The 56,527-nt window shown below is 65.1% G+C and carries 51 protein-coding genes (2 of these 51 running past the window's edge); 17 read left to right on the top strand and 34 right to left on the bottom strand.

Annotation, left to right across the window (positions count from 1 at the left end):
• The 8 genes from tagF to IE100_RS13870 form a co-directional block, all read left to right on the top strand.
• Window positions 1-961 carry the 3' portion of a type VI secretion system-associated protein TagF gene (gene tagF, locus IE100_RS13905; protein ID WP_189374956.1) on the top strand. It extends 59 nt beyond the left edge of the window, so the window shows 961 of its 1,020 coding nt (coding positions 60-1,020); its start codon lies beyond the left edge, outside the window; the stop codon is at window positions 959-961.
• 43 nt (window positions 962-1,004) lie between these two features.
• Window positions 1,005-1,517 carry a type VI secretion system contractile sheath small subunit gene (gene tssB, locus IE100_RS13900; protein ID WP_189374955.1) on the top strand — a complete coding sequence of 171 codons (513 nt, stop codon included), beginning with the start codon at window positions 1,005-1,007 and terminating at the stop codon, window positions 1,515-1,517.
• Window positions 1,518-1,520: 3 nt separating this feature from the next.
• Window positions 1,521-3,005 (top strand): type VI secretion system contractile sheath large subunit, encoded by a 1,485-nt coding sequence (gene tssC, locus IE100_RS13895; RefSeq protein ID WP_189374954.1) that lies wholly within the window; start codon window positions 1,521-1,523, stop codon window positions 3,003-3,005.
• 91 nt (window positions 3,006-3,096) lie between these two features.
• Window positions 3,097-3,594, top strand: a complete 498-nt coding sequence (locus IE100_RS13890) for an Hcp family type VI secretion system effector (protein ID WP_189374953.1) — start codon at window positions 3,097-3,099, stop codon at window positions 3,592-3,594.
• 59 nt (window positions 3,595-3,653) lie between these two features.
• Window positions 3,654-4,139 carry an OmpA family protein gene (locus tag IE100_RS13885; protein ID WP_189374952.1) on the top strand — a complete coding sequence of 162 codons (486 nt, stop codon included), beginning with the start codon at window positions 3,654-3,656 and terminating at the stop codon, window positions 4,137-4,139.
• A 14-nt stretch (window positions 4,140-4,153) separates the two neighbouring features.
• Window positions 4,154-7,222: a type VI secretion system Vgr family protein gene (locus IE100_RS13880; protein WP_189374951.1), complete on the top strand. Its 3,069-nt coding sequence runs from the start codon at window positions 4,154-4,156 to the stop codon at window positions 7,220-7,222.
• A gap of 2 nt (window positions 7,223-7,224) precedes the next feature.
• On the top strand, window positions 7,225-8,673 hold the full coding sequence (locus IE100_RS13875) for a hypothetical protein (RefSeq protein WP_189374950.1): 1,449 nt from the start codon (window positions 7,225-7,227) through the stop codon (window positions 8,671-8,673).
• 167 nt (window positions 8,674-8,840) lie between these two features.
• On the top strand, window positions 8,841-9,668 hold the full coding sequence (locus tag IE100_RS13870) for a PoNe immunity protein domain-containing protein (RefSeq protein WP_229800387.1): 828 nt from the start codon (window positions 8,841-8,843) through the stop codon (window positions 9,666-9,668).
• 79 nt (window positions 9,669-9,747) lie between these two features.
• Here IE100_RS13870 and rph read toward each other — a convergent pair whose 3' ends face one another.
• From rph to IE100_RS13855, 3 genes are all read right to left on the bottom strand, one after another.
• Window positions 9,748-10,473: a ribonuclease PH gene (gene rph / locus IE100_RS13865; protein WP_189374948.1), complete on the bottom strand. Its 726-nt coding sequence runs from the start codon at window positions 10,471-10,473 to the stop codon at window positions 9,748-9,750.
• Window positions 10,474-10,546: 73 nt separating this feature from the next.
• On the bottom strand, window positions 10,547-11,419 hold the full coding sequence (locus IE100_RS13860; protein ID WP_189374947.1) for a PP2C family protein-serine/threonine phosphatase: 873 nt from the start codon (window positions 11,417-11,419) through the stop codon (window positions 10,547-10,549).
• On the bottom strand, window positions 11,416-12,360 hold the full coding sequence (locus tag IE100_RS13855; RefSeq protein WP_229800386.1) for a serine/threonine protein kinase: 945 nt from the start codon (window positions 12,358-12,360) through the stop codon (window positions 11,416-11,418). Before IE100_RS13855 ends, IE100_RS13860 begins: the two co-directional genes overlap by 4 nt.
• 88 nt (window positions 12,361-12,448) lie before the next feature.
• Between IE100_RS13855 and IE100_RS13850 the strand changes: the two genes are divergently transcribed.
• Window positions 12,449-13,315 (top strand): YicC/YloC family endoribonuclease, encoded by an 867-nt coding sequence (locus tag IE100_RS13850; RefSeq protein WP_229800385.1) that lies wholly within the window; start codon window positions 12,449-12,451, stop codon window positions 13,313-13,315.
• Between the two features lie 75 nt (window positions 13,316-13,390).
• Here IE100_RS13850 and IE100_RS13845 read toward each other — a convergent pair whose 3' ends face one another.
• The 17 genes from IE100_RS13845 to smc form a co-directional block, all read right to left on the bottom strand.
• Complete coding sequence (locus tag IE100_RS13845; protein WP_229800384.1) at window positions 13,391-14,263, bottom strand: NAD(P)-dependent oxidoreductase; 873 nt, start codon at window positions 14,261-14,263, stop codon at window positions 13,391-13,393.
• Between the two features lie 39 nt (window positions 14,264-14,302).
• Window positions 14,303-14,623 carry an EscU/YscU/HrcU family type III secretion system export apparatus switch protein gene (locus tag IE100_RS13840; RefSeq protein ID WP_189374944.1) on the bottom strand — a complete coding sequence of 107 codons (321 nt, stop codon included), beginning with the start codon at window positions 14,621-14,623 and terminating at the stop codon, window positions 14,303-14,305.
• Complete coding sequence (gene fliK, locus IE100_RS13835; RefSeq protein WP_189374943.1) at window positions 14,613-15,911, bottom strand: flagellar hook-length control protein FliK; 1,299 nt, start codon at window positions 15,909-15,911, stop codon at window positions 14,613-14,615. The genes IE100_RS13840 and fliK overlap by 11 nt, the downstream gene beginning before the upstream one ends.
• The gene (locus IE100_RS13830; RefSeq protein WP_189374942.1) at window positions 15,908-16,285 is read right to left on the bottom strand and encodes a DUF2802 domain-containing protein; all 378 of its coding nucleotides are present in this window, start codon (window positions 16,283-16,285) and stop codon (window positions 15,908-15,910) included. Before IE100_RS13830 ends, fliK begins: the two co-directional genes overlap by 4 nt.
• A gap of 243 nt (window positions 16,286-16,528) precedes the next feature.
• Window positions 16,529-16,849 (bottom strand): hypothetical protein, encoded by a 321-nt coding sequence (locus IE100_RS13825; protein ID WP_189374941.1) that lies wholly within the window; start codon window positions 16,847-16,849, stop codon window positions 16,529-16,531.
• Complete coding sequence (gene fliS / locus IE100_RS13820; RefSeq protein ID WP_189374940.1) at window positions 16,836-17,279, bottom strand: flagellar export chaperone FliS; 444 nt, start codon at window positions 17,277-17,279, stop codon at window positions 16,836-16,838. Before fliS ends, IE100_RS13825 begins: the two co-directional genes overlap by 14 nt.
• A 28-nt stretch (window positions 17,280-17,307) precedes the next feature.
• Window positions 17,308-19,290: a flagellar filament capping protein FliD gene (gene fliD, locus IE100_RS13815; protein ID WP_189374939.1), complete on the bottom strand. Its 1,983-nt coding sequence runs from the start codon at window positions 19,288-19,290 to the stop codon at window positions 17,308-17,310.
• A gap of 63 nt (window positions 19,291-19,353) precedes the next feature.
• A complete protein-coding gene (locus IE100_RS13810; RefSeq protein WP_189374938.1) occupies window positions 19,354-19,620 on the bottom strand; it encodes a flagellar protein FlaG in 267 nt (88 codons plus the stop codon).
• A gap of 229 nt (window positions 19,621-19,849) precedes the next feature.
• Window positions 19,850-21,328 carry a flagellin N-terminal helical domain-containing protein gene (locus IE100_RS13805; protein WP_189374937.1) on the bottom strand — a complete coding sequence of 493 codons (1,479 nt, stop codon included), beginning with the start codon at window positions 21,326-21,328 and terminating at the stop codon, window positions 19,850-19,852.
• Window positions 21,329-21,447: 119 nt separating this feature from the next.
• Window positions 21,448-22,677 carry a flagellin lysine-N-methylase gene (gene fliB, locus IE100_RS13800; RefSeq protein WP_189374936.1) on the bottom strand — a complete coding sequence of 410 codons (1,230 nt, stop codon included), beginning with the start codon at window positions 22,675-22,677 and terminating at the stop codon, window positions 21,448-21,450.
• 28 nt (window positions 22,678-22,705) lie between these two features.
• Window positions 22,706-23,434, bottom strand: coding sequence for an S-methyl-5'-thioinosine phosphorylase (locus tag IE100_RS13795; RefSeq protein WP_189374935.1), 729 nt, complete (start codon window positions 23,432-23,434; stop codon window positions 22,706-22,708).
• Between the two features lie 105 nt (window positions 23,435-23,539).
• Window positions 23,540-24,082 (bottom strand): hypoxanthine-guanine phosphoribosyltransferase, encoded by a 543-nt coding sequence (locus IE100_RS13790; RefSeq protein WP_189374934.1) that lies wholly within the window; start codon window positions 24,080-24,082, stop codon window positions 23,540-23,542.
• Between the two features lie 214 nt (window positions 24,083-24,296).
• Window positions 24,297-25,169, bottom strand: coding sequence for a UTP--glucose-1-phosphate uridylyltransferase GalU (gene galU / locus IE100_RS13785; RefSeq protein ID WP_189374933.1), 873 nt, complete (start codon window positions 25,167-25,169; stop codon window positions 24,297-24,299).
• Window positions 25,170-25,252: 83 nt separating this feature from the next.
• On the bottom strand, window positions 25,253-27,700 hold the full coding sequence (ligA, locus tag IE100_RS13780) for an NAD-dependent DNA ligase LigA (RefSeq protein ID WP_189374932.1): 2,448 nt from the start codon (window positions 27,698-27,700) through the stop codon (window positions 25,253-25,255).
• 66 nt (window positions 27,701-27,766) lie between these two features.
• On the bottom strand, window positions 27,767-28,909 hold the full coding sequence (locus IE100_RS13775; RefSeq protein WP_189374931.1) for a cell division protein ZipA C-terminal FtsZ-binding domain-containing protein: 1,143 nt from the start codon (window positions 28,907-28,909) through the stop codon (window positions 27,767-27,769).
• 179 nt (window positions 28,910-29,088) lie between these two features.
• Window positions 29,089-29,832, bottom strand: a complete 744-nt coding sequence (locus IE100_RS13770) for an energy transducer TonB (RefSeq protein WP_189374930.1) — start codon at window positions 29,830-29,832, stop codon at window positions 29,089-29,091.
• 3 nt (window positions 29,833-29,835) lie between these two features.
• Window positions 29,836-33,321, bottom strand: coding sequence for a chromosome segregation protein SMC (smc, locus tag IE100_RS13765; protein WP_189374929.1), 3,486 nt, complete (start codon window positions 33,319-33,321; stop codon window positions 29,836-29,838).
• A gap of 157 nt (window positions 33,322-33,478) precedes the next feature.
• On the opposite strand from smc, the gene IE100_RS13760 reads away from it, so the two are divergent.
• Both IE100_RS13760 and ruvX read left to right on the top strand, forming a co-directional pair.
• Window positions 33,479-34,039, top strand: coding sequence for a YqgE/AlgH family protein (locus IE100_RS13760; RefSeq protein WP_189374928.1), 561 nt, complete (start codon window positions 33,479-33,481; stop codon window positions 34,037-34,039).
• Window positions 34,032-34,463: a Holliday junction resolvase RuvX gene (ruvX, locus tag IE100_RS13755; RefSeq protein ID WP_189374927.1), complete on the top strand. Its 432-nt coding sequence runs from the start codon at window positions 34,032-34,034 to the stop codon at window positions 34,461-34,463. The genes IE100_RS13760 and ruvX overlap by 8 nt, the downstream gene beginning before the upstream one ends.
• An 80-nt stretch (window positions 34,464-34,543) precedes the next feature.
• Here the strand turns inward: ruvX and ylqF are convergent, their stop codons facing one another.
• The 4 genes from ylqF to IE100_RS13735 form a co-directional block, all read right to left on the bottom strand.
• The gene (ylqF, locus tag IE100_RS13750) at window positions 34,544-35,485 is read right to left on the bottom strand and encodes a ribosome biogenesis GTPase YlqF (protein WP_189374926.1); all 942 of its coding nucleotides are present in this window, start codon (window positions 35,483-35,485) and stop codon (window positions 34,544-34,546) included.
• 3 nt (window positions 35,486-35,488) lie between these two features.
• Window positions 35,489-35,701, bottom strand: coding sequence for a DUF3820 family protein (locus tag IE100_RS13745; protein ID WP_047968423.1), 213 nt, complete (start codon window positions 35,699-35,701; stop codon window positions 35,489-35,491).
• A 62-nt stretch (window positions 35,702-35,763) separates the two neighbouring features.
• Window positions 35,764-36,117 carry a DUF4870 family protein gene (locus tag IE100_RS13740; protein ID WP_189374925.1) on the bottom strand — a complete coding sequence of 118 codons (354 nt, stop codon included), beginning with the start codon at window positions 36,115-36,117 and terminating at the stop codon, window positions 35,764-35,766.
• Window positions 36,118-36,213: 96 nt separating this feature from the next.
• A complete protein-coding gene (locus IE100_RS13735) occupies window positions 36,214-36,744 on the bottom strand; it encodes a hypothetical protein (protein ID WP_189374924.1) in 531 nt (176 codons plus the stop codon).
• Window positions 36,745-37,083: 339 nt separating this feature from the next.
• On the opposite strand from IE100_RS13735, the gene IE100_RS13730 reads away from it, so the two are divergent.
• Window positions 37,084-37,440 (top strand): translation initiation factor Sui1, encoded by a 357-nt coding sequence (locus IE100_RS13730; RefSeq protein ID WP_189374923.1) that lies wholly within the window; start codon window positions 37,084-37,086, stop codon window positions 37,438-37,440.
• 80 nt (window positions 37,441-37,520) lie between these two features.
• On the opposite strand, the gene IE100_RS13725 is transcribed toward IE100_RS13730, so the two are convergent.
• From IE100_RS13725 to IE100_RS13715, 3 genes are all read right to left on the bottom strand, one after another.
• Complete coding sequence (locus IE100_RS13725; RefSeq protein WP_189374964.1) at window positions 37,521-39,140, bottom strand: electron transfer flavoprotein-ubiquinone oxidoreductase; 1,620 nt, start codon at window positions 39,138-39,140, stop codon at window positions 37,521-37,523.
• 96 nt (window positions 39,141-39,236) lie between these two features.
• Window positions 39,237-40,430 carry a CaiB/BaiF CoA transferase family protein gene (locus IE100_RS13720; protein WP_189374922.1) on the bottom strand — a complete coding sequence of 398 codons (1,194 nt, stop codon included), beginning with the start codon at window positions 40,428-40,430 and terminating at the stop codon, window positions 39,237-39,239.
• A 163-nt stretch (window positions 40,431-40,593) separates the two neighbouring features.
• A complete protein-coding gene (locus IE100_RS13715; protein ID WP_189374921.1) occupies window positions 40,594-41,781 on the bottom strand; it encodes an acyl-CoA dehydrogenase in 1,188 nt (395 codons plus the stop codon).
• A gap of 153 nt (window positions 41,782-41,934) precedes the next feature.
• Here IE100_RS13715 and IE100_RS13710 point away from each other — a divergent pair, with 153 nt between their 5' ends.
• The gene (locus tag IE100_RS13710; protein ID WP_189374920.1) at window positions 41,935-42,714 is read left to right on the top strand and encodes an IclR family transcriptional regulator; all 780 of its coding nucleotides are present in this window, start codon (window positions 41,935-41,937) and stop codon (window positions 42,712-42,714) included.
• A 105-nt stretch (window positions 42,715-42,819) separates the two neighbouring features.
• On the opposite strand, the gene IE100_RS13705 is transcribed toward IE100_RS13710, so the two are convergent.
• Both IE100_RS13705 and argB read right to left on the bottom strand, forming a co-directional pair.
• The gene (locus IE100_RS13705; RefSeq protein WP_189374919.1) at window positions 42,820-43,251 is read right to left on the bottom strand and encodes a CBS domain-containing protein; all 432 of its coding nucleotides are present in this window, start codon (window positions 43,249-43,251) and stop codon (window positions 42,820-42,822) included.
• Window positions 43,252-43,383: 132 nt separating this feature from the next.
• Complete coding sequence (gene argB / locus IE100_RS13700; protein ID WP_189351806.1) at window positions 43,384-44,256, bottom strand: acetylglutamate kinase; 873 nt, start codon at window positions 44,254-44,256, stop codon at window positions 43,384-43,386.
• Between the two features lie 249 nt (window positions 44,257-44,505).
• Here argB and IE100_RS13695 point away from each other — a divergent pair, with 249 nt between their 5' ends.
• The 4 genes from IE100_RS13695 to IE100_RS13680 all read left to right on the top strand — a co-directional run bounded on the left by IE100_RS13695 (window position 44,506) and on the right by IE100_RS13680 (window position 50,724).
• On the top strand, window positions 44,506-45,171 hold the full coding sequence (locus tag IE100_RS13695) for a TetR/AcrR family transcriptional regulator (RefSeq protein WP_189374918.1): 666 nt from the start codon (window positions 44,506-44,508) through the stop codon (window positions 45,169-45,171).
• A gap of 20 nt (window positions 45,172-45,191) precedes the next feature.
• Window positions 45,192-46,265 carry an efflux RND transporter periplasmic adaptor subunit gene (locus IE100_RS13690; RefSeq protein WP_189374917.1) on the top strand — a complete coding sequence of 358 codons (1,074 nt, stop codon included), beginning with the start codon at window positions 45,192-45,194 and terminating at the stop codon, window positions 46,263-46,265.
• A 13-nt stretch (window positions 46,266-46,278) separates the two neighbouring features.
• Window positions 46,279-49,335: an efflux RND transporter permease subunit gene (locus IE100_RS13685; protein WP_189374916.1), complete on the top strand. Its 3,057-nt coding sequence runs from the start codon at window positions 46,279-46,281 to the stop codon at window positions 49,333-49,335.
• A gap of 81 nt (window positions 49,336-49,416) precedes the next feature.
• Window positions 49,417-50,724: a TolC family outer membrane protein gene (locus IE100_RS13680; RefSeq protein ID WP_189374915.1), complete on the top strand. Its 1,308-nt coding sequence runs from the start codon at window positions 49,417-49,419 to the stop codon at window positions 50,722-50,724.
• Between the two features lie 96 nt (window positions 50,725-50,820).
• Here the strand turns inward: IE100_RS13680 and IE100_RS13675 are convergent, their stop codons facing one another.
• The 5 genes in view from IE100_RS13675 to IE100_RS13655 are tightly spaced (each overlapping or abutting the next) and all read right to left on the bottom strand, a layout consistent with a single transcriptional unit that may run on beyond the window.
• Window positions 50,821-51,873 carry a glycosyltransferase family 9 protein gene (locus IE100_RS13675; protein ID WP_189374914.1) on the bottom strand — a complete coding sequence of 351 codons (1,053 nt, stop codon included), beginning with the start codon at window positions 51,871-51,873 and terminating at the stop codon, window positions 50,821-50,823.
• Window positions 51,870-53,165 (bottom strand): O-antigen ligase family protein, encoded by a 1,296-nt coding sequence (locus IE100_RS13670; protein WP_189374913.1) that lies wholly within the window; start codon window positions 53,163-53,165, stop codon window positions 51,870-51,872. The genes IE100_RS13675 and IE100_RS13670 overlap by 4 nt, the downstream gene beginning before the upstream one ends.
• Window positions 53,158-54,267 (bottom strand): glycosyltransferase family 9 protein, encoded by a 1,110-nt coding sequence (locus IE100_RS13665; RefSeq protein WP_189374912.1) that lies wholly within the window; start codon window positions 54,265-54,267, stop codon window positions 53,158-53,160. The genes IE100_RS13670 and IE100_RS13665 overlap by 8 nt, the downstream gene beginning before the upstream one ends.
• A complete protein-coding gene (locus IE100_RS13660) occupies window positions 54,264-55,475 on the bottom strand; it encodes a glycosyltransferase (RefSeq protein WP_189374911.1) in 1,212 nt (403 codons plus the stop codon). Before IE100_RS13660 ends, IE100_RS13665 begins: the two co-directional genes overlap by 4 nt.
• On the bottom strand, window positions 55,472-56,527 hold the 3' portion of the coding sequence (locus IE100_RS13655; RefSeq protein WP_189374910.1) for a glycosyltransferase family 9 protein. The gene runs 90 nt beyond the window's last position; 1,056 of the gene's 1,146 nt are visible here — the last part of the coding sequence; its start codon lies beyond the right edge, outside the window — the gene reads right to left on this strand; its stop codon occupies window positions 55,472-55,474. The genes IE100_RS13660 and IE100_RS13655 overlap by 4 nt, the downstream gene beginning before the upstream one ends.

Genomic DNA, 56,527 nt, shown 5'->3' with positions numbered 1-56,527 from the left:
GCTGCCACGTCGTGGCGACTTCATCCGCCTTAACGCTAGCCACCCGGCGGCCGCACAGCTGGATCAGCTACTGGCAGACAGCATCAGCCTGCTCTCCCAGACACCGGAAGCGATCAGCCGTTATCGCGGCATGCCAGGCTCCTGCTTCGTGCTGCGCAGCCGGGACCACGCCTGGCTGTCGCTGGGCGTGATTCAACCCAGCCACGATGAAAGCGGTCGCAATTACCCGCTGGTGGCAGCCACTCAGCTGCCGGCCAGTCTGGAACTGCCGCCGCTGGCCGTGCTGCTGCTTGCCTGCGAGCTGTTCTTTTCCGGACTGAAGGACCAGCTGGCCAGTGCCATCGACAACGCGGTGGAAATGGTGGCCTGCCGACAGTTCCTGGAAGCGCAGTCTCTGTTCGGCGCCGCCTCCAGCGACGACGTGGCGCTGGCGGAGCAGCTGCTGGGCCACCACCTGGCCACTACCGCAGCAGCGCAACTGGACAGCCTGCTCGCCCGCCTGCAGGGGCAATCGCTGGAAGCCACCCTGCTGGCCTTCATCTTCCACAGCCAGATGCAGCGTCGTTTCCACGACAGCCTGTGCGCACAGACCTACCTGCTGCCGCTGCCGGCCGCCGACGGCGAAGACATGTTGGCCGCCGCCACCTGGCTGACACTGTACCAGGCCGCGGCCGGTGCACATGGCGACGACGATGCGCAATGCCTGCTGATCAACCGCCCGGAAGGCCGCTTCCTGGCGCTGCAGCCGCGTTCGCCGGACGCGCACATCGTGGCGCAGTGCTGGGGCGAACCGCTGAACGCGCGCTACGTGGTGGACATCGGCGACGAGCAGGCACCGTGGCGCCGCCACCAGTCCTATGCCGAGGCCAGCTACATCCTGGGCCGGCGCCTGAACGACCCCGGCCTCAATCTCGCGCAGTTGCGCGACCTGGTCGCCAGCCTTGCCCGCAGCATCGCCTGACACCGTTCAACCCTGACAGACCATCTTTTTCGAGAGCCATACCATGAGCAAAGAAAGCACCCAGAAAAAACTGTCGCGGGTTCGCCCGCCTCGCGTACAGATCACCTACGACGTCGAGATCGGCGATGCCATCGAAACCAAGGAGCTGCCCTTCGTACTGGGCGTGCTGGGCGACTACTCCGGCCACAGCAAGAACCCGCTGCCCAAGATGAAAGAGCGCAAGTTCGTGCAGATCGACCGCGACAACTTCGACGAAGTACTCAAGGGCATGGCGCCGCGGCTGGCCATCAAGGTGGACAACAAGTTGCAGGATGACGGCAGCCAGCTGGCGATGGAGCTGAACTTCAACGAGCTGGCCGACTTCGAGCCGCAGAACGTGGTGGCCCAGGTCGAGCCGCTCCAGCGTTTGCTGGAAGCCCGCACCCGCTTGGCCGACCTGCGCAACAAGCTGGCCGGCAACGACAAACTGGAAGAGCTACTGGATGAAGTGGTACGTGATACCGAGAAGCTACGCCAGATCAGTCAATCCGCCCACAGCGACCACACAGGGGAGTAAGCCATGAGCACAGCACAACAACTGGACACTGCGGCCAACCCTGCGGCCCTGGATGCCAGCAGCCTGCTCGACAGCATCATCGACCAGAGCCGCATCGCCACCAATGAAAGCGAAAAAGGCCACACCCGCGACCTGATCGGAGAGCTGGTGGCCCAGGTGCTGGAAGGCAGCGTGACGGTGTCGCGCGACCTCAGTGCCAGCATCGATGCACGCATTGCCGAACTGGATGCCATTCTGTCATCCCAGCTGAACGAAGTGATGCATCACCCCGAATTCCAGAAGCTGGAAGCCTCCTGGCGCGGACTGAAGTATCTGGTGATGCAATCCGAAACCAGCACCATGCTGAAGATCAAGGTGCTCAATGCCAGCAAGAAGGACCTGGTCAAGGACTTCAAGGCCTCTCCGGAGTTCGACCAGAGCGCCCTGTTCAAGAAAATCTACGAGGAAGAGTACGGCACCTTTGGTGGCGCGCCTTATGCCGCACTGGTGGGCGACTACGAATTCACCCGTCACCCGGAGGACTTCTACCTGCTGGACGAGCTGTCCCATGTGGCCGCCTCGGCGCATGCACCGCTGATCTCCTCTGCCTCTCCCGGCCTGTTCGGTCTGGAAAGCTTCACCGACATCGGCAAGCCACGCGACCTGGCCAAGATTTTTGACACCGTCGAATATGCCAAATGGAAATCTTTCCGTGAATCGGAAGACTCGCGCTACGTCGGCATGGTGCTGCCACACGTCCTTGGCCGCCTGCCCTACGGCCGCGACAACGTCCCGGTAGAGGCCTTCGACTTCGAGGAAAACGTCGATGGCAGCAACCACGACAAATATCTGTGGACCAACGCCGCCTACGCCTACGCCGCCCGCCTGACCGATGCCTTTGCCCAGTACGGCTGGCTGGCCGCCATTCGCGGCGTGGAGGGCGGCGGTCTGGTGGAAGGCCTGCCGGCTCACACCTTCAAGACCGACGACGGCGAGGTGGCGCTCAAGTGCCCGACCGAAGTCGCCGTCACCGACCGTACCGAAAAGCTGCTGTCCGACCTGGGTTTCATCTCGCTGGTGCACTGCAAGAACACCGACTACGCCGCCTTCTTTGGTGGCCAGTCGATACAGAAAGCCAAGACCTACAACACCGATGCGGCCAACGCCAACGCGCGCCTGTCCACCCAGCTGCCCTACATCTTTGCGGTGTCGCGCATCGCGCACTACATGAAATCCATCATGCGCGACAAGATCGGCAGCTTCGCCTCGCGCCAGAACGTGCAGGACTTCCTGAACACCTGGCTGGCGCAGTACGTGCTGCTGGACGACTCCGCCAGCCAGGAAGCCAAGGCCAAGTACCCACTGCGCGAGGCCCGCGTGGACGTGGTGGAAGTGCCGGGCAAGCCTGGCGTCTACCGTGCGGCGGCCTTCCTGCGTCCGCACTTCCAGCTGGACGAACTCACCATTTCCCTGCGTTTGGTTGCCGAGCTGCCACAGCCGGCAGGCTAACGCCTTTCCCCCGCGGCGGCGCCTCGCGTTGCCGTCGCGGGCATGCACTCAGGAAGCATTGCTTCCTTTTTATTACTCTTGGAGAATCCAAATGGCATTTGACGCCTTTCTGAAAATCGACGGCATTCCGGGCGAAAGCACCGATGACCAACACAAGGACTGGATCGAGATCCAGTCTTTTTCCCACCTGATCGAACAGCCAGCCCAGGCTACCGCCAGCTCCGCCGGCGGCGCCACCGCCGAACGTGTCAACCACGGCCAGTACGAAATCACCCACTTCCTGGACAAGGCCAGCCCGAAGATCTACGAGGCATGCTGCACCGGCAAGCACATCAAGGAGATCACCATCGAGCTGTGCCGTGCCGGCGGTGACAAGGTGAAGTACATGGAAATCAAGATGGAGCAGGTTCTGATCTCTAAGGTTGAACCGAATGGCTCCGCCAACGATGCCGGCTTCCCTAGCGAAAAGGTCAGCTTCAGCTACGGCAAGATCAAGTGGACTTACACCCAGCAGAAACGTGCCGACGGCGCAGGTGGCGGTAACGTCAGCGCCGGCTGGGACCTGACTGCCAACAAAGTAATCGCCTAAGCCGTTTTGCCGGCCGGAGTCCGCCTTGCATCGCGGCTCCGGCCTTGAAGGGATGCATCATGTTTTATCGCCTCACCATTCTGGCCATCAGCACGGCGCTGCTGCTGGGCTGCGCCAATAGCCGCAAGAACAAAACCCCGCCCCCTGATCCTGCCACCGTCCAGGCCCAGGAAAGCAAGGCCATCGTCGTGAAAGTCGCAGAGGGCGTGGAGCAGGCTACCGCCAAAGTACAGGAAGCCACCGGCAACAAGGCCGTCGTCGCCGACCCGACCCTGGTGCCATTTGACAAGATGAGCGCCAAGCTGAGCCCCCTTACCGAACAACAGGTCCGTGCCCTGGCCCCGGCGCTGGTCATTGCCAAACAGATCATCATCACCGGCTACTGCGACCGTCGTGAAGTCGGCAATGCGCCGGCCGCGGCCCGCGCTCGGGCAGAGACCGTCAAGAAACTGCTGGTGGACAACGGCATTGCCGCCAAGCGCATCGTCCTCAAGATCGACACCGTTCAGCACCTGCACGCTGCCCGCGTTACTTTCAACGGTTAACCCGTACTGTTCCCATGAATCTCTCCGACCTGCTCGCCAGCTTCGCGTCCGCCTTCAACCAGGACCAGCGCCTGCTCAGTCTGCAACTGGGCGATGGCAGCCGCTGGGGCGAGGCGCTGCTGCCGCTGAGCCTGACCGGCGACGAGGCGCTGGCCGGCGATTACCGCTTCCGTGTCGAGTGCCTGTCCGCCAGTGATGGCATTGAGCTGAAGTCGCTGCTGGGCCTGCCGGTGCGGCTTGGCATCGCCGGCGCCGATGGCAGCGAGACGATCCGCTGCGGCGTGGTCAGCGCCGCCGAGGCGCTGGGCAGCGATGGCGGCTTTGCCAAATACGCGCTGACCGTGGAGCCGCCGTTCGCGCTGCTGCGCCTGCGCCAGACCTCGCGCGTGTTCCAGGACCTGTCGGTAGACGCCATCGTGCGCCAGCTCTTTGCCGAGCACGCTGCGGCCAACCCGGTGTTCGCCGCCGGCCAGGCGCTGGACTTCGTGTTGTCCGGCCCGCTGCCATCCCGCAGCTACTGCCTGCAGTACCGCGAATCCGATCACGATTTCGTCTGCCGCCTGCTGCGCGAAGAGGGGCTCTCCTGGCGTTACGAACACCTGGACGGCGATACGCCACAGGTGCAGCTGGTCGCCTTCGACGACCCGTACTCGCTGCCTGCGGCCAACGTCGAGCGGGTACGTTTCCACCGCAGCGACGCGACGGAAGAGGAGGATGGTCTCACCCGCTGGGACGGCGCGCGGCAGATCGTGCCCGGCAGCGTGGCGCTGGCGACTTACGACTACCAGCCGGTGGCCACCGGTCACAGTGGTGACGAATCGGCACTGGATCAGGGGCTGGATGGCAGCCGGCTGCAGAGCAGCCTGCAGCACTACGACGCCCCCGGCGCCTACTACGCGAGCGACGCCGAGCAGCTCAGCCACTACGCGCGACTACGGCAGCAGGCGCACGATGCGCAGGCCAAGACCTTTACTGGCGGCGGCGCGGTACGCGGCCTCGGCGCCGGGCAGTGGTTCCGCCTCGACGAGCACCCGGCACACGATGGCGATGCGCCCGAGCAGCGCGAGTTCGTGGTCACCCGCCAGCGCTTCCGCGTACGCAACAACCTGCCGGCCGAGCTGGCCCGCAGCCTGCCGGCGGCGTTGCGGCCAACGTTGGCCGCAAGCGGCGAGAACGGCGACGCACCGTTCCGCAGCGAATTCGACGCCCAGCGTCGCGGCCTGCCGCTCACCCCGGCCTATGCCAGCTCCACATTCGCCAAGCCCACCGCGCGCGGCGCGCAGACCGCCACCGTGGTCGGCCCGGCCAATGAAGAAGTCCACACCGACGCCCACGGCCGCATCAAGGTGCAGTTCCACTGGCAGCGGCCGGACGAGCACCCGGACAGCGGCGCCAACCTGGACGAGCGTTCCAGCTGCTGGCTGCGCGTCGCCATGCCCAGCGCCGGCGCCGGCTGGGGCCACCAGTTCATCCCGCGCATCGGCCAGGAAGTGCTGGTCGACTTCATCGAAGGCGATATCGATCGGCCGGTGATCACCGGCGTGCTGTACAACGGCAGCCACCCGCCGCCGGCATTCAGCGGCGCCGGCAGCCTGCCAGCTAACCGCACGCTGTCCGGCATCAAGAGCAAGGAACACCACGGTGGGCAGTACAACGAACTGCTGTTCGACGACACCCCGGGCGAGGTGCGCGCCAAGCTCAGCAGCGAACACGGCAGCACCCAGCTGAACCAGGGCTACCTCGCCCACCCCAGAGCCGACGGCAAGGCCACGCCGCGCGGCGACGGCTTCGAGCTGCGCACCGACCAGCACGGCGCCATCCGCGCCGGCCACGGCCTGCTGCTCAGCACCGAAGCGCAAACCGGCGCCGGCGGCAAACAACTGGCGCGCGACGGCGCCCAGAGCCAGCTCGACGCCGCCCTCAGCCTCGCCCAGTCCCTGGCTGACACCGCCAGCGCGCAACTGGCCGACACGCTGGAAACCGGGCCTACCGAGATCAAGCCGGACAACGGCAAAGGGGCGAACAAAACCGATGGCCACCTGCAGCACCACGTTGCGGCACTCAAGGCGTGGGAGGCCGGTAGCAATACCGATAAAGACGGCAAAACGGCTAAGGAGCAAGCCGGTCAGCAGCCGCTGCTGATCCTCAGTGCCCCGGCCGGCCTGGCCGCAGCCACCGACAACTCCCTGACCCTGGCCGCCGGCACGAATATCGACCAGGTGGCGCAGCGCGACCTGAACCAGACCAGCGGCCGACGCTGGCTGCACAACGTCGGCCAGCACATCAGCCTGTTCGTGGCCGGGGTGAAGGACAAGGTCAGCCTGAAACTGATCGCCGCCAAGGGCAAGGTGCAGGTTCAGGCGCAGAGCGATGCGATGGAGCTGACGGCGGATAAGGACATCACCATCACCTCCTGCAAGGGCAAGGTAGTGATCAGTGCCAAGCAGGACATCCTGCTCACCAGCGGCGGCGGCTACATCAAGCTATCCGGCGGCAATATCGACATCCACTGCCCCGGCACGGTGAGCGTGAAGGGGGCGGAGCATGCGTTGAGTGGGGGCGCTAGCCTGAGTCCGACTTTGCCGTTCATTCCCAAACCGGAGAACAAACCGAACTGGCTGGAGCTGAACTATCGCTACCAGAATATGCAGCCAGTGGTAGGCGCTCCCTATGCGGTGAAGTTTGCTGACGGCAGCCTGATTGAGGGCATGCTGGATGAGCAAGGTCATGCCCGGCTGGATGGCATTCCTGCTGAAGGTGTGGAAGAAATTGTATACGGATGGGACAGCCGTGAAGCCGCACCTTGGCAAACGCAGGAAACTAACCCGATCAAGGGTGCACTCCCCACCTCTGTCGAAGAAGCCAAGACGCTGCTGGAACAATACCTGACAGCCGAGGAGGCGTATCTGGAGGACAACTATTTTCCTGACGAGATTGAGGTCATCCTGAGCGAAAAATACGGTGCCGAACTCCGCTACGACCACCACTACGACGACTACATCCTCGCACACGAGAAACCTGCGAGTGACGATTACCGCCATGAACACCCGCAAGACCCACCCGCACCGAAAGGAGCCAACTGAACATGGGAGCAACGGCAACAGCAGCCAAAACGGCACTCAAGCAGGCCGACGATGGCCTGAATGGTTGGTTGCAAGGGCTTATTACCGGTAAAGGCGATAGCCCGTCCCACATTATCATTACCGCCATTCTGGGCGTGGTACCCGGCGTCGGACAGATCATGGATGCACGAGACATCATCCTGTCGGTGCTGGCCCTGGTTGCCAACCCGGCCAACCCCGCGGCATGGCTGGATCTGGTCATCAATGCACTGGGCTGCATTCCAGGTGTGGGCGATGCATTCAAAGCGGTATTCAAACTGGCCAAAATCGGCACCCCGTTAGCCCGCATTCTGGATGTTCTGCCCGCCAAAATGCGTGGCAATGCGCTGAAGTGGGTAAAAGAGATCAACTTTGGCAGCCTGAGCAAGCAAATCAAATCAGCGGTAGACGATATTCTGGCTGGCTTCATCCATGCGCTGGACAGCTGGGCAGTCAAAGCCATCGCCGGTCGCACCGAAGTCAATGGCTATATCCGGCAACTGGAAGACCTGCGCAAACTGGCCAGCCAGAAAATTGATGTCGCCATGGCGGAGCTGCAAAAACTACACCGCAACTTGCTGGCGCAGGAGCGGCCGAAAAGTACCGGCAAAACCAATGCGCCACGCAGCGCCCCCGACATGCCGGCGACCAAGAAAGCCCCTGCGCTCAAAACCGATAAAAGCAGCAAACAGAAAGCCGCCCCCAAGCAGACCAAGACCGACCAGCAACGTCAGTCGAAACAGCGTACTTCATGGCATAGCGGGGTATTGCCGGAGCACTTGGCCGACTATTACATGCCCACTGCCAAGCCCGGTTTCAAGAAAATCAACGACCACGGTCGCAAGCGCGAGGAACACGACAGCGCCAAGGGCGCCGGTATCGACCATATCTGGTTCAGCCCGTTGCGTTCACCGGAACAACCTTACGTCGTAGGTGAAACCAAGGGCAGCCTGCTGGACAGCTTTGCCCTGCTCGCTGCGCTTCCTCCCGACCTGCAGGCCAAACTGGCCTCTCTGAAAGATGAGGAGCCCTTCGACCCGGCACCGCAAGCCCGCCAGACCCCCGGCAAAGTGACCGTACCCGAGAACGCCAGCGACGATGATCTGAAGGCAAAACGACAAGGCCGCAAGGTGGAACAGGGCCTGTCCAGCACCAAGACCAAGGGGACGCAGATGAGCCACTACTGGATTATCTGGAATATCAAGGGCATTGAAAACAAGGGAATCGTGGCGGGGCAGAAGGCGGCGTTGATGAAAATGATTGCATCGTTCATGAAAAAGCGGGAACAGGATATCAATGCACTTGCACCATACGAACGCTGGATCATCATGGAAACCGGCAAGCAAAAAGTGCGACACGAACGCAAGCACGGCCATCATCACGAGATACAAAGACCATTGATAGGACTACCTAATAATATCCTCAGGAAATAACGATGCAGATTTATAACAGCAGCAAGCTAGCGGCGCGCAAACGCGAACCTTTATTAGATTACAGTGAGCATTATGACTTTGTTGTTTCAGGCGCCGTGGAGTCCTATGAGATAGTGGCCGAAGGTATACGTCTTCGTGGTGACATCGACTATGACAAGGCCGCGAGAATGGAGGCTACCCGACAGCGCGCCTGGGACGCTCTTGATCACCTGCTGATCAGCTACTCCGCCGGCAATCCGCTGGACGAGCTGCGCGACTTCTACCCCACGGTACTCGACTACTGGGAAGTCTTCGCCAGGTACGACAAAATCTTCGACGATAGCCCGGAGGCCGGCGGCCACCGCGTGCCCCATATCGATTTGTACGATCTAGCTTACTCGCAAGCCGTACAGTTGCTCTCCATGTGCCTGTTGCTGGGCCACAGCCAGCTGATGCCGCGATGGGCGCCCATCCTCGACTACGAAAACGACGATCCCGATATCCTGATCGAAACCCTGATGACCCCCTTCGTTCCAGGCCGTCGCCCCGGTGTCACCTACACCCGCAACCTGCCCTACAAGAAACTGCAGAAAGTGCTGGACGCCAGCCCCGACAAACGCCCGGCCCTGATGGCCAAATACCTGGACGAGTGGTACTCCGCCAGCCGCCGCGAACCCTACCACGGCTCGCATGAAGCCCCCAATTTCACCGGCTACTGGAGCTGGGAGGCGGCGGCCATCACCTGGCTGCTGGACATCGACGACAGTCTCTTCCGCGACAAACCGTTCTACCCGGCCGAACTGGTCGACCATGCGCGGCATCACTACAGCGCCCAGCAAGCCATCGACGCGCTACAGCCCACCCGCTGCGAGGCCGGCCAGCCCTGCCCGCAGGCCGGCAGCTGGTGGACACCGGCCAAACCAGACGCCCGACGCACTTTTGCGCAGGGCGAAGTCATGCCGGCTTTCCCGGACAGCAGCTACGGCGCCACCATCTGGTATCGCGAAGCGGAATGACTCCTCCAAGGTTGGCCGCAGCGCTGCGGCCAACCTTGTCCTATCGCGCACTGGCACGGCGGCGTGGCCGTCGCGCGACTTATGCCGCGGCGGTGGCCAGCGCCTCGCGCTGCAACGCGACCAGCTCGGCGATGCCCTTCTCCGCCAGCGCCAGCAAGGCGTTCATTTCTTCGCGACTGAACGGTACGCCTTCCGCGGTGCCCTGCACCTCGACAAAGTGGCCGTCGCCGGTCATCACCACGTTCATGTCGGTTTCGCAGCCGGCGTCTTCCTCGTAGTCGAGATCCAGCAGCGGCACGCCGTCGACGATGCCGACCGAAATCGCCGCCACGTGCTGGCGCAGCGGGTTTTCGCCGAGCTTGCCGGCGGCCAGCAGCCCGTTGATGGCATCGGCCAGCGCGATGTAGGCACCGGTGATGCTGGCGGTGCGGGTGCCGCCGTCGGCCTGGATCACGTCGCAGTCGATCTGGATCTGGCGTTCGCCGAGCTTGGCCAGGTCCACCACCGCGCGCAGGCTGCGCCCGATCAGGCGCTGGATTTCCTGGGTGCGGCCGGATTGCTTGCCGCTGGCCGCCTCGCGACGCATGCGGCTGTGGGTCGAGCGCGGCAGCATGCCGTATTCGGCGGTGACCCAGCCCTGGCCCTTGCCCTTCAGGAAGCCGGGGACCGTCTCGTCGACGCTGGCGGTGCAGATCACCTTGGTGTCGCCGAATTCGATCAGCACCGAACCTTCGGCGTGGCGGGTGTAGTGGCGGGTAATGCGGACGCTGCGCAGGGCATCGGCAGCTCGTTGGGATGAACGCATGGCGCGAGGCTCTTGAATAGGGATAACAGCGGGATTCTACCCGATCACCCTGCCGCGCGCGGCGGCTTGCCGCTCAGTGCGGCTGCCGCGGCTGCAGTTCGGCGGCCAGTTCATGCTCCATCAGCAGGCCGGGGATGGCGTCATCGGGCAGAAAGCCGGCCAGCGTGCCGCTGTCGATGTAGCCGCTGCGACCGTCCAGCACCGCGTCCGCCGGCAGCAGGGTGAAGGCGACCGCCGACAGGTTGTCGCCGCGCTCGCCGCCGCGTTTTTCCGCCACCGTCATCAGCGCCGGCAGCACCGCCGGCGCCACCCGGCCGTGGAATACGCGCGCCAGCTCCGCATCCGGCACCATGCTCCACAGCCCGTCGCTGCACAGCAGCACGCTGCAGCCGGCCTGCAGCGGCTGCGGATGGAGGACGCTGACTTCCGGCTCGCCCATCGCACCCAGGCAGTTGTAGATGCGGTTGCGCGCCGGGTGCACCGCGGCCTCGGCCTCGCTCAGCTGGCCGCTGTCGATCAGGCGCTGCACGTGGGAGTGGTCGCGGCTGCGAAAGCGCACCGCGCCCTGCTCTAGCAGGTACAGCCGCGAGTCGCCGGCGTAGGCGCAGTACACGGTGTCGTCCTGCACGACGGCCACCACCACCGTGGTGCTGGGGATCTCGCGCAGGTGGTGGGCGATGGCGTGGTCGACGATGGCCTGGTGCGCCTCGCCCAGCGCCCAACGCAGGAAGTCGCCCGGCTGCAGCAGCCGCGGCGTGGCCTGGCAGCGGAACTGCTGCACCAGCACCTCGGTGGCGATGCGCGCCGCCACTTCGCCGTCGATATGGCCGCCCATGCCGTCGGCCACCACCAGCAACACGCACTCGCTGGAGCAGGTCACCGCCAGGCGGTCTTCGTTATTGCCGCGTCCGCCGATGCGGGAATCGACTGCCAGTGCGAACTTCATCGTTTGTTCCCCGACAGCCAGGCGCCGGCCTTCTGCCACAGCGAGCGCGGCGGTTGCGGCGTGACATAGTCATTGGCCAGCAGGCACTGCTGCATCTGCTCCAGGCTGTCCGGCCGCCGCTGCGGCTCCAGCTGCAGGCAGGCATCGACCAGCGCCAGCAACTGCGGCGAATAGTGGCGAGCAAAGCGCTGGCTGGCCGGCTGCAGCGTGTCGGCCTGCAGCCGTTCGTCCGCCGACGGCAGGCGGCCGCCGCCCAGCATCGCGTACAGGCAGGCACCGAGGCCGTAGATATCGGTCCACGCCCCGAGCTTGGCCTTGGCGTCGTACTGTTCCGGCGCGGCATAGCCGGGGGTGAACATCGCGGTCAGCACCTGCCCCGGTCGCCGCAGCGCCTGGCGCGCGGCGCCAAAATCGAGCAGCACCGGCGAGCCGTTGCGGCGCAGGTAGATATTGGCCGGCTTGATGTCGAGGTGCAGCAGCTGCTGCTGGTGCACCTCGCGCAGGCCGCCGATCAGCTCGGCAAACAGCTTGCGCAGCCGTGTCTCCGGCAGGCTGCCGGCGGCCAGCGTCAGCTCCTTGCTCAGCGGCCGGCCCTCGGCGTACTCCATCACCATGTACACCGTGTTGTTGGCACGGAAGAAGTTCACCACCCGCACGATATTGGGATGCTGGATGCCGGCCAGCACCCGCGCCTCCTCGAAGAAGCACTTCAGGCCGGTGCGGAACGCCTCGCGGTCCAACTCGTCGATGATGGTGACCTCGCCGCCGGGCTGGCGGCGGGTCATGTCCAGCGGCAGGTACTCCTTGATCGCGAACTTGCGGTCGTGATGATCCAGCGCCAGATAGACCTGGCTGAAACCGCCGGAGCTGAGTTCGCGGACGATGGTGTAGTCATCGAGCCGGAAGCCGGCGGGCAGTGCGCTTTGCTTGGATTGCGTCATGTGCATTGTTATAGTGTAGCGGCCCCTGAATCGGAACCTAGGCTATTCGGGGCATGTCTTCCTGAAAACCATGACTGCCGGAGCTCCCATGATCCTGAGTATGACAGGCTTTGCCTCTACCGCCCGTGAATTCCCGGGCGGCCTATTATCCATTGAACTGCGCGCGGTGAACCACCGCTACCTCGACGTGCAGATGCGGCTGCCGGAAGAGCTGCGCGTGATCGAGGCGCAACTGCGCGAGCTGATCGCCGGCCGCGTCACCCGCGGCAAGGTGGAGTGCCGCGTCGGCATCAGCCAGAACGACAACGACAACCAGCAGCTGGAGCTGAACCCGGACATGGTGCAGCGCCTGCTGGCGATCAGCAACCAGGTCAAGGCCATCGCGCCACAAATGCGCGAGCTGGGCATGGGCGAGCTGCTGCGCTGGCCGGGGGTGCTGAAATCCAACTCGCTGCCGCCGGAAGTGCTGCAACAGCTGTGCCTCGACGGCCTGAAGGTGGTGCTGGAAGACTTCCGCGCCACCCGCGGCCGCGAAGGCGAGAAACTGGCACAGGTACTGCGCGACCGGCTGGAGTCGATGGCGCAGATCATCAGCGACATCAAGCCGCGCCTGCCGCAGATCCTGGACGCCTATCGCGCCAAGCTGTCGGCACGGCTGCTGGAGGCGCTGGGCAATGTCGACGACGACCGCATCAAGCAGGAATTCGCGCTGTTCGCGCAGAAGATCGACGTCGACGAGGAGCTGGAACGCCTGAGCACCCACATCGCCGAAATCCGCCGCATCCTGAAGACCGGCGGCCAGGTCGGCAAGCGCCTGGACTTCCTGATGCAGGAACTCAACCGCGAGGCCAACACCCTCGGCTCCAAGTCGGTCGCCACCGAAACCACGCAGGCCTCGGTGGAACTGAAGGTGCTGATCGAGCAGATGCGCGAGCAGATCCAGAACGTCGAGTAAGCGTTAGTCACCGAAACGCGGACGCTGTTGCGGCCAACCTTGTAGCAAGGTTGGCCGCAATTTTTTCAGCGCGGATCAGTCATTGTCCTGCCAGATCAGGCGCGCGATGGCGGAAGAGTCCAGCTCGCCCTCGCCGTTGGCCACCAGCTGGTCGATCAGGCCGGCGACACGCGCGGCCTCCGGCAGCTTGATGCCCAGCGACGCCGCTGTGTCCAGCACGATGCCCATGTCCTTCTGGTGCAGCCTGGCCTTGAAACCCGGCGCGTAGTTGTCGTCGATCATGCGCTGGCCGTGCACATCCAGTACCCGGCTGCTGGCAAAGCCGCCCAGCAGCGCCTCGCGCACCGGCGCCGGGTCCACGCCGCAAGCCTTGGCCAGCTTCATCACTTCCGCTACCGCCGCCACGCCGACGCCGACCGCGATCTGGTTGCAGGCCTTGGCCACCTGACCGGCACCGCTGTCGCCGATATGGGTGATGGTCTTGCCCATCGCCTGCAGCACCGGCCGCGCGGTGGCCAGCGCCGCCGCCTTGCCGCCAACCATGATGGTCAGCGTGCCGTTGATGGCGCCGACTTCACCGCCGGACACTGGGCAATCGAGGAAGTCGATGCCGCTGGCGGCCAGCCTGGCGGCGATCTCGCGCGCGCCGATCGGCGAAATGGTGCTCATGTCGACGCACACCAGCCCCGGCCGCGCGCCGTGCACCACGCCGTGCTCGCCCAACAGCACCGCCTCGACGTCGGCGGTATCGGAGACATTGGTCACCAGCACCTCGACGTTGGCCGCCAGCGCCTGCGGGCTGTCCGCCCAGTGGGCGCCCTGCGCCAGCAGCGGCTCGGCGCTCTCGCGCCGCCGTGCCCAGACCCAGACCTCATGTCCGGCCTTGAGCAGGTTTTCCACGCACGGGCGCCCCATGATACCCAGACCGATATACGCAACTTTCATCATGTTCCTAAGCAGAGAAATGCAAGCCGGCCAGTCGCCGGCTCAGGATGCAGGAGGCTGGCGCTGCGCCAGCCACTGTTCGAAATTCATGTCCTTGCCGGTGGCCTGGTGTTCGAGGAAATACAGGAAGGCGAGGATTTCGGCCACCGCGCGATACAGCTCCGGCGGGATGTGGCTGTCCATGTCCACCTGCATCAGCAGGTTGACCAGTTCCGGCGAGTCGTGCACGAAGACGCCGGCTTCCTTCGCCTGCTCGATGATGCGCTCGGCCATGCGGCCATAGCCCTTGGCCACCACCTTTGGCGCCGCGCTGTCCTCGCTGTAGCGCAGCGCGACCGCAGAACGGCGATGCTCAGGCTTCATCGTCGGCCCCGTGCTTGACCAGCAGGCTGGCCAGCGCCAGACCGGCGCCCTCCAGCGCCGAGCCCAGCCGGCTGCGATACTGTTCGATCAGCTGTGCGGTTGCCGCATCATCGGCATCGAACACCACCTGCACCTGCTTGCCCACCATGCGCAGCCGCGCGCCAACGTCACCCAGTGCCGGCAGCGCCAGATTCAGCCGCGTTTGCCACACCGGCAGTTCCAGCTCGCCATTCGCTTCGCGCTCGGCGATTTCCTCGCGCTGGATTTCCCAGTCCACCGCCTGTCCCGGCCACGCCTGCCCCTGGAACACCAGCACTTTCTGCTCGTGCACCTCCAGCTGCTTCTGCACCAGCTGCCCCAGTTCCGACGACAGCCCGGCCCGGCCCTCGTGCAGCAGCCTGGCCTGCGGCTCCAGCTTCAGTTCCTCCAGCGACAGGCGGCCATCGACCCACGCCCGCTGGTGCGACTCGTAGAAGACGCCGCTCTTTTCCACCGACTGCCGCAGCTGCTCGCCGGCACCCGGCGCCGCCGGATCGGACAGCAGGGTCAGGCTGCCGCGCGCCACCGACTGCGTTGCCGCATCCAGCAGGCCGTTCAGATAGCGACCGGCCGAGGTAAAGGCGACCGGCGCCGACTTCTCGTCCGGCAGCGCAGCGAGGCGCAACAGGTCGAACTGCAGCAACGGCGAGGTCGCGCCCACCCGCAACAGCATCGGTTCCTTGGTCAGCAGGCCGTCCGCCGGTGCCTTCAGGTTGAACACCGCATTCTTGATCAGCACCATCGCGCTGCCGTCTGCCAGGCGCTCCGCCAGACGGCCGGTGACCACCTCGCCACGAGCGAGATCGGGCAGCCGTCCCGGCTGCGACAGGGTCTGCAGCGCGGTGCTGCTGTCGTCCTGCAGCGCCGCCGATACCGCCCGCGCCAGCTCGCTGCTGCGCAGCGCCGTCGCCGGGTCCTGCAGCACGTCCAGCAGGTTGAAGGACAAGGGAGGCCCGGCGGTCACGCGCAATGACAGCGCATTGCCGTCGGCGCTCATGCCCTTGGGCAGGCTCAGCACGAAGGCCTCGCCCTTGATGGTGGCGGCCAGCTTGCCGTCCGGCAGGCGTTCGGTGATATGGGCGGTAACGGTCTCGCCGGACTGCAATGCCGGCAAGCGGGCGGGCGAAGAGGCAACCTCGATCGGGCTGCGCGTCGTCTCGCGACCGGGACGCTGGGCAACAACCGTCGACGCCTCGGCCGCGCCGGTCGACTGTTTGCCCGGCGCCAGAATCGGAGGCAGGGAAATCATGAAGTAGGACTATTGCGGTACAGCGACAGGATCAGCTCGGCCTCGCTGCGGGAAATGCCGCAGCGCTCGGCGACATCGGCACTGCCCAGGCCGCGCTTGAACATTTCCACCGCCTGACTGTAGGGGCTGATGCCCTCGCTGCTGGCGGTCGGCAACTGCTGGCGCGGCTCCTGCTCGGCCACTTTCTGCTGTGCCAGCAGCGCAATGTCCTGGATATTGCGCTGTGCAGCCGCCAGCTGCTTTTGTAGCTGCTCATGACTGACCGCCTCGACCGCGCGCTCGGACTCGATGCGCAGCAGCCGCTGCCACAGGTAAAAAATTGCGACAGCCTGCGCGATCATCAGGCCAATCAGCAACGTGAGATAAATGGTCATGATCACGACTCCGGTAACACGGACACCCCCTCAGGCTCAGGCAAAGGGTGGATGTCCTCAAGCTTGTTGATGCTGGCAGGGTAACGATCACAAGCGATGCCGGCCTGCCCTCTGTCATCCAGGAACACGGTACGGTACGGCAACACTGTTTTTAATATGGCACGCAATCGGCAGGATAACAGCGCCGTTTACAGCTCGACCACAACGCGCCAACCCCGTGCCCGCACGGCATAACGGCCCCTGTCAGGGGCTGCTCTTGTAGGCGGAGAGCAGGTTCTGCCGCGTCTTCAGCAGCGCCAGTTCCGGCTGCAGCTGCCCTTTGCTGGCGGCGACCTGCTGGGTCAGGGCTTGCAGCAAACGCTGCGCGCCGAGCAGCTCGGCCAATACTTCGTCATGCGCGGCGGCGGGCAGCGCCGACAATGGCGACAGCGTCGCCTGAGCCGCCACCAGCTGCTCCGCCAGCTCGACCGCCCGCTCCCAGTCCTGCGCCTCGACCGCTGCCGACAGCGTTTTCGCCAGCGACAGCCAGGCGCACCAGTCTTCCGCCAGCTCAGGCTGCGCCATAGACTTTTCCTGCGTCACCCGGCGCACTGCCCTGCGCGTTGGCCGGCACTCCGATCTGGACCCAGGCATCGCGGATTTCATTCAACAGCGCGCACACCTGATCCAGCAGCGCGGGATCGTTAGTGATGTTCGCCTGAAACAACTGGCGGGTGCAGTATTCGTAGAGCTGGTCAAGGTTGGCCGCAATGTCGCCGCCCTTCTCGTGATCGAGCGCCAGGCGCAAGCCTTCGTCCACGATCGAGATCGCCTTGCCAATCAGCATGCCCTTGTCGGCCACCTGCCCGGCCTCCATCGCGATCTTGGCGCGCCGGATCGCCTGCAACGCGCCATCCAGCAACATGAGCACCAGTTTATGAGGGGTCGCTACCAATACTTCGGTCTCAAGTGCGGAGCGACCGTAAGCGGCCTGCATATGCCTAGAAAGTGCCATGATGAAGCCTTAATCGATGTTATCCGGTTCAGGAAGAACTCTTCTGCATGCTGCTGATTTGCTGGGTCAGGAACGAGCTGCTGGCATTCAGTTGCGCCAGCAGGCGGTCCATCGCATTGAACTGGGCCTTGTAGCGGGCCTCAGTTGCCTCCAGGCGCTTGGCCATGGTGTCCTGCTGCTTCTGCAAGTCTTTCAGCGACGCGTTCAGGCCCTTGTTAAACGAGTCCAGCGTGCCATTGGTGCCGAGCATCCCCTCCAGCTTCTTGTCCAGACCGAAGGAGAAACCCTGGGTGTAGGTCAGCGAGCCGCGGTCACCGATGGTACCACCGCTGAGCTCGATGGTCAGGCCTTCCACCGGGGTGCCGACCGCCCCGATCAGCTTGTTGCCGTCACCACGTGCCGCGTAACCGCCGATGGTACCGGCCACACTCGCCGAGCCGGCGACACCGCTAGCGGCGGCAAAACCGGCAAAATCCAGGCCACTCAGCACGTTGACCTTGGAGTCGGTGCCGGTCTTGACCGAAGAAATCAGCAGTTTGCCGCTGTCTTCGTCCACCGTGACCGAGACCTGCCCCTTGGCCGCCACCAGGCCGGCATCGCCATTGATGGCGGTCTCCAGTGCCTTGGCCAATTCGGTGGCACTGTTATAGGTGCCGGTAACCTGGGCGTTGACGGTCGTGTTGTCGATCATGACCGAAAACGCGTTGGTGCCGGAGACCGGCAGCGTCGGCACGCTGCCAGCCTGATTGTAGCCATTGGTCAGGGCGCTGACGGAGACCTCGTAGCTGCCGGCCACGGTCTTGTCGGTACTCGACACATAGGACATGCCTTTGCCATCGACCTGGGCACCGGTGGCAAAAAACTTGGCGACGTCATCGGGCGAGGCTTCGATCGCCTTGCTCAGCTTGCTCGAATCCAGGCTCAAGGTACCATCCTTGGCGAAAGCGAGTCCCAGCTGGCTGGCAACCTGGTAGCTGCCGCTATTCTTGGTGGCCGCGCCAAATGCGGCACGCAATTGCGTTTCGATGCCACGGATCGCCGTCACGCCGCTCAGCGGAGACGACGAGCCGGCCTCGCCGGGCGCCGTGCCGGGTGTCGAGGCCGTCGTCTCCTTCAGCACCTTGGTAAAGTCGTTGTACGACTTCACGAAGTCTTCCAGTGTTTTCTTGATGCCGGCAGTGTCGCGGCTGACATTCATCTTCAGCGCCGCATCGCCCGCTTCCTGCTCTTTCTTCAGCGTCAGCGTCACGCCATCGATGGCGTCGGAGACGGTGTTGGACTGCTTGGTGATTTTCAGGCCATCGACGTAAAACACCGCATCCTTGGCCGGCTGCAACACCGTCATGGTCGTTCCCGCCGGATCATGGGTCAGGTTCGCCAGTGGCGAGCTGCCACCGCCTGCGGCCGTGACCTTCAGCGTGCTCTCGGTGCCGGTCTTGCCGGAGGAATAGATCAGCCGGTAACCGCTACCGTCATTGACGATGCTGGCGCTGACGCCGATATTGGCCTTGTTGACCGCATCCCGTACCTGTTCGAGGGTGGCATTGGCCGGAATCTTGACATCTTTCTGGGTCGAGCCGGAGAGCGGCGTGAAGGTGGCGCCGGAGGTGGTGCCGAAGGAAAAACTGAGCGTCTCCTCGGTCGCACCGTTGATGGCGGTCTTGCTGCTGGCGAATACGCTCGACGACAGCTTCTGCGCTGCGGCCAACGTTTCCACCTTCAGGCTGAAGCCGCCCACCGGTGCCTTGGCGCCGGCGCTGATCTCGGCCACATCCTTGTCGGAGGACGACGAAGACAGCGTCTGGTACTTGGCCGGATCCTGCAGCGCCTTCAGCGCGGCCTGGAACGACGCCAGGCCACTCTTGACCTGGCCGACCGCCGAGATCTTGCTTTCGAAAACCTGTTGCTTCTGCTGCAGCTTCAATAAGGGGCGGGTTTCAATATTCATCAGCTTGGAAACCAGGCTGTCAATATCCATCCCGGAACCAAGACCGCTCGAACTCAATGCCATGATATTTCTCCCGCCATTATTCAGTCGCAGGGCCTGCCGGCACTACGCTTGCTGCTGCCAAAATTACGCCTTGCTCTGATACAAAACACCGACCAGCTTGTCCAGATTCTTGGACATTTCCAGCACTTCTTCGGTCGGGATCTGGCGGATCACCTTGTCGGTGTGCTTGTCGATCACCTTCACGATCGGCACGCCCAGATCCTCATCGATGGAGAAGTTCAGTTCGCTGGCGAAAGTGGCGACCAGCTTGCTGATCTTTTCCGTAGCCTGCGCCAGCTCTTCCTTGTCCAGCACGTTCTTGCCCTGACCACCGGCAGCGGCACTGGACAACGCTTGCACCGCACCGGCAGAGACCGGTACCGTCGGAGCGCTGGCTTGCTGGGCCGGCAACGGCGCTGCGCGGCTGCTGCTGTCGGGCAAGGCGGTGGTAACCGGCGTGGTAACCGGTGACAGTGGCGATAATGACGACATAGTACACCTCCAAGACGAAAAGCCTGGCGTGGGGGCCACGCCAGGCACGCTGGATTACAGGAGGGCCACACGCCCTCACGCACCTTGATTAACGCAGCAGCGACAGGACTTGCTGTGGCAGCTGGTTGGCCTGCGCCAGCATGGCGGTACCCGCCTGTTGCAGCACCTGGTTACGGCTCAGTTTAGCTGTTTCTGCGGCAAAGTCGGTATCCTGAATACGGCTACGCGAGGCACTCAGGTTCTCCGACGACGACTGCAGGTTGGAGATGGTGTTCTCGAAGCGGGACTGCAGGGCACCGAACTGGGCGCGCTGGCCGTTGATCGCCTGCAGCGCGGAGTCAACGATCTTGATCGCTTTCTGGGAGTTGGCGAACGAAGTCACGTCCAGCGAAGCCACCGTTTGCAGGGTCGAGGAACCACCCAACACGAAGCCGGAGCCGGCATCAGTCGTCGAGAAGCTCTTGTCCGAATCCAGGCGAACGGTACCGTTCACATACGACACACCACCGGCAGCCGCAGCGGCATCAGCAGCGGTCAGGGCGGCGGCAGCGTTGGCTGCGGTGCCATCCGAACCGGCCACGGTGTAACCTGCGGTGTTGAAGTCGGCACCCGCAGCACTGCTGTTGGTCAGGCTGATGTCGTTGCCGGTGGCATTAGTCAGCTTGATGCCGCCATACTTGCTGTCGTATTCGGCGGTCACACCGGTCTTGCCGGAAGCAGCGTTAAAGGCATTGATTGCTTCGGTCAGGTCGTTGGAGCTGGTAACTGTGGCGCCGGTGGAGAAGGACACGCGCACGGCGGTACCGTTATCGGACACCACATCTACCGCATAGGACTTGCTGGCCACAAAACCGGACAGGTTGGCCTCGGTCTTGGCGGTAGCATTTACACCGGTCTGGCTGCTCAGGTTGTTGATGCCCTGGGCAATCGACTTGGCTGTGTCACCAGCCACAGTGGTATAGGTGGCAGTACCCTGCGAGCCACTCACCGCGATGGCCTTGGCAGCCGTCAACGCGGTGGCGTTACCGGCAGCCGGAGCGGCAACGGACAGGTTGTTGTTACCGTAGTTGCTGGTGCGGAAGTTGGAGCCAGAGGCCTGGATGGTCTGGTTGGCGTTGGCGCCGACCTGGAAGGTCAGGGTGCCGGAGGTACCGTCCAGCAGCTTCTGGCCGTTGAATTCGGTGGTCTGGGAAATACGGTCCAGTTCGGAGGTCAGCTGGGTCACTTCGGACTGCAAAGCCTGACGGTCGGAAGCCGAGTTGCTGGAGTTGGACGACTGTACGGCCAGCTCACGGATACGCTGCAGGATGTTACCGGCGGAGGACAGGGCACCTTCGGCAGTCTGCGCCATCGACACGCCGTCGTTGGCGTTGCGGCGGGCCTGGTCCATGCCGCGAACCTGACCGCCCATGCGCTCGGAAATGGCCAGACCGGCGGCGTCGTCTTTGGCACTGTTGATGCGCAGGCCGGAGGACAGACGCTGCAGCGAGGTGGACAAGGCGCTTTGGGAACCGGACATATTACGCTGCGAGTTCAGCGAAGCCACGTTAGTGTTGATGGTCAGCATGGTTGCTCCTTGGAATCATCAATCTGGGCGTTGTACCAGCCGGCCCCGTGCCGCTGCTACCGCCTTCCCTAGCTTTATCGGACCGTCGAAAGAAAGCTTTAGCAATCCGGTGAAAATTTTTAATCAGGCAGCAACAACAGCCAGTGCTCCGGCTTCACCAGGCCCGCCTGCTCGAAGCCGGCCATGCAGGAAGGCAGGTAGTTTTCCTGGTGAATGCTGGTTCTGTAAAACAGGTACACCAGTTCGATGACTTCCTTGGCCGCAAGCTGACGCTGCCTTGCTGCGGTCAGGCCCACCAGCCAGAAACGCAACAGCAGGTACTCCATGCTCAGCTGCTGCACATCCTGCACCACCCGTCCCTGCAGCGGAAAGTAGCCGGTATGGGCGTGATTGAGCAGGATGCGCCCCAGCCATTGCTCGACCTCGGCCGACAGCGCCGTCGCAGCGAAGGTCTGGCACAGCACCGCCTCATCCGCCTCCGCTTGCCCCGCCCCCAGCGCCTGCAAGGCTTCATTAATCAGCGCCAGGTAACGCGGGCGATTGAAGTGCAGATCGGCCCGCACCCGGCTGGCTGCGGCCAACGTTTTGATGTGCAGCTGCTCGTGGCGCTGCCAGCCTTGCAACGCGGCAAGTGCCTGCCCGTTCTGCAGCTGTTGCTGCCAGTCGAGCAGCAGCGCCGTGATGTCGTCCAGCAATACCGCGCCGGAAGCCGCATCGAAACGCTCCACCGTCTGCTGCAAAGACTCCGCGATCAGCAGTTGCAAGGCCAGTCTTTGCCACAAGGGCACGTCCGCGGCCGCCAGAATGGCGAGGAAAAATGCCCGCACCTGCTCCATTTCCGGGCTGGCAATCGCCGCCGGGATACTGGCAATCGTGCTGGCGCGGGTAGGCAGTTGCAGCTGCTGCAACTGCAAGGCATGCTCGTTTTCAATGATCAGCCGTGCGATTTCCGGGCAGGACGGCGAGGCAAACTGCTCCAGCACGCCGGCGACCGACTTGGTGACGCGGGGGTAAGCGGCGCAGACATCGGGCAACATCTGCTCGCCACACTTCTTGTGAAGACTGCAAAGCCCCTCACCATCCAGCAATTCGCAGCGTGCATGGTCTTCGGTACTCACCGACAGGAAACCGAAATCCTTGCTGCCGCTCTTGCCGGAACCGCGATGCAAGGCTTTGCTGATCAGCGGCTTCAGTTCTTTATCCGGCAGGCTTTGCAAGCGCAGATAGGTTTCATGCTCGACCGGAATACGCCAGCCATAGCAGCAGGTGTCAGGACACGACGGACCAAGACAGGAAAACTGCGCCAGGTACGCGGGGGCGATCATGTTCTTCAATTGGGTTTCTGCCATCGTCTCGTTCCTGAATTCCGGTAGTTACTCATTTTGCCAGTTGCGTCAGCACGGCCAGTAGCTTGCTTACCCCCTGCTCGAACACCGTCTCCGGCAGGGCAACCGTCTCGCCACTATTGCCCTTGCCGGCCGCCCAGTTCACCACCAGGCTGAGATTGGCGTAGGGCAGCGCCAACTCACGCGCCAGTGCCGCCTCCGGCATGCCGGTCATGCCGACCATGTCGGCGCCGTCCCGCTCGATACGGCGGATTTCCGCCACACTCTCCAGCCTCGGACCCTGGGTACAGGCATAGACCGCGCCGTCGATCACGCTCAGGCCGGCCTCACTGCTGGTCTGCACCAGGCGGGCGCGCAGCTCGCGGTCAAACGGCCAGGTGAAGTCGACGTGCACCACCGGCTTGTCCGGCCCCTCGAAGAAGGTGTGCTTGCGGCCCCAGCTGTAGTCGACAATATTGTCCGGGATCACCAGGCTGCCCGGCACCATGTCCGGTCGGATGCCACCGACGGTGCCGATAGCAATCACGCCCTTGACCCCGACACTGTGCAGGGCCCAGATGTTGGCGCGGTAGTTGATCTCGTGCGGGGCGATGGAATTGCCGTAGCCGTGGCGGGCAATGAACACCACGTTCTGCATGCCGATGCGGCCGAAGGTCAGTGCGCAGGACGGATCGCCGTACGGGGTACGCACAACCTGACGATGGGTGACTTCGAGAATGGGCAATTTGGCGAGGCTACTGCCTCCGATGATGGCGAGCATGACGTTCTCCTTGTTATGGCTGCTCTGTGCCGAATTCTAATCCGCAGGCATGGAAAAAGCCCGCAACATTTACGGTTGCGGGCTTGCCGGGGTGGCGCGCCAGGCTTACTTCAGCGCGTGGATGGCCGGCAGGTTGCGCCAGGCGCCGCGCACGTCCATGCCGTAGCCGAACACGTAGCGGTCCGGCACGTCGATGCCGACGAAGTCGGCCTTGATCGGCTTGTCCTTGCTGATCAGCTTGTTGGCGAACACGCCGCTGTAGAATGCCTTGGCACCCATGGCCAGCACCTTGTCGCGGATCGCCGCCATGGTGTGGCCTTCGTCCAGGATATCGTCCAGCACCAGCACCACGCGGTCGCGCACGTCTTCCTTCGGCGCGGTCTTCCACACCAGCTCGCCGCCCTGGGTCTTGTCGCCGTAGCGGGACACGTGCACGTAGTCGAAGTCGAGCGGGAAGATCAGCCGTGGCAGCAGCTGGCCGGTGAACACCACCGCCCCGCCCATCACCGACAGTACCAGCGGGTAGCTTTCCCCCAGTTCGCGGGTGATGTCGGCCGCCATGCGGTCGACCGCCGCGTTCACTTCCTCGGCGGTAAACAGGATGTCCGAGCTGTTCAGGATGCCACGGGCTTCGGCAACATTAGCCATGATATGAGTCCTTATTCAAAAAAACGGCACGCCGCCTTAGAGCCTGTCCACGATCTGCTGCGCCTTCGTGATCCTGCGTTGGAATAGGCCAAAAAATGCTCATGGACACCACGTCCACTGCGCTTTTTTGGCCCATTCCGCCTTGTCTGACTTTGGCTCGCAAGATCGTGAACACGCTCTTACACGACAGGCGGCGTGATGGATGGGTTTGCGCTCAGTCGCGCGGCAGGGCGGACAGGAAGGCGGCAAACTCGCTGCCGACTTCGTGGTGCTTGAGACCGTACTCCACCGTGGCCTTGAGATAGCCCAGTTTCGAGCCGCAATCGTAGCGCTTGCCGGCAAACGGATAGGCCAGCACCGGCTCGTCCTTCAGCAGCGCGGCGATGCCGTCGGTGAGCTGGATTTCGCCGCCGGCGCCCGGCACGGTATTGAGCAGCTTGTCGAAGATGCGTGGCGTCAGGATGTAACGGCCGACCACCGCCAGGTTGGACGGCGCCACGTCCGGGTGCGGCTTCTCCACGATGCTGGACACCTGCTGACGGCCCTTGCCATCGGTAGCCACCTCGACAATGCCATAGGAGCCGGTTTCCTCGCGCGCCACGGTTTCCACGCCCAGCACCGAGCTGTGGGTCTCGTTGAACACGCGCACCATCTGCTCCATCGCGCCCGGCTCGCCGTCGATCAGGTCGTCGGCCAGGATCACCGCGAACGGCTCGTTACCGACCACCGGCTTGGCGCACAGTACGGCGTGGCCCAGGCCCAGCGCTTCAGCCTGGCGGATGTAGATGCAGCTGACGTTGGCTGGCAGGATCTCCTGCACCGTTTCCAGCAGTTTTTTCTTGTTGCGGTTTTCCAGCTCGGTTTCCAATTCGTAAGCCTTGTCGAAGTGGTCCTCGATGCTGCGCTTGTTGCGACCGGTGATGAAGATCAGCTCGGTGATGCCGGCGGCCACCGCCTCTTCCACCGCGTACTGGATCAGCGGCTTGTCCACCACCGGCAGCATCTCTTTCGGGCTGGCCTTGGTAGCGGGCAGGAAGCGGGTGCCCATGCCGGCCACCGGGAATACCGCTTTGGTAACTTTTTGCATGATGAGTCTTGTTATCCGGACAACATGTTAAGTAGCGGGCAATTGTAGGCGTTTTATCGCCGCCGCTCTAGTTTTGCCTGCCGTCACGACGCCAGCAAGGCCAGCAGGGCGGCCTCGTCCAGCACCGTCACGCCCAGCTCCAGCGCCTTGTCCAGCTTGCTGCCCGCCTCGGCGCCGGCCACCACGTAGTGGGTCTTCTTCGACACGCTGCCGGACACCTTGCCACCGGCGGCCTCGATCAGCGTCTTGGCCTGGTCGCGGCCCATGGTGGGCAGCGTGCCGGTCAGCACGAAGGTCTTGCCGGCCACCGCCTCGTTCTGCGGCGCGGCCTCGGCCTGCGGCACCCCGGCCAGCAGCTCGCGGCAATAGTCGGCGATGGCCTGCAACTTCGCACGGTTGGCCGCGTCGTCCAGCCAGTCGGCCAGCGCGTTCACCACCTCGGCCGGCAGGTCGAGCTGGATGATGTCTACGCGCGGCATTGCGGCCAACATCGCCGGCTCGCCCTGCTGCGCCGCCAGCTGCTGCGCGCGCACCTCGGTCAGTCGTGGCACGCCGAGACGGGCATACAGGTTGGCCGCAGCCAGCTTGTCGCGCAGCTGCGCCTTGGGACGGTGTTCGCCAACGATCTTAATAGCGTTATCCGGGTTATTTGAATTATTGAGCAGCTTCTCGATTACTTGCTCGTTCTGTTCCTCGGCAAAGAATTCGACAATGGCATCGGCCACCACGCCACCGATATCCGGCAGTGCCGCCAGCACCGCGCGCGGCGCACGGCACACATTGTCCAGCGTGCCCAGCCAGTCGGCCAGCGTCTTGGCGGTGGATTCGCCGACGTGGCGGATGCCCAGCGAAAATAGAAAGCGGGCCAGTGTTGGCTTTGCACTGGCTCTAATCGCCTCAATCAAATTATCCGCCCATTTGGTAGCCACCTTGCCAGCCTTCACCGTTTCCGGCGTGATGCCTTCCTGCTCGTCGGCGCGGCGCTTCATCTCCAGCAGGTCATCCCGCGTCAGCCGATACAGGTCGGCCACGCTGGCCACATAGTCGAACTCCACCAGCTTGTCGATGTAGCGCTCGCCCAGGCCGTCAATGTCCATCATGCGGCGGCCGGCAAAGTGCTGGATCGCCTGCACCCGCTGCGCCTTGCACACCAGCCCGCCGGAGCAGCGTGCAATCGCTTCGCCTTCCTCGCGCACCACGTGGCTGCCGCATACCGGGCAGGCGGTGGGCAGGCGGTAGGCCGGGTATTGCGGCTCCTCGCTACTGCTGAACAGGTCGCCGCCCAGGGTTGGCCGCATCGGGCGCTGGTCCAGCACCACCGACACCACTTCCGGAATCACGTCGCCAGCGCGGCGCACGATCACCGTGTCGCCGACGCGCACGTCCTTGCGCCGCACCTCGTCCTCGTTGTGCAAGGTGGCGTTGGTCACCGTGACGCCGCCGACGAATACCGGCTGCAGCCGCGCCACCGGGGTGATCGCCCCGGTGCGGCCAACCTGCTCCTCGATCGCTTCCACCCGCGTCAGCGCTTCCTCGGCCGGAAACTTGTGCGCAATCGCCCAGCGCGGCGCGCGCGACACGAAACCCAGCCGCGCCTGCAACGCGCGACTGTTCACCTTGTACACCACGCCGTCGATCTCGAACGGCAGCGCGGCGCGCTGCGCCAGCACGCCTTCGTAATAGGCGGCGAGACCCGCCGCGCCCTGCACCACCGGGCGCAGTTCGTCGGCCACCACCGGGAAGCCGAGTTCGGCCAGCCAGTCCATTTCGCCGGCGTGGCTGGCCGGCCAGTCGGCGCCCTCCACCTGTGCGATGGCGTAGGCGAAGAACGACAGCCGGCGCTGCGCGGTGATGCGCGAGTCCAGCTGCCGCAGGCTGCCGGCAGCGGCATTACGCGGGTTGGCGAACGTCTTGTCGCCGCGCTCGCGCTGCGCGTCGTTCAGGCGCTCGAAGTCGCGCTTGAGCATCAACACCTCGCCGCGCACCTCCAGCAGCGCGGGCACGTTGGCCGCAGCCAGCTTCAGCGGCACCGAGCGCACGGTACGGATATTGGCGGTGACGTTCTCGCCGCTGCTGCCGTCGCCGCGGGTGGCGGCCTGCACCAGCACGCCGTCGCGGTACAGCAGGCTCACCGCCAGGCCGTCGAACTTGGGCTCGGTGGCGTACTCGACGTTGGCCGCAGCGAGGTCCTTGCTGACCCGCTCGTCGAAGGCGATCAGCTCGGCGTGGCGGCTGGCAAAGTCGTCATGCTGCAGATCGGAAAAGGCATTGGACAACGACAGCATCGGCACCGTGTGGCTGACGCTGTCGAAGGCCGGCAGCGGCGCACCACCGACGCGACGGGTGGGCGAGGCGTCACCGGACAGCGCCGGACAGTCGGCCTCCAGCTGCTGCAGCTCGCGGAACAGGCGGTCGTACTCGGCGTCCGGCACCGTCGGCGCATCCAGCACGTAGTACTCGTGGTTGTAGCGCTCCAGCAGCGCGGCCAAGGCTTGCGCGCGCTGGCGCTGTTCGGAAGTGGCTTCGGTCATGTTGCGGCCCCGGAAATGCAGCACGCCGGCAAGGGCCGGCGTGCGGAAACAATGAAACGGCAGGAATCAGGCGAACAGGCGCAAGGCGGCGACACTGCCCGGTGCGATGCCGCGGTCGTCCATATTGCCGTAGATACGCACCAGCTGCTCGCGGATCTTCAGCAGGCCGGCTTCGCTCAGCTCGCGGCGGTTGTCGTCGACCAGGCGCGCGTCGAATTCCTGCGTCAGCTGCAGCGCGAAGGCGATGGCGCGGTCGAACACCGCGGCGCCGCCAGCCACGCGCGGCACGTCGAACAGCAGCGTCAGCGCCGGGAAGGACTTGTCGAGCAGGTTGTGCAGCATGAACGGCGTCTGGTCGGCCGAGGCCAGCGAGTACAGTGAGTTGCCGGAGTCGGCCAGGTAGTGGAACTGGCCGTCCGGCTCCAGCTGCAGCCCAGCGGCCTCGGCCACGCTGCGCAGACGCGCGCCGGGAATGGGCGCCGTCGGCACGATATTGATGCCGATCAGCACGTCGACGTCGGCACAGAAGCGGTCCAGCTCGCGCGCGGCGACCAGCTTCTGCTGGCGCTGCGGGAAGCTGACCTGGGCATCGAACTGCTCGGCGTAGTGGTTGATCTGCTGACAGAAGCTGGCCAGCTCCTGCTCGGTGACCGCGCCGCTGCGGTCGACCAGCTGCAGGCCGAAGTTGACCTGCTTGTAGCGGGTGCCCGGCAGCAGTTCGGCCGGCGTCCACAGCCCGCGCTCGCTGCGCAGGATGGCCTGCACCCGCTTGGCGACATTGAAGCGCGGCAGCGACGACAGCGTCAGCGGCCGGCTGAACACCACCTCGGCGATGAAATCCAGCGACGGGTCCAGCAGCGCCACCACCAGCGCCTGGTGGTCGGCGGCATCCATCGCCACCACCTCGTCGTCCTCTTCCGGCTGCGGCTCGCTGGCGGCGGGCGGCGGCGTGAAGGCGTGCAGCGGCGGGGTGTCGTTCAGGTAGGCGGGGGTGTCGTCCTCGTCCTGCAGCAGCACCGGCTCCAGCCGTTCCTGCTTGCCGTCGCGGACATGATTCTTGGGCACGTCCAGCAGCACATCGGCGTGATGACGTGAAAAGGCCTGGCGGGTCCGCTTGCGAAAGCGCCATTCCTGGTATGTATTGAAGGCGAACACCAGGGCGATGACGATCCCCCCCAGCATCAGCAAGCCTATTTGTATGTCGCTCATCGAGCCTTATCCACTGCTGTGGCCATTATTCAGGACAGTATTATAACAAACGTCGCAACGCAAACGGTGACCACCCTCGCGTCATCGGCCATTCTCTATCGAAATGGTGGTCCATTTTCCGGTTTTGCCGGCCAGAAGCGTAATTTTCACGAAAAAACCGCCAGCGGCAGCACCCCCGGCTACGACTCGTCGAGGCGGAAGCGCACCGGGATGTCGATGCTGGCCGCCACCGGCTGCCCGCCCTGCCACGCGGCGTCGAAGCGCCAGCTGCGCACGCCGTCGCGCGCGGCGCGGTCTAGGCGGACGAAACCGCTGGAGCGCAGCAACTGCACCTGCTCGAACTCCCCGCCGGCGCCGACCGAGATGCGCAGCAACACCACGCCCTCCTCGCCCAGCTCGCGCGACAGCGCCGGATAGGGCGGCTTCGGCGAAAAGCGTACCCGCACCGCGCGGCTTTCGCCCGCCTTTTCCGCGCCGCCGCCAGCCTTGCCCTCGGCCGCGGCCGGTGCCGTACTGGCAGTCGCAAGGTTGGCCGCAGCGTTGCTGCCGGAGCCGCTACTGCTGCCGGCTGGCGCGGCAGCGCTAGTCACGGTGGCCTTGCCGGTCGCCGGGGCCGTCGCGGGCAGTGTTGCTGCCGGTAGCATGGATGGCGTGGATGGCGTGGATGGCGTGGATGGCGGCGGCGCGGCGCGGCGCGCAGCCGCAGCCGGAGCCGGAGCCGCCGCTGGCTGACGAGGCGCGGCCGGCGCCACGGCGCGGTCGCCGCCACGCGGCGCCGTCATCACCGCCGCGGCGGGTAGCGACGCGGGCAGCAACAGCACCTGCAAGGGCGGCGTCAGCGCCGGCAGCGGGCGGAACTGCCAGGCAAACGCGGCCAGCAGCAGCGCGTGCAAGGCCAGCGACAGTAGCAGCGCCAGGCGCATCGCTCAGGCCGTTTCGCGCATTTTCAGCGCTTCGACGATGTCCACCGCCACGATGCGGCTGCAACCCTGCTCCTGCATGGTCACGCCGACCAGCTGCTCGGCCATCTCCATGGTCAGGCGGTTGTGGCTGATGTACAGGAACTGCGTGTGCGCGGCCATCTGCTTCACCAGGTCGCAGAAGCGGCTGGTATTGGCGTCGTCCAGCGGCGCGTCCACCTCGTCCAGCAGGCAGAACGGCGCCGGGTTGAGGCTGAACAGCGAGAACACCAGGCTCATCGCGGTCAGCGCCTTCTCGCCGCCGGACAGCAGGTGGATGGTGCTGTTCTTCTTGCCCGGCGGCTGGGCGATGATCTGGATGCCGGCCGACAGCAGGTCGTCGCCGGTGAGCACCAGCTCGGCGCGGCCGCCGCCGAACAGCGTCGGGAAGAACTCGCTCATCTTGGCGTTGACCGCGTCGTAGGTGGTCTGCAGCATGTCGCGGGTTTCGCCGTCGATCTTGGCGATCGCCTCTTCCAGCGTCGCCATCGCCTGCAGCAGGTCGTCGGTCTGGCCGGCCAGATACTCGCCGCGCTTCTGCGCCTCTTCCAGCTCCTGCAGCGCGGCGAGGTTCACTGCGCCGAGGCCCTCGATGGCGCGCGCCAGCCGTGCGATCTCCGCCGCCAGCGCATTCGGTTTCACGCTGTCGTTCAGGTGCGGCAGCAGCGCCGCTTCGTCCGCCTCGGCGGTTTTCAGTTCCTCGTCGAAGCGCTCCACGTTCAGTCGCGCCTCCTGGTGCTTCAGCAGCCAGTCCGAGCGCGCCTCGCGCAATGCCGGCAGCGCGGCGCTGACTTCCTGCTGCTTTTGCGTGTGCTGGCGCAGGGTCTCGGTCAGCGCGTTGAGCTGGTCGCGTGTCGCGGCCAGGGTCTGCTCGCGCGTTTCGCGCAGCACCAGCGCCTCTTGCAGCACCTCGTCCGGCGCCGCCTCCTCCACCGTTTCCGCCTCCATCGCCAGCGTTTCCAGGCGCTCGGCCAGTTGCTGGTCGCGGTCTTCCAGTTCGCGCGCGCGGCGCGCCAGCTCGGCCACCTTCTGCTCGGCGGTGTGCTGCGCCAGCTTGATCTCGTGCAGCATGCGCTCGGCGTCGCGCGTCTTGTTGCGCGCCAGCTCGAGGCCGGTTTCGGCGTTCAGCCGCGCCAGCCGCGCGTCTTCCAGCTGTTCGGCCAGCTCTTCCAGCTGCATCGCGTTTTCTTCGGCCAGCAGCTCCGCTTCCGCGATGGTTTCCTGCGCCGTGTCGCGCTCGTCGCGCAGGCGCTGCTGTTCGGCGCGGATGGCCGCCAGCCGCGCCGCACCCTGCCGCGCCGCCTGCTCCAGCTTCACGTGCTCCAGCGTCACCGCGTTCAGCTCCGCCTCCAGCCGCGACACGGATCCCTTCTGTGCGCGCACCGCCTCGGCCAGCATGCCCAGCATCGACGCCACGCTGTCACGCCGTTTCCGGGTGCTATCAATCTGCGGCTGCACCGCGGCCAACCTTTCTGCCGCCGCGTCGCGCGCCGCCTTGCGCGCCATCATGCCGTCGCCGGCCTGCGCGGCGTTGAAGCGCACGCTGACCGCGCTGACGCGGTGGCCGTCGGGGGTGACCCAGCATTCGCCGGCGGCCAGCTCGCCGCGGCGGGCGATGGCATCGTCTAGCGTGTCGGCACAGTAGACGCCGGCCAGCCAGTCGGCCAGCGCGGCGGCAAACGGCGCGCCGGCACTGACCACGGCCAGCAGCGGCTGGCGGCCAAGGTTGGCCGCAACGGCGGGCATTGAGGAGCCATCGACCAGCGCCAGCGGCGCCGGCGGCAGCGCGCCGGGCAAGGCGGCGGCACGGGCGGCGAGGCTGTCGCCGAGCACCACTTCCACCGCCGCGCGCCACTGTTCGTCCACCTGCAGGCTCTGCCACAGCGCCGGCGCGCCGTCCATCTGCTGCGCCGCCAGCCAGCCGGCCAGCTGCTCGCCGGCGGCCTCGCGCGCCAGCACCGCGTCCAGCGCGGCGACTTCAGCCTCGGCGCGGGCGGCGTCGGTATGGAGTTCGTTCAGCGTCTTGTCCAGCTGTTCGCGCTCGCTGCCGAGATCGGCCTGCTTGGCCTCGTCTGCGGCCAACCTGGCGCGCACCGCGTCCAGCGCCGCCTGCGCGCGCGCGACCTCGGCCTGCGCCGCTTCCAGCACGCCGCTGTCGGGCAGGTTGAGGTCGTGCAGCTCGCGGCGCAGCGCGTCTTCGCGCCCGGCCAGCTGCTCGATGCTGCGGCGCAGGTGTTCGCCCTGCTGTCGCGCGAGATCGCGTTCGCGGGTGAGGTTGGCGATCTGCGCCGTCATCTGCGCCAGGCGCTGGTCGGCGACGCGGAATGCGGCCTCGGCACCGGGCAGGCCGTCGGCGCCGTCTTCCAGCCCCATCTGCGCCTCTTCCATGCGCATCTGCGCCTCTTCGCGCCGCGGCAGCCAGTCGTCCAGCTCGTGCTCGACCTGTGCTTTCTGTTCCGCCAGCTGCTGGCGTTCGTTGCGGGCGCCGGCCAGATCGCGCTCCAGCCGCTCGCGGCTTTGCAGGCGGTGGCGCTGCTGCTCTTCCAGCCGCGCCAGACTGGCGTTGGCCTCGAACAGCGCCTGCTGCGCCTCGTGCACCGCGTCGCTGGCGGCGTAGTGCGCCTCGCGCACCGTCTCCAGCTCGGTTTCGAGGTGGGTGTGCGCCGCTTCCAGCGCGGTTTCTTCGGTCTCGATGCGCGCCAGTTCGCCGCGCGCGGCGGCTTCCTGCCGCGCCGCTTCCTCGCGTCGCGCCAGCGCCAGCAGGTTCTGCTTGAAGGTCAGCGCGCCGCGCATGTCCTGGTAGTTGGCCGCGACCTCGGCCTGCTCGGTCAGGCGCTCGACCTGCCGCGCCAGCTCCAGCTTGAGGTCGTCGATGCGGGTCAGATTGTCGCGGGTGTCGGAGAGGCGGTTTTCGGTTTCGCGGCGGCGCTCCTTGTAGCGCGACACGCCGGCGGCCTCTTCCAGGTAGGCGCGAAGCTCTTCCGGCCGCGCCTCGATGATGCGCGAGATCATGCCCTGCTCGATCACCGCGTAGCCGCGCGCGCCGACGCCGGTGCCGAGGAACAGGTCGGTAATGTCGCGGCGGCGCACCTGCTGGTTGTTGATGTAGTAGCTGGATTCGCCCTGCCGCGTCAGCACGCGCTTGATCGACACCTCGGCGTACTGGCCCCACGGCCCGGTGAGCTGGCCGTCGCCGTTGTCGAACACCAGCTCCACCGAGGCGCGCGACACCGGCTTGCGGGTGCTGGAGCCGTTGAAGATCACGTCCTGCATCGATTCACCACGCAGCTGCTTGGCGGACGACTCGCCCAGCACCCAGCGCACGGCGTCGATCACGTTGGACTTGCCGCAACCGTTGGGGCCGATCACCGCCACCAGCTGGCCGGGAACGGCGATGCTGGTGGGGTCGACGAAGGACTTGAAGCCCGCCAGTTTGATGTGAGTGAGGCGCAAGGGGTATCCAGCTCAGGAGAAATCGGTCGGCCATTTTAGCAAGCAACCGCGCCGCTGCGGCCAACCTTTACCGGCCGGCGGCCCTGGCGCGCGATCCGGGTGGCGCTTTTGTGCGATGTGCTTTGCCGGCCATGACAATGGTTGCCATAATGCAGCCATGGATACGCTGACCCTTGCACATCATTTTCTGATCGCCATGCCCAGCATGACCGACCCGCTGTTTGCCAAAAGCATCGTCTACATTTGCGAGCACGGCGAGCAGGGGGCGATGGGCATGATCATCAACAAGCCGTCCGGCCTGGTGCTGGCGCAGCTGCTGGAGCAGATCGACCTGCCGCTGGCCAACGACGAGGCCAATACCGTGCCGGTGCACTTCGGCGGCCCGGTGCAGCCGGACCGCGGCTTCGTGCTGCACACGCCGATCGGCAACTGGCAGTCGACGCTGACCATCACCGACGACCTGGCGCTGACCACCTCCAAGGACATCCTGCAGGCGGTCTCGGAGGCGCAGGGCCCGGACAAGCTGCTGGTCAGCCTCGGCTATGCCGGCTGGGAAAAAGGCCAGCTGGAAGAGGAAATCGCCGCCAACCAGTGGCTGACCGTCGCCGCCGCCGACTGGGTGATCTTCGACACCCCGAGCGAGGCGCGTTTCGACAGCGCCATCAAGCTGCTGGGCTTCGACCCGTCGCTGCTGTGCACGGACGCCGGTCATGCATAAGGGCACGCTGCTGGGCTTCGACTTCGGCGAGCAGCGCATCGGCGTGGCGCTGGGCGAACCGGAATTGGGCATCGCCACCCCGCTGGCCACCATCAGCAGCGACAGCAACGAGGTGCGCTTTGCCGCCATCGGCAAGCTGATCGAGGAATGGCAGCCGACCGGTTTTGTCGTTGGCCTGCCGACGCACATGGACGGCAATGCCCACGCGCTGACCGCGTTATGCCGCAAGTTCGCGCAGCGCCTGCACGGCCGCTACCGCCTGCCGGTGTGGCTGGTGGACGAGCGGCTGACCTCGGTGATCGCCGAGAGCCTGCTGGAGGAGGCCGGCGTGCGCGGTCGCAAGCAGAAGCCGGTGCTGGACCAGGTGGCGGCGCAGGCGATCGTGATGGCCTGGTTCGAGGAACCGGGCGAGCGCCTCGGTTGAACCGGCCCCTCACGCAAAAAAGCCCGCGGCACGTGCTGCGGGCTTTTTGTTTGCTTGCGGCCAGGGTTGGCCGCAACGGATTAACGGCGCTTGGCGGCCTTGGCGACACGCGCCTCGCGCTCCAGGCGCGCGGCTTCCTTCTCCGCGGCGCGCAGGACCGCGGCTTCCTTGGCCGCCTTTTCCCAGGCTTTCCACTCGTCCGGCCGCTCCAGCGTCAGGCGCCCGATCGCGCCGCTGCGGAAGTCGGTGAGGATGAGTTCGGCGGTTTTCTGGATGTTGATGCGGCCGCCGGGCAGCATCGCGCCGCGCTTCTTGCCGATCAGCTCCATCACCTGCCAGTCCTGCAGGCCGGCGATGTCGCCGATGTGGTAGCGCGCGTCCAGCTCCTTGCCGTAGTAGCGCATCAGGTAGGCCAGCAGCTCCAGCGCCACTTCCTCCTCGTCCATCGCGTTGCGGCCCACCGCGCCGCTGGCGGCGAGGTTGTAGCCGCCCTGTGGCACCACGATCTTCGGCCACAGCATGCCCGGGGTATCGAACAGCTCGATCTCATCGCACAGCATGATGCGCTGCTGACCCTTGGTGATGCCCGGCTCGTTGCCGGTCTTGGCGATGCGGCGGCCGGTGATGCTGTTGATCAGCGTCGACTTGCCGACGTTGGGAATGCCGCAGATCACCACCCGCAGCGGCTTGTCGATGGTGCCACGGTTGGGCGCCACGTCCATGCAGGCCTCGATCAGCTTTTGCGCCGGCGACTTCTCCGAGGCGTCGAGGCCGATGGCGATGGTGCCCGGCTTGCGGTACCAGTCCAGCCACTGCCGGGTGACGGCCGGATCGGCCAGATCCTGCTTGTTCAGTACCTTGATCGACGGCTTGCGCTTGGCCAGCTGCGCGATCATCGGGTTGGCGCTGGAGGCCGGCAGGCGCGCGTCCAGCATTTCAATGACCACATCGATTCCGCCAAGACGCTCTTGCAGCTCTTTCTTGGCTTTGTTCATGTGTCCGGGGAACCATTGGATGGCCATGTATTATCGCTTTCGTAGTGGGTCGAGCAGCGATGACAGCCCGTTGTGATCCAACTCCTGCATCAGCGCCAGCAGGCGGCCGATCTCGCCCGGCGGAAAGCCCTCGCGGGCGAACCAGTTCAGGTAGTGCCCGGGCAGGTCCGCGATCACGCGGCCCTTGTACTTGCCGTAGGGCATCACGCGGGTGACGAGCAGTTGCAGATGTTCGGGGTTCATCGCGTTCATTCAAAAATCAGCCGCGCATTGTGCCAAAGCTGTGGCCAATGCGCAGCAAGCATTCACTGCGGCAGCGGTCGGCGGTCGTTAAACGCCAGAAACCCGCGCACGATGCGGTACACGTACCACACCCACACCGCAAAACCGGTGACGACGCCCAGCCCCAGCAGCAGAGTCAGCGGCCAGGAAACGGCGAAGCCGATCAGCGCCCACCAGAAGGTGCGGATCTGCCAGGCAAAGTGGCTTTGCCACTCGGTGCCGGCGGCCTCATCGCGCTTGAGGTAGTTGATGATGATGCCGACGATGGCGGTGACACCGACAAACAGACTCAGCGCCTGCAGCGCGTACACCACCAGGGTCAGGGTTTTCAGTGTGTCGTCGGCGCGGGGTACGCGCTGCAGATAACCGTCGTCCATCTCTTCTCCCGTTCGAGCATGGCTAACAAAACCGTTACGCGGCGGCACTGCCGTCACGCCAGGCTTTGTTAGCCATGCTGCTTGTCTGCACCGGCATCACGCCAGCTTTGCCAGTGCCTGTTGCACCCGCGCCAGATGCGCGCCCAGCTGGCGGCGCAGTGCCAGCGACTGCGCCACCGGCGACGCCGTCACGCTCAGCAGCTGCTCGCCGTGACCGTGGGTGCGCCACGGCCGCGCGCCACAAAACAGCGCGAACGAGCGCAATAGCGGGCAATCCAGTGCCAGTTTACGCGATAGCTGCTGCAAACGCAGGTTTACCGCGTCCATCAGCGCCAGTTCGTGGCTGGCCAGTTCCAGATGCTGCAACGCGAACACCAGCACCCGCGCGGCCAGCCAGTCGGCGCGTTGCGGCGAGCGGCCGCCGGCCGACAGGTAGGCCAGGCTGCGCACCTCGGGGAACAGCGACTCAAGCACTGCCGGGGTCTGCTGCCCGGCAAGCAGGGCTTGCAGGCGGGCGACCGGGTTGCCGGGAAGATGCGAGCCGTGCTCGACGTCGCTGACGATGCACAGCACGCTGCTGATGCCGTGTTTTGCCGCTGGCAGCTGCCAGGAACGATGATTTTCCATGTTCGGACTCCGTTGGGTGCCGCAAACCGGAAACATTGGAACAGCCCAGAAACACCAATGCCGCCAGAGTGCGGCGGCATTGATCAGGGATTCGGGGGTAAGGCTTATTCAGCCCGTGACGCATCCTGGTGCCGCCAAAGAAGTGCGGTAACCATAATAATAAGCGTGGGACACGAAACGGATAACAGTAGCCATAGCGGACGATGATGCGCCCGCGCGGCGGCGGCTGTCAAGCGGCGTCGCCATTTGAGCCGCGCGCGATCGCGCAATACAATGCGTCATTCCTGCATCGCAAGGTTTGTCGGTGCAGTTTTTTCGCAAACAGGACAAGGACGCAACATGAAGAAGCATGCCAGCGGCGGACTGGTGTACTCCACCGAACACGGCCGCATGTGCCCCGCCTGCCGCGCACCGCTGGACGCCTGCGCCTGCCAGGCGGCCGCCGCGCCGGCCGGCGACGGCATCGTGCGCGTGCGCCACGAGACCAAGGGGCGCAAGGGCAAGGGCGTGACGGTGGTCAGCGGCGTGCCGCTGGCCGGCGGCGAACTGCTGGCGCTGGGCAAGCAGCTGAAGGCGCGCTGCGGCACTGGCGGCACGGTCAAGGACGGCCAGATCGAGATCCAGGGCGAACACGTGGCGCTACTGATGGCCGAGCTGCAGAAGCAGGGCTGGACGGCAAAGCGCAGCGGCGGCTGAGTTCGCCGGATGCGGCCAAGGTTGGCCGCAATGAAAAACGCCGCCAGCACCCTGCTGGCGGCGTTGTCCGTGGTGGCGGCTTACATGTTCGGGTAGTTCGGCCCGCCGCCGCCTTCCGGCGTCACCCAGTTGATGTTCTGGGTCGGATCCTTGATGTCGCAGGTCTTGCAGTGCACGCAGTTCTGCGCGTTGATCTGCAGCCGCGGCTCGCCCTCTTCGCGACCGACGATCTCGTACACCCCGGCCGGGCAGTAGCGCTGTTCCGGCGCGTCGTACTTTTCCAGGTTGATGCGGATCGGCACGGTCGTGTCCTTCAGCTGCAGGTGCGGCGGCTGGTCTTCGCTGTGATTGGTGTTGGAGATGAACACCGACGACAGGCGGTCGAAGGTCAGCACCCCGTCCGGCTTCGGATAGGCGATCGGCGTGCACTCGTCCTTGGGCTTCAGGCACTCGTGGTCGGCGTGCTTGTGGCGCAGCGTCCACGGCGCCTTGCCGCGGAACAGGTAGGTGTCGATCGCCGAATAGATCATCGCCGGCCACAGCCCCCAGCGGAACGACGGGCGGATGTTGCGTACGCTGTGCAGCTCGTCGTGCAGCCAGCTCTGCTTGAAGGCGGCGGTGTAGCCGACCGCCTCCGCGCCCTGTGCCTCGGGGTTGGCCGCCAGCAGCGTGAACACCGCTTCCGCGGCCAGCATGCCGGACTTCATCGCGGTGTGCGTGCCCTTGATCTTCGGCACGTTGAGGAAGCCGGCGGTGTCGCCGACCAGCACGCCACCGGCGAAGGTCAGTTTCGGAATGCTCTGCAGGCCGCCTTCGGAGATCGCGCGCGCACCGTAGGACAGGCGGCGGCCGCCTTCGAACACACCCTTGATCGCCGGGTGGGTCTTGAAGCGCTGGAATTCCTCGTACGGCGACAGGTAGGGATTCTCGTAGTCGAGACCGACCACGAAGCCGACCACCACCTGGTTGTTCTCCAGATGGTAGAGGAAGGAGCCGCCGTAGGTTTTCTGGTCCATCGGCCAGCCGGCGGTGTGGGTGATCTTGCCTTCTTCGTGCAGCTCCGGCTTCACTTCCCACAGCTCCTTGATGCCGATGCCGTAGGTCTGCGGATCGGCGCCGGTACGCAGCTGGAAGCGCTCGAACAGGCCCTTGGTCAGCGAGCCGCGACAGCCTTCGGCGAACACGGTCTGCTTCGCCCACAGCTCGATGCCCGGTTCGCCCTCCTCGTCACCGTTCTTGCCGGTGCCGACGTTGCCGGTGGCCACGCCCTTCACCGAGCCGTCGGCGTGGTACAGCACCTCGGCGGCGGCAAAGCCGGGGTAGATTTCCACACCCAGCTCTTCCGCCTGCTGCCCCAGCCAGCGACAGAAGTTGCCCAGGCTGATGATGTAGTTGCCGTGATTGTTCATCTGCGGCGGGGTCGGCAGCTTGATCGACTCGGTTTCGGTCAGCAGCAGGAAGCTGTCCTGCTTGGCCGGGGTATTGAGCGGCGCGCCCTTTTCCTTCCAGTCCGGGATCAGCTCGTTCAGCGTACGCGGCTCCAGCACGGCGCCGGACAGGATGTGGGCGCCGATTTCGGAGCCTTTCTCCAGCAGACAGACACTGAGTTCCTGACCTTTTTCGGCAGCCAGCTGCTTGAGACGGATGGCCGCGGACAGGCCGGAAGGCCCGCCCCCGACTACCACCACGTCGTATTCCATGTATTCGCGTTCCACCGCTTCTCCTTTGCGCTGGCAGGGGACAATAAGCGCAATGATGCCAATGAATGTGGCTGCGCGTCAAAATCAAACAAGCGTTTAAACGGTTCCGGCGGCGCGCAGTTGTGCAATTGCCACCGCATCGTAGCCCAGATGCCGCAGCAGCGCGTCGGTGTGTTCGCCCAGCGCCGGCGGCGGCGTCAGGTACTGCGGCGGCGTGGCCGACATCTTGATCGGGCAGGCCACCTGGGGCACGTTCTGCCCTTTGCTGTCGGTCATCTGCAACGCCATGTCGCGATGACGGATCTGCGGGTCGGCAAATGCCTCGGCGACGGTATTGATCGGGCCGCACGGCACGCCGGCGGCGTCGAGCAGTTTCAGCCATTCGTCGCGACCGCGCGCCATGAAGCCCTCGGCCAGCAGCGGCACCAGCGTGGCACGGTGCTGCACCCGCTTCGGGTTGCTGGCGAAGCGCTCGTCGTCGGCCAGTTGTGGCAGTTGCAGCACCTCGCACACCGCGCGGAACTGCTTGTCGTTGCCGCAGGCGAGGATGAAGTGGCCGTCGCCGGCGGTCCTGAACACCTGGTAGGGCACGATATTGGGGTGGGCATTGCCCAGCCGCGGCGGCACTTCGCCGCCGACCAGCCAGTTCATGTTGACGTTGGACAGCATCGCCAGCGCGCAGTCGAACAGCGCCATGTCAATGTACTGGCCTTCACCGGTACGGTGGCGCGACAGCAGCGCCGCCTGCACCGCATTGGCGGCGTACAGGCCGGTGAACAGGTCGGTGACCGCGACGCCGACCTTGTGCGGCTCGCCGTCGGCGGGACCGGTGATGCTCATCAGGCCGGACATGCCCTGCACGATGTAGTCGTAGCCGGGCAGCTCGGCGTAGGGGCCGTCCTGGCCGAAGCCGGTGATCGAGCAGTACACCAGCCGCGGGTTCAGCTGTTTCAGGCTGTCGTAGTCGAGGCCGTACTTCTTCAGGCCGCCGACCTTGTAGTTTTCCAGCAGCACGTCGCACTCGGCCGCCAGCTGGCGCACGATCTGCTGTCCGGCCGGCTGGGTGATGTCGACGGTCAGCGACTGCTTGCCGCGGTTGGCGGCGAGGTAGTAGGCGGCGGTGCCGTCCGGCAGGCTGGGCGGCGACCAGTGGCGGGTATCATCACCGCTGCCGGGGCGCTCCACCTTGATCACTTCCGCACCGAGATCAGCCAGCAGCTGCCCGGTCCACGGCCCGGCGAGGACACGACTCAGATCCAGAACCTTGATACCCGACAATGCGCCAGCCATGATGCTTCTCCTTTGCGGCCAACGTTGGCCGCGAAAAAAATGGCTCGGTTGCACCGAGCCCTAAGGACAGACAGGAACCAACTCGCGCCGCTGGTGGAGGCCGGCGGCGGTACATCACACTCCAGGCGCACGGGACACCCTTGCCCGGTGCGCCCGCAAGCGATCAGGCAAACGCCTGAATACCGGTCTGGGCGCGGCCCAGAATCAGGGCGTGCACGTCGTGCGTGCCCTCGTAGGTGTTGACGGCTTCCAGGTTCATCACGTGACGGATGATGTGGAATTCGTCGGAGATGCCGTTGCCGCCGTGCATGTCGCGGGCGATGCGGGCGATGTCCAGCGCCTTGCCGCAGTTGTTGCGCTTGATCAGGCTGATCATTTCCGGCGCGGCGCGGCCTTCGTCCATCAGGCGGCCGACGCGCAGTGCGGCCTGCAGGCCCAGGCTGATCTCGGTCTGCATGTTCGCCAGCTTCAGCTGCACCAGCTGGGTCGCCGCCAGCGGACGGTTGAACTGCTTGCGGTCCAGCGTGTACTGGCGGGCACCGTGCCAGCAGAACTCGGCGGCACCCATCGCGCCCCAGGCGATGCCGTAGCGCGCCTTGTTCAGGCAGCCGAACGGGCCTTTCAGGCCTTTCACGTGCGGCAGCAGCGCGTCTTCGCCCACGGCCACGTTGTCCATCACGATCTCGCCGGTGATGGAGGCGCGCAGCGAGAACTTGCCCTCGATCTTCGGCGCCGACAGCCCCTTCATGCCCTTCTCCAGCACGAAGCCGCGGATCTCGCCGTCGTCGTCCTTGGCCCACACCACGAACACGTCGGCGATCGGGCTGTTGGTGATCCACATCTTGCTGCCGTTGAGCACGTAGCCGCCGTCCACCTTGCGGGCGCGGGTCTTCATGCCGGCCGGGTCGGAGCCGGCGTCCGGCTCGGTCAGGCCGAAGCAGCCGACCCATTCGCCGGTCGCCAGTTTCGGCAGGTACTTGTCCTTCTGCGCGTCGGTGCCGTAGGCCCAGATCGGGTGCATCACCAGGCTGGACTGGACCGACATCGCCGAGCGGTAGCCGGAGTCGACACGCTCCACTTCGCGCGCCACCAGGCCGTAGGCCACGTGCGACAGGCCGGCGCAGCCGTGGCTGTCGATGGTGCAGCCGAGCAGGCCCAGCTCGCCCATCTCGCTCATGATCTCGCGGTCGAAGCGCTCTTCGCGGTTGGCCGTCAGCACCCGCGGCAGCAGGCGTTCCTGGCAGTAGGCGTAGGCGCTGTCGCGCACCATGCGTTCTTCGTCGGTCAGCTGATCGTTCAGTAACAGTGCGTCATCCCACTGGAAAGGGGCGCGATTGGATGCTGCAGCCATGTGGACTCTCCTTAAGCAATTCCGCATTGCGGAATTACGTTCTACAATGCAAAATAGACTAACAACTCGACCGGAGGCTGTAAAGTTTTTTCTTGGTCGATATAAGGCGGTGCACTATTCTTGCCACTCATCCAGAAAGAGAGCCGATTGCCGATGTCGTCAAACCCAGATACAGACGAGGAAAAAGACCGCCTGTTCGTCGGGGCGCTGGCCCGTGGCCTGCGCGTGCTGGCGGCGTTCCAGCCCGGCGAGGGCGCGCTGTCCAACCAGGTGCTGGCGCAACGGACCGACCTGCCCAAATCCACCGTGTCGCGGCTGACCTACACCCTGACCAAGCTCGGTTATTTGTCCCAGGATCACGACACCGGCTACTACCGGCTGGGGCTGGCGGTGCTGGCGCTGGGCTCCACCGTGCTCGGCAGCTACGACATCCGCCGCGTCGCCTCGCCGCTGATGCGCGAGTTCGCCCTCGACAACACCATCTCGGTCAGCCTCGGCATGCGCGACGGCACCGACATCGTCTATCTGGAAACCTGCCGCAGCCAGGCGCGGGTGTCGGTGCAGCTCACCGTCGGTTCGCGCGTGCCGCTGGCCAGCACCGCCATCGGCCGCGCCTGTTACGCCATCCTGTCGCCGGCGGAACGCGCCGCGCTGGCGCCGGAGCTGGCGCAGCGCTACGGCGGCGACTGGCCGGCGGTGGCGGCGCGGCTGCAGGCCAGCTGCGAGCACTACGCGCAGTTCGGCTATAGCGAGTCGTTCGGCGAGTTCGAGCGCGACGTGATGGCGGTCGGCGTCGCGCTGCCGTCGCCGGTGCCCGGCATGCCGGTGGTGTGCCTCAACGCCAGCGGCCCGGCCTTCGCCTTCAACGCGGAGGCGATGCGCAAGCAGATCGCGCCGGCGCTGATGCAACTGGCGCGCCGGATCGTGCCCTGAACCGATAGCACGCCCCGGCAAGCACAAAAGGTTGGCCGCAAGCGTTGCGGCCAACCTTTTGTCGTTCTTGCCGGGTTTTTTGCGAGGCGGCGGGCGCCGCCTGTCTCAGGTGCGGATGTACTTCACCAGCTGCTCGATCACGAACTGCTGCTCGGCGATGGTGGCGTGCACCAGGTCGCCGATCGACAGCAGGCCGATCACGCGGTTGTCCTCCATCACCGGCAGGTGGCGGATGCGGCGGTCGGTCATCAGCGCCATGCACTCGCCGATGCTCTGCCCCGGACTCACGAAGATCACCTTGCTGGTCATGATGTCGCGCACCTTGGTGCCGGCCGAGGTGCGTCCCATCAGCACGATGCGCCGCGCGTAGTCGCGCTCGGAGAAAATGCCGACCACGTCGCCCATCTCCATCACCAGGATGGCGCCGACGTCGCGCTCCGCCATCACCTGCAGCGCCTGGAACACCGTCATTTCCGGCCCGACGCTGATCAGGTCCTTGATCGCCTTGTTCTCCAGCAGTTGTCGCACTGTTTGCATGCCGCCCTCCCCTTGATGACCGCCCGGCATATGCCGGCGTAGAACCGTATTGCGTTCAATATAGACAGCCGCCGGCCAGGACCAAAAGAAAAAGGCCGCAACGGCGGCCTTTGGCAGGGAACGGGCGCGGAATCAGCCGGCCTTGATCATGGTGCCGACGCCTTCGTCGGTCAGGATTTCCAGCAGCAGCGCGTGCGGTACGCGGCCGTCGATGATGTGCACCGAGTTCACGCCGCTCTTGGCCGCGTCCAGCGCCGAGCTGATCTTGGGCAGCATGCCGCCGCTGATGGTGCCGTCGGCGAACAGCTCGTCGACCTTGGCGGCGGTGAGGCCGGTCAGCAGCTTGCCCTGCTTGTCCAGCACGCCCGGGGTGTTGGTCATCAGCACCAGCTTTTCCGCCTTCAGCGTCTCGGCCAGCTTGCCGGCCACCACGTCGGCGTTGATGTTGTAGGCCTCGCCGTCCTGGCCGACGCCGATCGGCGCGATCACCGGGATGAAATCCTGGCTGTCCAGCAGCGCCACCAGGCTCGGGTCGATGTGCTCGATGTCGCCGACCTGGCCGATGTCGATGTTTTCGTCGGATTCCGACTTCAGGAACAGCTTGCTGGCGCGGATGAAGTGGCCGTCCTTGCCGGTGATGCCGACCGCCTTGCCGCCGTGCTTGTTCAGCAGCGACACGATTTCCTTGTTCACCAGGCCGCCGAGCACCATTTCCACCACGTCCATGGTCTCGCTGTCGGTGACGCGCATGCCCTGGATGAACTGGCCTTCCTTGCCGACGCGCTCCAGCAGCTCATTGATCTGCGGGCCGCCGCCGTGCACCACCACCGGGTTGAGGCCGACCAGTTTCAGCAGCACGATATCCTTGGCGAAGTCTTCCTTCAGCTTGTCGTCGGTCATCGCGTTGCCACCGTATTTCACCACGATGGTCTTGTTGTTGAAGCTGCGGATATATGGCAGCGCTTCGGCCAGGATGGCGGCCTTGTCGATGGGGGCTACGCTCACGGGGCATCTCCACGGTAGTCGGAATCAGAAACAGCTATTGCTGCGCCGCATTCTACCCAAGCACGGCCGATTCGGCTGGCGTTTGTGCACATCGCGCCGCGAATAAGGGCCTGTTGGCAGCGCTGCAACAGCACGCCGCCGCCGATACGCCATTTGCAAATAAATTTTGATTTATTAATTGCCGATACCGAGCGCTTGCACTAAAGTCCGGCCATCAGATTAATGAACAAGTATTCAGAGAACACCGCCATGAGCAAACCATCCTGCTGCCCGATCACCCGCTGGCACCGCCGCAAGGAAGTCCGCCCGGCGGAGATCCTGGACGCGGCGCTGGCGCTGTTTGTCGAGCGCGGCTTCAAGTCCACCAAGATGGAAGACATCGCCAAGGCTGCCGGCGTCACCAAGGGCACGCCCTATCTGTACTTCGAGAACAAGGAAGACATCTTCAAGGCGGTGCTGCGCGAGAACCTGGTGACGCGGCTGGCCAGCTTTGCCGAACTGGAGCAGCAGTTCGAGGGCAGCAGCGCCGAGTTGCTGCGGCTGATGATGCGGCGCTGGTGGCTGGAAGTCGGCGAATCGCCGCTGGCCGGCATCTGCAAGCTGATGTTCGCCGAGGCCACCAACTTCCCGGAGCTGGCGCGCTTCTACCACGCCGAGGTGATCGAGCCCAGCCACAACATGCTGCTGCGCATCCTGCAGCGCGGCGTCGCCCGCGGCGAGTTCCGCGACATCAACCCGCACGCGGTGGTCGACACCCTGGTGGCGCCGATGATGCTGACCATGACCTGGCGCTGCTCCTTCGGCAAGGTGATCAGCGACAGCCAGCACCGCTCCATGCCGCCGCTGCAGTACCTGGAACTGTCGATGGACCTGATGCTGAACGGCCTGATGGCCGACCGTCAGCCACAACAATAAAACGCAACGAGGAAATCACGATGGCACCGCACTACCCCCGCCTGGCCCTGGCCGGCGCGCTCCTGCTGACCCTGTCCGCCTGCCGCGACGAGGTCAAACTGGTCGAGGAAATCCGCCCGGTCCGCTACACCGTCGCCAGCAGCAGCGACGCTGCCGCCAGCCAGCAATTCAGCGGCGAGGTCCGCGCCCGCCAGGAGAGCCGCCTCGCCTTCCGCGTCGCCGGCAAGGTGGTGGAGAAGCGCGTCAACAGCGGCGAGCGCGTGCGGCGCGGCCAGGTGCTGGCGATGCTGGATGCCAGCGACTACCAGCTCGACAGCCAGGCCAAGGCGGCGCAACTGGCGGCGGCGCAGGCCAGCCTGCAGCAGCAGGAGGCCGATCTCCGGCGCTTCCGCGACTTGCTGACACAGAATTTCATCAGCCAGTCGCAGGTCGACCGCCAGCAGGCGGCGGTCAGCAGCGCACGCGCCAGCCTGCAGCAGGCGCAGGCGGCACTGGCCGCCAGCCGCAACCAGGGCAGCTACACCTCGCTGCTGGCCGACAGTGACGGCGTCATCAGCGAGATCAGCGCCGAGCCGGGCATGGTGGTCGCCGCCGGCCAGGTGGTGGCCCGGCTCGCCGCCGACGGCGCGCGCGAGGTGCTGTTCCAGGTACCGGAAAACGCGCTGGAGCGGGTACGCCGCGCCAGCGGCTTCAAGGTGGCGCTGTGGGCCGACGGCCGCGAGCTCCCCGCCAGCCTGCGCGAGCTGGCCGCCGACGCCGACCCGGCCACCCGCACCTACGCCGCGCGGCTGCAGCTGGCGAACGCCGGCGACGATGTCCGGCTGGGCATGACCGCGCGCATCAGCGCACTGGCCGCCGGCGGCCAGCCGCGCGCCATCCGTCTGCCGCACAGCGCCATTCTCGACGAGAACGGCAAGCACTACGTGTGGCTGATCGACGGCGGCAACAAGGTTGGCCGCAAGGCGGTGCAGGTCGCCCGCCTCGACAGCCACGGCGTGACGCTGCAGTCCGGCCTGGCCGGCGGCGAGAAGGTGGTCACCGCCGGTGTCCACCTGCTGCGCGACGGCCAGCGCGTCAGCCTGCTGCAGCAATAAGGAGCCGGCGACGATGAAAAAAATCAACCTGTCAGAATGGGCGCTGCGCAACGGCTCGCTGGTGCAGTACCTGATGGTGGTGCTGATGGTGGCCGGGCTGTTCGCCTACACCCAGCTGGGGCAGAAGGAAGACCCGGAATTCACCTTCAAGGCGATGATGGTGCGCGTGCTGTGGCCCGGCGCCACCGCGCTGGAGACCGAGCAGCAGGTCACCGACAAGATCGAGAAGAAGCTGCAGGAAATGGGCGAGCTGGAGTACGTGAAGAGCTACACCAAGCCCGGCGAGGCGCTGCTGATCCTGTCGATCCGCGAGGACGTGCCGCCGAAGAACGTGCAGCAGCTGTGGTACACGGTGCGCAAGAAGCTGGGCGACATCCGCCACACCCTGCCCGCCGACATCCGCGGCCCCTTCTTCAACGACGAGTTCGGCGACACCTTCGGCAACATCTACGCCTTTACCGGCGACGGCTTCAGCTACGAGGAGGTGCGCCGCTACGTCGACGACGTGCGCCAGGAGATCCTGCGCCTGCCCGACGTCGGCAAGGTGGACATGATCGGCGAGCAGGAAGAGCGCATCTACGTGACGCTGTCCAACGCCAAGCTGGCGGCGCTGCAGCTGGACGCGCGCACCATCTGGAGCGCGCTGGCGGAGCAGAACGCGATGACGCCGGCCGGCAATTACGACACCGCCAGTGACCGCATCTGGGTGCGCGTCTCCGGCAGCTACGGCTCGGTGGCGGCCATTGCCGACACCCCGCTCAGCGCCGGAGGCAGGAACTTCCGCCTGGGCGACATCGCCACGGTCGAGCGCCAGTTCGTCACCCCGCCATCTTTCGGCATGCGTTTTGACGGCAAGCCGGCGCTCGGTCTCGCCATCAGCATGAAACAGGGCGGCGACGTGCTGAAACTGGGCAACAACCTGCAGCTGCTGATGCAGGAGGTACAGAACAAGCTGCCGGTCGGCATGCAGATCCACTCGGTGTCCGACCAGCCACAGGTGGTGAAGAACGCGGTCGGCGAGTTCATGAAGGTGCTGATCGAGGCGGTGGTGATCGTGCTGGCGGTGTGCTTCCTCAGCCTGGGCGTGCGCAACGGCATCGTGGTGGCGCTGTCGATCCCGCTGGTGCTGGCGATGACCTTTCTCGCCATGTACCTGCTGGGCATCGACCTGCAGCGCATCTCGCTGGGCTCGCTGATCATCGCGCTGGGCCTGCTGGTCGACGACGCCATCATCGCGGTGGAAATGATGGCGCTGAAGCTGGAACAGGGCTGGAACAAGTTCCAGGCCGCCACCTTTGCCTACACCAGCACCGCCTTCCCGATGCTGACCGGCACCCTGCTCACCGCGGCCACCTTCCTGCCGGTGGGCATGGCCCGCTCCAACGCCGGCGAGTACGTGTTCAGCCTGTTCTCGGTGGTCAGCATCGCGCTGCTGCTGTCGTGGATCGTGGCGGTGGTGTTCGTGCCCTACCTCGGCTACAAGCTGCTGCCGGAGCATCCCGCCGCCAGCGCGCACGAGGACGTCTACCACAAGCCGTTCTACCTGCGCTTCCGCGCCACGGTGGAGTGGTGCCTGGACCACCGCAAGACGGTGATCGCGCTGACCGCGGCCGCCTTCATCCTGTCGCTGGTGGCGTTCAAGCTGTTCGTGCAGCAGCAGTTCTTCCCCTCCTCCAACCGCGTCGAGCTGATGGTGGACATGTGGCTGCCGCAGGGCGCCAGCTACCAGGCCACCGAGGCCGAGGTGCGCAAGCTGGAGGCGCTGATCAAGGACGACCAGCACGTGGTCAGCACCACCGCCTACGTCGGCGGCGGCAGCCCGCGCTTCTACCTGCCGCTGGACCAGCAGCAGCAGCACCTCAACTACGCGCAGCTGATGGTGATGACGCGCGACGAAAAGGTGCGCGAAGACGTCAAGCACAAGCTGGAAACGCTGTTCGAGCGCGACTTCCCGATGGTGCGCGGCCGTGTCACGCGGCTGGAGAACGGCCCGCCGGTCGGCTACGCGGTGCAGTTCCGCGTGATGGGCGAGGACCACGCCAAGGTGCGCAGCATTGCGGCCAACGTTGAGACGCTGCTGCGCGCCCACCCCGGCGCCCGCCACGTCAACATCGACTGGGGCGAGCAGGTGAAGGCGCTGCGGGTGGAGATCGACCAGGACAAGGCACGCGTGCTGGGCGTCTCCAACCAGTCGCTCAGCCGCCAGCTGCAGCTGCTGCTCAGCGGCAGCACCGTCAGCGAATGGCGCGAAGGCGACCGCAGCATCGGCATCGTGGCGCGCTTGGATAATGCCGGCCGCGAGCAGGTGGATGCGCTGGGCAGCCTGATGGTGCAGACCGCCAGCGGCAAGTACGTGCCGGTGGCGCAGCTGGGCACCATCAGCTACCAGCCGGAGGAAAGCATCATCTGGCGCCGCAACCGGCTGCCGACGGTGACGGTGCGCGCCGATGCCGCCGACGGCGTGCAGGCCGCCGACATCTCCAAGGCGCTGTGGCCCAAGCTGCAGCAGCTGGAGAAGACGCTGCCGCTGGGCTACCACATCGAGCTGGGCGGCTCGCTGGAGGCGAGCCAGAACTCGCAGGGTGCGATCGCCAAGGTGACGCCGCTGATGCTGGTCGTGGTGCTGACGCTGCTGATGATCCAGCTCGGCAGCTTCCAGCGCACGCTGCTGGTGGTGCTGACCGCGCCGCTGGGCCTGATCGGCGTCACGCTGACGCTGATCCTGTTCGGCGCGCCGTTCGGCTTTGTCGCGATGCTGGGGGTGATCGCGCTGTTCGGCATGATCATGCGCAACTCGGTGATCCTGGTCGACCAGATCGAGACCGACATCGGCGAGGGCATCGACCGCTTCGAGGCCATCGTCGGCTCCACCGTGCGCCGCTTCCGCCCGATCATGCTCACCGCGCTGGCGGCGATCCTGGCGATGATCCCGCTGTCGCGCAGCACCTTCTGGGGGCCGATGGCGGTGGCGATCATGGGCGGCCTGCTGGTAGCCACCGTGCTGACGCTGCTGTTCCTGCCGGCGCTGTACGCGCAGTGGTTCGGCGTCAAGCGCCCGCAAACAAATTAATCAATCCTGCGTGAAGCCGTTACCGGAATTGGGTAAGGTAGCGGTTTCAGCACCGTCAATGATGCAACCGGAATGCCCACTATGAAGCTCATCCGCACCTTAGGCCTCGGCGCCCTGCTCGGCAGCGCCCTCGCCGCCCCGGCCCACGCCTTCGACCTGCTGCAGGCGCTGCAGGCCGCGCGCCAGTACGATGCCGGCTACGCCAGCGCCAGCGCCGCCAACCGTGCCGGAGCCGAAAAGGCGGTCCAGGGGCGCGCGCTGCTGCTGCCCAGCGTCGGGCTGAGCGCCGCCAGCACCCAGACCAAGCCGCTGCAACCGGCTACCGGCAACTACCGCAGCGACAGCCTGGGCGTGCAGCTGACGCAGCCGCTGTTCGACACCGCCAGCTACAGCGGCTACCAGAAGGGCAAGATCGCCAGCAACGTGGCGCAGCTGCAGTTCGACGCCAGCGGCCAGCAACTGGTGATCGACGTCGCCCGTGCCTACTTCGACGCGCTGCTGGCCGAGGACGTGCTCACCGTCACCCGCGCCACCAAGACCGCCTACGAGCGCCAGCTGGCGCAGGCGCGCAAGGCGTTCGAGGTCGGCACCGCCACCATCACCGACACCCACGAGGCACAGGCCGGCTACGACGCCGCCAGCGCCCAGGAAATCGCCGCCATCAGCGACCTCGACCTCAAGCGCAACGCGCTGGCGCAGCTGACCGGCCTCAACCCGGAAAGCATCCGCCGCCTGCGCGACAAGCCGCAACTGAGCGCCGCCGACCTCGGCACGCTGGAGGCGTGGACGCAACGCGCGCAGCAGAACAGCCTGGCGCTGCAGCTGCAACAGCAGCAGCTGGCGCTGGCCGAAAAGAACCTGGACGAAGCGCGCGGCAAGCACCTGCCCACGGTCAGCCTCAATGCCGGCTACAGCCACAACCGCAGCACCGACGCCGCCAGCGTCGCCAGCGGCCGCGACACCACGCGCGGCAGCAGCCTCGGCCTCAGCCTGACGCTGCCGCTGTACGCCGGCGGCGCCATCGACTCGCAAGTGACCGAAGCCGCGGCCAACCTCGACAAGGCGCGCGAGGACCTGGAGGCTGCCCGCCGCCAGAATGCGCAGAACGTGCGCCGCAGCTGGCTGGGGGTCAGCAACGGCGCAGCGCTGGTCAGGGCGCAGGAACAGCTGCTGGTCTCCGCCAAGAGCAAGCTCGACGCCACCCGCCTGGGCAAGGACGTCGGCGTGCGCACCAACCTCGACCTGCTCAACGCGGAAAAGGACTACCAGGACGCCATCCGCGCGCTGGCGCAGGCACGCTACAACTTCCTGCAGGCGCGACTGGCACTGGCACAGGCCGCCGGCACGCTGGACGACGAGGTGGTGGCCGAGGTCAACCGCTTCTTCTGATCCCTGCCTGCAGCGGACAAGGCATCAAAAACATTGCGGCCAACCTTGGACAAGGTTGGCCGCAATCACGATAACGCAGCGTCATTCAGAAACGATTCAGTCGCGACTACCCCCTGCCGCGTGTGGCAGCAAGTCGTCGATTGCATCCACAACAGCCTGTACAGGAATATGGGCAACCTGCCAGTCCTGTTCTGAGCCGGAGGTCAGCACCCGGTGCGGCACCTGCCACGGGTACCAGTGCTTGGTTTTCTTTTCGAGATGCTCGAACAAGCCGATCACCCTGGCTCCCATCCCGGCCGCAAGATGCAGGCCGCCACCGTCCGAACACACCGCCAGATCGGCGCAGGAAAAGGCGGCCATCAAATCCTTGACCGTCCGGGTCGGGTAGAACACCAGGCGCTCGTGATCCGGAAACTGGCTGCGGACGTAATGCGCTTTTTCGTCATCGCCCGGATGACGAGGATCATCGACGGCGCCAGGCGCCCACAACAGCAGGAAATCCACATCCCGCGACAAGCAGGTCCGGATCACTTCGCAAAAATGCTCGACCGCCCAGACCCGGCTCTTCTCGCGGGCGCTGACATGCAAGGCGACAACCGGGCGCTGCATGGTGGAAAACCGACGGGCCAAAACATCAGGCACCACGACAGCAGGCAAACTCAGCTTGCCCGGTGCTTTAGTGATACCCAACGGCCGCAAAAGCTCGGCGAGGCACTCTACTTCGTGACGGAACACATGATCCCGCGTGAAGGGGATCGGGTAGTCCACGATGGCATCGTAGTCTGTCCCCTCCGACACGAAACTGATCACATGCTTCGGTCTGGCGGCCTTGGCCAGACGTACGGCATTCTTGGGATAACCCGAGCCGGCCACGATCGCGTAATCAAAATGCTCACGCCGCAACGCAAGGTAGGTCATCAGCTTGCGCCAAACCACCCGCACAACCGAATCACCCGGCCTGCGGTGTTTCAGTTTGGTATAGAAGTACACGCCATCCAGCAGCGGATGCCCATCCAGCACGTCCTTGTTGTAGTCGTTGACCAGTGCATAGATTGCCGCTTGCGGATATTTCTCACGCAAGGCCGCGATCAAGGGCGTGGTACAAACCAGGTCGCCGATATTGTCACGGCGTATCACCAAAATCTTCATGCCAGTTTTCCCGAAGAAGAGCCGGAACGGGGCGCTGCCTGTGGCACCAACAGCATGCCTGCCAGCATCATCAGCAACACCGCGTTCGCCCACATGCCATTGGCAAAACCCACCAGCAAGAAAGCCGGGATGATGACCAGCAGGCTGCCGGCAACCGGGTGGCGTACCGTCTTCCGCCAGACCTGACGAAACGACAGCCACAGAATTGTCAACAAGAAGGACAGGTACACCAGCAAGCCGCACAGGCCAGTTTCCAGCGCCACCTGCAAGTACAGACTGTGAGGGTTGGCCTTGCCGTACGGATATCCACGCTTAGTGAAATATAAATAGCCAGAACGGTTTCGCGGGTGTGATCCGGCCTGTAGGTACTTCAGCAGCGGCTTGTTGCGGACCAGCAGTGCCAGCTTGCGCCAACCAGGCCCATAACCCAATACCGGCTGCTGGCGGATCAGATAGCCGGTCGCAACCCAGATACCTTGGCGCTCCAGCAGAGCCGGATCCTGTTGGTAGGTGTCACTGCGAAATGTGGAAGCATAGCGCTGCCACAGCTCCGGCTTCGCGGCAAACAGACCTGCCGCCGAGATCACACACCCGAGCAGCAATAGCAGGCTCTTGCGCCACGAGCCATTAAGCAGTAGCAACAACAGCAGGCTGGCGATGATGGCCAGCAGCGGCGTCCGGCTCTGGTGCAACACCAGATTCAGCATTTCCACACCCCACATCACCGCCAGCAGCACGCGCCAGCGGCGCGACAGCCAGTCCTGCCCGAACAGCAACAGCACCGAGGTCAACGGCAGATAGAACACCGCATCCATCGCATAGCCGCGCCGGTACGGTGCCAGCCAAGCCAGATCAAGACCGTAATACGCCAGCAATAACAAGGAACGCAGGGCAAAACCCAGTGCAAAACCCAGCAGGATGATCCGCGCCTGCTGCTCGCGACGGATAAAGCTGCACGCCATCAGAAAGACCAGTAACGGCTTCAGGTAGTCCTTCTTGAATTCGTTGAGGTTGTTGACCAGCCAGTCACCGTTGAGCAGTAGCGAGGCGACAAACACCAGTACCAGCAGCATGAACAAACGGAATATCCCGCTCCGCCACGGCAGGACTGGCCGCATGCACAGCAGCCAGCCTGTCCATAGAATCACTGCCAGATAAAAACTGCTGTTCATGAGGCCAGTCAGCGCGGTCGAGGCCGAGGCAAAACAGAACAGTGCGATCAGGAAGAAAAGCGGTTTCTCCAGCAACGCCCCGTAGCGCGCCAGATTAGAAACAGGGGGAGCATCAGTCATTCAGGACTTCTTTCGTAGCAATCATGATGTCCTCAACCGCAACGCGGCGGATACAGGCTCGATCCCCCGTCTTGCAGGTATAAGGGGCATTGAATACAAAGGCACACGGATAGCAGGACGGCTGTTTCGACACGAAACGCACTCGCGGCCCCAGGGGACGCTGCTCGCGGAAATCCACCGGTCCGACGATCACGACCATCGGCACGTCAAAGGTATCCGCCAGATAGGTCAGCCCCGAGTCGACGCCGATGAACAGTTTCAGGCGCTGCATCAGCGCCGGCAGCTCGTCCAGCTGGAAGGCGCCGGCCGCATTGATGACGCGCTCGCCGCCCTGCACGCGGCCAACGACCACGCCGGCGCTCGGGCCGTCCTCCGGCCCGCCGATCAGCACCACCTGCCCCGGATAATCCTGCAACAGCCGTGCCACCAGCGCCGACAGCAAGTCTTCACCCAGCTCCTTCAGCTTGTTGGCGCTGGAAATCGCCAGCCCGATGGCGGTGTTGTCACGGGTAATCTCCAGCCGGTCGCAGACCGCCTCGCCGCTGGCGGCGATGGCCATTTTCTTGCGCAGGCCCATGGCGATGCCCTGCTGCTGTAGCAGGCGCTGCTTGGTGGCCAGCACCAGTTCGCCCGGGCGATGTTGCTCTGTGCTATCGATACAGCAGCGCAGGGCCGCCAGCGTGCGGCCAACCCTGGTCGGCATGATGGACAGCGTGCGCGGCACACCGGCCCAGATCAGACCACACAGCAGCGGCAGCGACGGCGACAGGTTGACGGCCAGGTCGTAGCGTCCGGCGGCAATCAGCCGCGCCAGCCGCCACTTGCCGCCCCAGCCGCGCCACGAGTCGGAGCGGATGGCAATGCAGTGGTCGACTTCGTTCAGGCCGGCGATGATCTTGCCGGTGACCGGCGCATGTAGCACGGTCAGCTGCGCATCGGGATAGTGCTGGCGCAAGGCCAGGATTACCGGTGTGGCGCACAGCATGTCGCCGATCTTGGCGGTCTGCACCAGCAGGATGCGCTCGATCCGGTCACGTCGCCGCAGGCGCTTGGCCAGCCACCACCACGGTGCCAGCAGATAGGTCAGCAGTACATAGATCATGATTTGCGCGCCGCGCCGGCCAGAATCGCCTCGGTACCGGCCACGTAGCGGGCGATGGTGTACTGCGCCTTGACCCGTGCCTCCCCTGCCTGCCCCATGCGCTGGCGCAGATCCGCATCGGCCACCAGCGTCGCCAGTGCCTCGGCCAGCGCGGCGCTGTCCGCATACGGTACCAGCAGGCCGCTATCGCCATCGGCCACCAGCTCTTGCGAGCCGACCACGCGCGAGGCCACCACCGGCTTGGCCAGCAGCATCGCCTCCAGCAGCACGCGTGGCAGGCCCTCGCTTTGCGACACCAGCACGCAGATGTCCATCGCGGCGGTATAGGCCAGTGGCAGGGGCTGAAAGCCGGCAAACACCACCTGCCCGGAGATGCCCAGGCTTGCGGCCAACCCTTCCAGTTCCGCACGCTGCGGGCCGTCCCCCACCAGCAACAGACGCACCGGCAGCTGGCGCCGCAGCAGCTCGGCGGTCGCCTGCAGCAAGAAGCGCAAGCCCTTGCGTTCAACCAGTTGTCCGACCGCGCCCAGCACGATCTCGTGCTCGCGGCCGGCCAACAGTTGCGCACGCACCGCCGCACCATCCGGCAAGACCTGATCCGGATCGATGCCGTTCAGCACCGCCACGCACTTGTCCGCCTGCACGCCGTGACGGTGCAACGCCTCGACCACGCCGTTGGAAACGCCGATCACTTTATTGGCCACCCGGTTGACGATGGCGGCATCGGCGGCATCCATCAGCGGCTCGATACGGCAGTGCTGCACCACCGGCACGCCGGTCTGCTCGGCCGCCAGATAGCCCTCCAGATTGGAACGTGGCTGGTTGTTCATGTACAACAGGTCGAAGCGCTCGTCACGCAGCTGGCGCGCGATCGCCGCCGCATTGGGCGCGATGCGCCAGGCGTGCTCGATGCGCTTGACCAGCGCCTGACGCCAGGGCTTGTGCCAGGCCAGCAGGCCGCGCACCAGCTCCTTGGCCAGCTTGGCCCACAGCGGCTGTTTGCGCTGCGGCAACAGGCGCAACGGCATGCCGATGGCGGCCAGTTCGCGCGACAGCGTGCTCTGGCCCTTGCTGTAATCGCGGTAAAACAGGCAGGTGACGTCGAAACGCTCGCGGTCGATGCGCTTGAGCAGCTCGAACAGGCTGTTGGTCCCGCCGCCCCATTCATTGCCGGTATCCAGCAACAGGATTCTGGTTCGGGTTGTCATTGAGGAGTCTCCGGTTGCAAGGACAACTGGCGCTCACAGGCGGCCAGCACTTCGTCAACCGTAATGTTGTCCATGCACGGCGGCGCCGAATACTTGCAGCGCTTGCCGAGACAGGGATCGCAGGTGCGGTGCTTCTGGATCACGATATGGCGCTGCAGCTCGGTGGTCGGGCCGGAGCCGTGCCAGTGCGCGGCGGCGAACAGGCCGACTATCGGCGTGCCCACCGCAATCGCCATGTGCATGATGCCGGTATCCGGCGTTACCAGGCAGGCAAAACGCTGCACCAGTGCCGGCATCCGCGTCAGCGGCAGCTGCCCTGCCGTCACCACCAGTCGCGCGTCGTTGACGGCGCTAGCAACGGCATCGGCCAGCGCCCGCTCCTGCGGCGAGCCGGTGACCACGATGCGCAGCGCAGGGTTGGCCGCAAGCAGGCGCTGCGCCAGCTCGGCATAGCGTTCCGGTCGCCAGCGCCGGCTGGCGGTCGAGGCGCCCACCTGGAAACCGATCACCGGCTGCTGCGGCGTGATGCCGTATTGCTGTTGCAGCCAGCCGGCCACCGCGTCGCGGCTCTGTGCCGCCACCGGCAGGATCATGTGCTTGTCGCTACCGTCGGCACCGGCCAGCGCGGCCACGGCCAGACGCTGGTCGATGCCGTGGGTGAAGTCGCTCCAGTTGCTGACCTGCTGGTGATTGCTGAGCAAAAAGCGGAAACGGCTGTTGTTGGGCAGCTTGAAGCGCCAGCGGGCACCGCTCAGATACGCCAGCGGCGTGGCCTGCGGCTCGTTGGCGTGCAGGATGGCCACCAGATCGAAGCGCTCGCGGCGCAGTGCCAGCGCCAGACGCACAAAGCGGCGATAGCCGCCGTGGTAGTCAATCAGGTCGTCTATGTCGGGGTTATTGGCAAACAGGCCGTGATACGGCGCGTTGACCAGCAGCACGATGCGCGCCTGCGGGTAGCGCTGGCGCAGGCTGCGGATAGCCGGAGTGGACAGCAGCGTGTCGCCGATGGCGGTACAGGACATCACCAGGATGCGGCGGATGGCGGCGGTACC

The organism is Vogesella alkaliphila (assembly GCF_014652475.1).
Lineage (GTDB): Bacteria > Pseudomonadota > Gammaproteobacteria > Burkholderiales > Chromobacteriaceae > Vogesella > Vogesella alkaliphila.
Note: the sequence above shows the minus strand (reverse complement) of the source record. Positions and strands in the feature narration are given on the sequence as shown.

Bases quoted from the DNA above. Each gene is read 5' to 3' on its own strand.
- IE100_RS13770 (WP_189374930.1), bottom strand. From the start codon at position 29,832: ATGCGCCTGGCGCTGCTACTGTCGCTGGCCTTGCACGCGCTGCTGCTG.
- IE100_RS13880 (WP_189374951.1), top strand. From the start codon at position 4,154: ATGAATCTCTCCGACCTGCTCGCCAGCTTCGCGTCCGCCTTCAACCAG.
- IE100_RS13725 (WP_189374964.1), bottom strand. From the start codon at position 39,140: ATGGAATACGACGTGGTGGTAGTCGGGGGCGGGCCTTCCGGCCTGTCC.
- ylqF (WP_189374926.1), bottom strand. From the start codon at position 35,485: ATGGCCATCCAATGGTTCCCCGGACACATGAACAAAGCCAAGAAAGAG.
- IE100_RS13850 (WP_229800385.1), top strand. From the start codon at position 12,449: ATGATCCTGAGTATGACAGGCTTTGCCTCTACCGCCCGTGAATTCCCG.
- IE100_RS13715 (WP_189374921.1), bottom strand. From the start codon at position 41,781: ATGGCTGCAGCATCCAATCGCGCCCCTTTCCAGTGGGATGACGCACTG.
- fliD (WP_189374939.1), bottom strand. From the start codon at position 19,290: ATGGCATTGAGTTCGAGCGGTCTTGGTTCCGGGATGGATATTGACAGC.
- IE100_RS13685 (WP_189374916.1), top strand. From the start codon at position 46,279: ATGAAAAAAATCAACCTGTCAGAATGGGCGCTGCGCAACGGCTCGCTG.
- IE100_RS13705 (WP_189374919.1), bottom strand. From the start codon at position 43,251: ATGCAAACAGTGCGACAACTGCTGGAGAACAAGGCGATCAAGGACCTG.
- IE100_RS13870 (WP_229800387.1), top strand. From the start codon at position 8,841: ATGGAGGCTACCCGACAGCGCGCCTGGGACGCTCTTGATCACCTGCTG.
- ligA (WP_189374932.1), bottom strand. From the start codon at position 27,700: ATGACCGAAGCCACTTCCGAACAGCGCCAGCGCGCGCAAGCCTTGGCC.
- IE100_RS13830 (WP_189374942.1), bottom strand. From the start codon at position 16,285: ATGACCATTTATCTCACGTTGCTGATTGGCCTGATGATCGCGCAGGCT.
- IE100_RS13720 (WP_189374922.1), bottom strand. From the start codon at position 40,430: ATGGCTGGCGCATTGTCGGGTATCAAGGTTCTGGATCTGAGTCGTGTC.
- fliS (WP_189374940.1), bottom strand. From the start codon at position 17,279: ATGGCACTTTCTAGGCATATGCAGGCCGCTTACGGTCGCTCCGCACTT.
- IE100_RS13745 (WP_047968423.1), bottom strand. From the start codon at position 35,701: ATGAACCCCGAACATCTGCAACTGCTCGTCACCCGCGTGATGCCCTAC.
- galU (WP_189374933.1), bottom strand. From the start codon at position 25,169: ATGCAAAAAGTTACCAAAGCGGTATTCCCGGTGGCCGGCATGGGCACC.
- IE100_RS13775 (WP_189374931.1), bottom strand. From the start codon at position 28,909: ATGAGCGACATACAAATAGGCTTGCTGATGCTGGGGGGGATCGTCATC.
- IE100_RS13805 (WP_189374937.1), bottom strand. From the start codon at position 21,328: ATGCTGACCATCAACACTAACGTGGCTTCGCTGAACTCGCAGCGTAAT.
- IE100_RS13840 (WP_189374944.1), bottom strand. From the start codon at position 14,623: ATGAAGCCTGAGCATCGCCGTTCTGCGGTCGCGCTGCGCTACAGCGAG.
- rph (WP_189374948.1), bottom strand. From the start codon at position 10,473: ATGCGTTCATCCCAACGAGCTGCCGATGCCCTGCGCAGCGTCCGCATT.
- IE100_RS13690 (WP_189374917.1), top strand. From the start codon at position 45,192: ATGGCACCGCACTACCCCCGCCTGGCCCTGGCCGGCGCGCTCCTGCTG.
- fliB (WP_189374936.1), bottom strand. From the start codon at position 22,677: ATGGCAGAAACCCAATTGAAGAACATGATCGCCCCCGCGTACCTGGCG.
- ruvX (WP_189374927.1), top strand. From the start codon at position 34,032: ATGCATAAGGGCACGCTGCTGGGCTTCGACTTCGGCGAGCAGCGCATC.
- IE100_RS13795 (WP_189374935.1), bottom strand. From the start codon at position 23,434: ATGCTCGCCATCATCGGAGGCAGTAGCCTCGCCAAATTGCCCATTCTC.
- IE100_RS13710 (WP_189374920.1), top strand. From the start codon at position 41,935: ATGTCGTCAAACCCAGATACAGACGAGGAAAAAGACCGCCTGTTCGTC.
- tssC (WP_189374954.1), top strand. From the start codon at position 1,521: ATGAGCACAGCACAACAACTGGACACTGCGGCCAACCCTGCGGCCCTG.
- fliK (WP_189374943.1), bottom strand. From the start codon at position 15,911: ATGATTTCCCTGCCTCCGATTCTGGCGCCGGGCAAACAGTCGACCGGC.
- IE100_RS13740 (WP_189374925.1), bottom strand. From the start codon at position 36,117: ATGGACGACGGTTATCTGCAGCGCGTACCCCGCGCCGACGACACACTG.
- IE100_RS13670 (WP_189374913.1), bottom strand. From the start codon at position 53,165: ATGACTGATGCTCCCCCTGTTTCTAATCTGGCGCGCTACGGGGCGTTG.
- IE100_RS13825 (WP_189374941.1), bottom strand. From the start codon at position 16,849: ATGGCGCAGCCTGAGCTGGCGGAAGACTGGTGCGCCTGGCTGTCGCTG.
- tssB (WP_189374955.1), top strand. From the start codon at position 1,005: ATGAGCAAAGAAAGCACCCAGAAAAAACTGTCGCGGGTTCGCCCGCCT.
- IE100_RS13860 (WP_189374947.1), bottom strand. From the start codon at position 11,419: ATGAAGTTCGCACTGGCAGTCGATTCCCGCATCGGCGGACGCGGCAAT.
- IE100_RS13885 (WP_189374952.1), top strand. From the start codon at position 3,654: ATGTTTTATCGCCTCACCATTCTGGCCATCAGCACGGCGCTGCTGCTG.
- IE100_RS13760 (WP_189374928.1), top strand. From the start codon at position 33,479: ATGGATACGCTGACCCTTGCACATCATTTTCTGATCGCCATGCCCAGC.
- IE100_RS13845 (WP_229800384.1), bottom strand. From the start codon at position 14,263: ATGATGAAAGTTGCGTATATCGGTCTGGGTATCATGGGGCGCCCGTGC.
- IE100_RS13855 (WP_229800386.1), bottom strand. From the start codon at position 12,360: ATGACGCAATCCAAGCAAAGCGCACTGCCCGCCGGCTTCCGGCTCGAT.
- IE100_RS13675 (WP_189374914.1), bottom strand. From the start codon at position 51,873: ATGAAGATTTTGGTGATACGCCGTGACAATATCGGCGACCTGGTTTGT.
- IE100_RS13735 (WP_189374924.1), bottom strand. From the start codon at position 36,744: ATGGAAAATCATCGTTCCTGGCAGCTGCCAGCGGCAAAACACGGCATC.
- IE100_RS13890 (WP_189374953.1), top strand. From the start codon at position 3,097: ATGGCATTTGACGCCTTTCTGAAAATCGACGGCATTCCGGGCGAAAGC.
- IE100_RS13730 (WP_189374923.1), top strand. From the start codon at position 37,084: ATGAAGAAGCATGCCAGCGGCGGACTGGTGTACTCCACCGAACACGGC.
- IE100_RS13665 (WP_189374912.1), bottom strand. From the start codon at position 54,267: ATGATCTATGTACTGCTGACCTATCTGCTGGCACCGTGGTGGTGGCTG.
- IE100_RS13695 (WP_189374918.1), top strand. From the start codon at position 44,506: ATGAGCAAACCATCCTGCTGCCCGATCACCCGCTGGCACCGCCGCAAG.
- IE100_RS13790 (WP_189374934.1), bottom strand. From the start codon at position 24,082: ATGGCTAATGTTGCCGAAGCCCGTGGCATCCTGAACAGCTCGGACATC.
- IE100_RS13875 (WP_189374950.1), top strand. From the start codon at position 7,225: ATGGGAGCAACGGCAACAGCAGCCAAAACGGCACTCAAGCAGGCCGAC.
- IE100_RS13680 (WP_189374915.1), top strand. From the start codon at position 49,417: ATGAAGCTCATCCGCACCTTAGGCCTCGGCGCCCTGCTCGGCAGCGCC.
- IE100_RS13660 (WP_189374911.1), bottom strand. From the start codon at position 55,475: ATGACAACCCGAACCAGAATCCTGTTGCTGGATACCGGCAATGAATGG.